Annotated in this window: 51 protein-coding genes, 1 pseudogene and 1 riboswitch (2 of these 53 only partly in view); of the genes and pseudogenes, 25 read left to right on the top strand and 27 right to left on the bottom strand. The window is 68.6% G+C overall.

Annotation, left to right across the window (positions count from 1 at the left end; translation table 11 throughout):
- The 4 genes from EV645_RS31345 to EV645_RS31330 all read left to right on the top strand — a co-directional run.
- On the top strand, nt 1–843 hold the 3' portion of the coding sequence (locus EV645_RS31345; RefSeq protein WP_130447657.1) for an MFS transporter. 405 nt of this gene lie to the left of the window's left edge; only the last 843 of its 1,248 coding nucleotides appear in the window; the start codon falls outside the window, past its left edge; the stop codon is at nt 841–843.
- A complete protein-coding gene (locus EV645_RS31340) occupies nt 840–1,820 on the top strand; it encodes a TolB family protein (RefSeq protein WP_130447656.1) in 981 nt (326 codons plus the stop codon). The genes EV645_RS31345 and EV645_RS31340 overlap by 4 nt, the downstream gene beginning before the upstream one ends.
- A 268-nt stretch (nt 1,821–2,088) precedes the next feature.
- Nucleotides 2,089–2,364: a DUF167 domain-containing protein gene (locus EV645_RS31335; RefSeq protein ID WP_130447655.1), complete on the top strand. Its 276-nt coding sequence runs from the start codon at nt 2,089–2,091 to the stop codon at nt 2,362–2,364.
- Between the two features lie 22 nt (nt 2,365–2,386).
- Nucleotides 2,387–2,785: a DUF302 domain-containing protein gene (locus EV645_RS31330; protein ID WP_130447654.1), complete on the top strand. Its 399-nt coding sequence runs from the start codon at nt 2,387–2,389 to the stop codon at nt 2,783–2,785.
- A gap of 3 nt (nt 2,786–2,788) precedes the next feature.
- On the opposite strand, the gene EV645_RS31325 is transcribed toward EV645_RS31330, so the two are convergent.
- The 7 genes from EV645_RS31325 to EV645_RS31295 form a co-directional block, all read right to left on the bottom strand.
- Complete coding sequence (locus tag EV645_RS31325; protein WP_130447653.1) at nt 2,789–3,022, bottom strand: lipopolysaccharide assembly protein LapA domain-containing protein; 234 nt, start codon at nt 3,020–3,022, stop codon at nt 2,789–2,791.
- An 84-nt stretch (nt 3,023–3,106) separates the two neighbouring features.
- Nucleotides 3,107–3,502: a hypothetical protein gene (locus EV645_RS31320; protein WP_130447652.1), complete on the bottom strand. Its 396-nt coding sequence runs from the start codon at nt 3,500–3,502 to the stop codon at nt 3,107–3,109.
- Between the two features lie 6 nt (nt 3,503–3,508).
- Complete coding sequence (locus tag EV645_RS31315) at nt 3,509–4,237, bottom strand: FHA domain-containing protein (RefSeq protein WP_157997192.1); 729 nt, start codon at nt 4,235–4,237, stop codon at nt 3,509–3,511.
- A 100-nt stretch (nt 4,238–4,337) separates the two neighbouring features.
- Nucleotides 4,338–4,601, bottom strand: coding sequence for a hypothetical protein (locus EV645_RS31310; protein WP_130447650.1), 264 nt, complete (start codon nt 4,599–4,601; stop codon nt 4,338–4,340).
- 102 nt (nt 4,602–4,703) lie between these two features.
- Complete coding sequence (locus EV645_RS31305) at nt 4,704–5,159, bottom strand: MarR family winged helix-turn-helix transcriptional regulator (protein WP_130447649.1); 456 nt, start codon at nt 5,157–5,159, stop codon at nt 4,704–4,706.
- 296 nt (nt 5,160–5,455) lie between these two features.
- On the bottom strand, nt 5,456–6,325 hold the full coding sequence (locus EV645_RS31300; RefSeq protein WP_157997191.1) for an alpha/beta fold hydrolase: 870 nt from the start codon (nt 6,323–6,325) through the stop codon (nt 5,456–5,458).
- A 118-nt stretch (nt 6,326–6,443) separates the two neighbouring features.
- Nucleotides 6,444–7,502, bottom strand: a complete 1,059-nt coding sequence (locus EV645_RS31295) for an alpha/beta fold hydrolase (RefSeq protein ID WP_130447647.1) — start codon at nt 7,500–7,502, stop codon at nt 6,444–6,446.
- An 85-nt stretch (nt 7,503–7,587) separates the two neighbouring features.
- Here EV645_RS31295 and EV645_RS31290 point away from each other — a divergent pair, with 85 nt between their 5' ends.
- The gene (locus tag EV645_RS31290) at nt 7,588–8,571 is read left to right on the top strand and encodes a quinone oxidoreductase family protein (protein WP_130447646.1); all 984 of its coding nucleotides are present in this window, start codon (nt 7,588–7,590) and stop codon (nt 8,569–8,571) included.
- A gap of 108 nt (nt 8,572–8,679) precedes the next feature.
- On the opposite strand, the gene EV645_RS31285 is transcribed toward EV645_RS31290, so the two are convergent.
- Nucleotides 8,680–10,026 carry a serine/threonine-protein kinase gene (locus EV645_RS31285; RefSeq protein WP_130447645.1) on the bottom strand — a complete coding sequence of 449 codons (1,347 nt, stop codon included), beginning with the start codon at nt 10,024–10,026 and terminating at the stop codon, nt 8,680–8,682.
- A 126-nt stretch (nt 10,027–10,152) separates the two neighbouring features.
- Here EV645_RS31285 and EV645_RS31280 point away from each other — a divergent pair, with 126 nt between their 5' ends.
- Complete coding sequence (locus EV645_RS31280) at nt 10,153–10,752, top strand: rhomboid family intramembrane serine protease (RefSeq protein WP_130447644.1); 600 nt, start codon at nt 10,153–10,155, stop codon at nt 10,750–10,752.
- A gap of 137 nt (nt 10,753–10,889) precedes the next feature.
- On the opposite strand, the gene EV645_RS31275 is transcribed toward EV645_RS31280, so the two are convergent.
- Entirely contained in the window at nt 10,890–11,489 is a 600-nt protein-coding gene (locus EV645_RS31275) for an HD domain-containing protein (protein WP_198681965.1), read from the bottom strand.
- Nucleotides 11,490–11,580: 91 nt separating this feature from the next.
- On the opposite strand from EV645_RS31275, the gene EV645_RS31270 reads away from it, so the two are divergent.
- The 3 genes from EV645_RS31270 to EV645_RS31260 are packed head-to-tail and all read left to right on the top strand — an operon-like array spanning nt 11,581 to nt 14,373.
- On the top strand, nt 11,581–12,489 hold the full coding sequence (locus EV645_RS31270) for an NADP-dependent oxidoreductase (RefSeq protein WP_130447643.1): 909 nt from the start codon (nt 11,581–11,583) through the stop codon (nt 12,487–12,489).
- Nucleotides 12,490–12,510: 21 nt separating this feature from the next.
- The gene (ppk2, locus tag EV645_RS31265) at nt 12,511–13,314 is read left to right on the top strand and encodes a polyphosphate kinase 2 (RefSeq protein WP_130447642.1); all 804 of its coding nucleotides are present in this window, start codon (nt 12,511–12,513) and stop codon (nt 13,312–13,314) included.
- A 21-nt stretch (nt 13,315–13,335) separates the two neighbouring features.
- The gene (locus EV645_RS31260; RefSeq protein ID WP_130447641.1) at nt 13,336–14,373 is read left to right on the top strand and encodes a lysylphosphatidylglycerol synthase transmembrane domain-containing protein; all 1,038 of its coding nucleotides are present in this window, start codon (nt 13,336–13,338) and stop codon (nt 14,371–14,373) included.
- Between the two features lie 4 nt (nt 14,374–14,377).
- On the opposite strand, the gene EV645_RS31255 is transcribed toward EV645_RS31260, so the two are convergent.
- Nucleotides 14,378–15,430: a Gfo/Idh/MocA family protein gene (locus tag EV645_RS31255; protein WP_130447640.1), complete on the bottom strand. Its 1,053-nt coding sequence runs from the start codon at nt 15,428–15,430 to the stop codon at nt 14,378–14,380.
- A 191-nt stretch (nt 15,431–15,621) separates the two neighbouring features.
- Here EV645_RS31255 and EV645_RS31250 point away from each other — a divergent pair, with 191 nt between their 5' ends.
- Nucleotides 15,622–16,191: an OmpA family protein gene (locus tag EV645_RS31250; protein ID WP_157997190.1), complete on the top strand. Its 570-nt coding sequence runs from the start codon at nt 15,622–15,624 to the stop codon at nt 16,189–16,191.
- A 52-nt stretch (nt 16,192–16,243) separates the two neighbouring features.
- On the opposite strand, the gene aqpZ is transcribed toward EV645_RS31250, so the two are convergent.
- The 5 genes from aqpZ to EV645_RS31225 form a co-directional block, all read right to left on the bottom strand.
- Nucleotides 16,244–17,002, bottom strand: coding sequence for an aquaporin Z (gene aqpZ, locus EV645_RS31245; protein ID WP_130447638.1), 759 nt, complete (start codon nt 17,000–17,002; stop codon nt 16,244–16,246).
- A gap of 72 nt (nt 17,003–17,074) precedes the next feature.
- A complete protein-coding gene (locus EV645_RS31240; RefSeq protein ID WP_198681964.1) occupies nt 17,075–18,673 on the bottom strand; it encodes a DUF4091 domain-containing protein in 1,599 nt (532 codons plus the stop codon).
- Nucleotides 18,674–18,810: 137 nt separating this feature from the next.
- Entirely contained in the window at nt 18,811–19,923 is a 1,113-nt protein-coding gene (locus EV645_RS31235; protein ID WP_130447636.1) for a lactonase family protein, read from the bottom strand.
- Between the two features lie 133 nt (nt 19,924–20,056).
- Complete coding sequence (locus tag EV645_RS31230; protein WP_130447635.1) at nt 20,057–20,230, bottom strand: CsbD family protein; 174 nt, start codon at nt 20,228–20,230, stop codon at nt 20,057–20,059.
- Between the two features lie 82 nt (nt 20,231–20,312).
- Entirely contained in the window at nt 20,313–20,576 is a 264-nt protein-coding gene (locus EV645_RS31225; RefSeq protein ID WP_130447634.1) for a WhiB family transcriptional regulator, read from the bottom strand.
- 54 nt (nt 20,577–20,630) lie between these two features.
- On the opposite strand from EV645_RS31225, the pseudogene EV645_RS43560 reads away from it, so the two are divergent.
- Nucleotides 20,631–20,957 (top strand): annotated as a pseudogene (locus tag EV645_RS43560) (hypothetical protein); the annotation flags it as partial.
- Between the two features lie 85 nt (nt 20,958–21,042).
- Here the strand turns inward: EV645_RS43560 and EV645_RS42935 are convergent.
- Nucleotides 21,043–21,654, bottom strand: a complete 612-nt coding sequence (locus tag EV645_RS42935; RefSeq protein WP_242000781.1) for an Rv1733c family protein — start codon at nt 21,652–21,654, stop codon at nt 21,043–21,045.
- Between the two features lie 252 nt (nt 21,655–21,906).
- Between EV645_RS42935 and EV645_RS31215 the strand changes: the two genes are divergently transcribed.
- The 3 genes from EV645_RS31215 (at nt 21,907) to EV645_RS31205 (ending at nt 28,217) form a co-directional block, all read left to right on the top strand.
- On the top strand, nt 21,907–22,590 hold the full coding sequence (locus tag EV645_RS31215) for a sigma-70 family RNA polymerase sigma factor (protein ID WP_130447633.1): 684 nt from the start codon (nt 21,907–21,909) through the stop codon (nt 22,588–22,590).
- Between the two features lie 107 nt (nt 22,591–22,697).
- Nucleotides 22,698–25,457, top strand: coding sequence for an AAA family ATPase (locus EV645_RS31210; RefSeq protein WP_130447632.1), 2,760 nt, complete (start codon nt 22,698–22,700; stop codon nt 25,455–25,457).
- Between the two features lie 6 nt (nt 25,458–25,463).
- Nucleotides 25,464–28,217, top strand: a complete 2,754-nt coding sequence (locus EV645_RS31205; RefSeq protein WP_242000780.1) for a helix-turn-helix transcriptional regulator — start codon at nt 25,464–25,466, stop codon at nt 28,215–28,217.
- On the opposite strand, the gene EV645_RS31200 is transcribed toward EV645_RS31205, so the two are convergent.
- The 3 genes from EV645_RS31200 to EV645_RS31190 are packed head-to-tail and all read right to left on the bottom strand — an operon-like array spanning nt 28,214 to nt 30,965.
- On the bottom strand, nt 28,214–29,113 hold the full coding sequence (locus tag EV645_RS31200) for a GTP-binding protein LepA (protein ID WP_198681962.1): 900 nt from the start codon (nt 29,111–29,113) through the stop codon (nt 28,214–28,216). The two genes, EV645_RS31205 and EV645_RS31200, sit on opposite strands and share 4 nt — an antisense overlap.
- An 8-nt stretch (nt 29,114–29,121) precedes the next feature.
- The gene (locus tag EV645_RS31195; RefSeq protein WP_130447630.1) at nt 29,122–29,844 is read right to left on the bottom strand and encodes an alpha/beta fold hydrolase; all 723 of its coding nucleotides are present in this window, start codon (nt 29,842–29,844) and stop codon (nt 29,122–29,124) included.
- A gap of 38 nt (nt 29,845–29,882) precedes the next feature.
- Entirely contained in the window at nt 29,883–30,965 is a 1,083-nt protein-coding gene (locus tag EV645_RS31190; RefSeq protein ID WP_130447629.1) for an ABC transporter permease family protein, read from the bottom strand.
- Nucleotides 30,966–31,041: 76 nt separating this feature from the next.
- Between EV645_RS31190 and EV645_RS31185 the strand changes: the two genes are divergently transcribed.
- The gene (locus tag EV645_RS31185; protein WP_130447628.1) at nt 31,042–31,647 is read left to right on the top strand and encodes a TetR/AcrR family transcriptional regulator; all 606 of its coding nucleotides are present in this window, start codon (nt 31,042–31,044) and stop codon (nt 31,645–31,647) included.
- On the opposite strand, the gene EV645_RS31180 is transcribed toward EV645_RS31185, so the two are convergent.
- Genes EV645_RS31180 through EV645_RS31170 form a run of 3 tightly spaced genes read right to left on the bottom strand, consistent with a single transcriptional unit; the run spans nt 31,630 to nt 33,415 of the window.
- Nucleotides 31,630–32,322, bottom strand: coding sequence for a (2Fe-2S)-binding protein (locus EV645_RS31180; RefSeq protein ID WP_130447627.1), 693 nt, complete (start codon nt 32,320–32,322; stop codon nt 31,630–31,632). The genes EV645_RS31185 and EV645_RS31180 overlap by 18 nt on opposite strands.
- On the bottom strand, nt 32,319–33,176 hold the full coding sequence (locus tag EV645_RS31175) for a CbtA family protein (RefSeq protein ID WP_130447626.1): 858 nt from the start codon (nt 33,174–33,176) through the stop codon (nt 32,319–32,321). Before EV645_RS31175 ends, EV645_RS31180 begins: the two co-directional genes overlap by 4 nt.
- Before the next feature lie 23 nt (nt 33,177–33,199).
- The gene (locus EV645_RS31170) at nt 33,200–33,415 is read right to left on the bottom strand and encodes a CbtB domain-containing protein (RefSeq protein ID WP_238159688.1); all 216 of its coding nucleotides are present in this window, start codon (nt 33,413–33,415) and stop codon (nt 33,200–33,202) included.
- Between the two features lie 40 nt (nt 33,416–33,455).
- A riboswitch (cobalamin riboswitch) is annotated at nt 33,456–33,602 on the bottom strand.
- A 109-nt stretch (nt 33,603–33,711) separates the two neighbouring features.
- Here EV645_RS31170 and EV645_RS31165 point away from each other — a divergent pair.
- Together EV645_RS31165 and EV645_RS31160 are read left to right on the top strand one after the other, a co-directional pair.
- On the top strand, nt 33,712–35,997 hold the full coding sequence (locus tag EV645_RS31165; protein ID WP_130447625.1) for a CehA/McbA family metallohydrolase: 2,286 nt from the start codon (nt 33,712–33,714) through the stop codon (nt 35,995–35,997).
- Nucleotides 35,997–36,386: a hypothetical protein gene (locus EV645_RS31160; RefSeq protein ID WP_130447624.1), complete on the top strand. Its 390-nt coding sequence runs from the start codon at nt 35,997–35,999 to the stop codon at nt 36,384–36,386. Before EV645_RS31165 ends, EV645_RS31160 begins: the two co-directional genes overlap by 1 nt.
- Here the strand turns inward: EV645_RS31160 and EV645_RS31155 are convergent.
- Nucleotides 36,380–37,390, bottom strand: a complete 1,011-nt coding sequence (locus EV645_RS31155) for a hypothetical protein (protein WP_198681961.1) — start codon at nt 37,388–37,390, stop codon at nt 36,380–36,382. The genes EV645_RS31160 and EV645_RS31155 overlap by 7 nt on opposite strands.
- A gap of 112 nt (nt 37,391–37,502) precedes the next feature.
- On the opposite strand from EV645_RS31155, the gene EV645_RS31150 reads away from it, so the two are divergent.
- On the top strand, nt 37,503–38,273 hold the full coding sequence (locus tag EV645_RS31150; RefSeq protein WP_130447623.1) for an isocitrate lyase/PEP mutase family protein: 771 nt from the start codon (nt 37,503–37,505) through the stop codon (nt 38,271–38,273).
- Here EV645_RS31150 and EV645_RS31145 read toward each other — a convergent pair.
- On the bottom strand, nt 38,270–41,035 hold the full coding sequence (locus tag EV645_RS31145) for an AAA family ATPase (protein ID WP_130447622.1): 2,766 nt from the start codon (nt 41,033–41,035) through the stop codon (nt 38,270–38,272). The two genes, EV645_RS31150 and EV645_RS31145, sit on opposite strands and share 4 nt — an antisense overlap.
- Nucleotides 41,036–41,274: 239 nt before the next feature.
- Here EV645_RS31145 and EV645_RS31140 point away from each other — a divergent pair, with 239 nt between their 5' ends.
- From EV645_RS31140 to EV645_RS31130, 3 genes are all read left to right on the top strand, one after another.
- Nucleotides 41,275–44,007 (top strand): family 20 glycosylhydrolase, encoded by a 2,733-nt coding sequence (locus tag EV645_RS31140; protein ID WP_130447621.1) that lies wholly within the window; start codon nt 41,275–41,277, stop codon nt 44,005–44,007.
- Nucleotides 44,008–44,155: 148 nt separating this feature from the next.
- Nucleotides 44,156–45,892, top strand: coding sequence for a ubiquinone-dependent pyruvate dehydrogenase (poxB, locus tag EV645_RS31135; protein ID WP_242000778.1), 1,737 nt, complete (start codon nt 44,156–44,158; stop codon nt 45,890–45,892).
- A 54-nt stretch (nt 45,893–45,946) separates the two neighbouring features.
- Nucleotides 45,947–46,318, top strand: coding sequence for a glyoxalase superfamily protein (locus EV645_RS31130; RefSeq protein WP_130447619.1), 372 nt, complete (start codon nt 45,947–45,949; stop codon nt 46,316–46,318).
- A 3-nt stretch (nt 46,319–46,321) separates the two neighbouring features.
- Here the strand turns inward: EV645_RS31130 and EV645_RS31125 are convergent, their stop codons facing one another.
- A complete protein-coding gene (locus EV645_RS31125) occupies nt 46,322–47,656 on the bottom strand; it encodes a nucleobase:cation symporter-2 family protein (RefSeq protein WP_130447618.1) in 1,335 nt (444 codons plus the stop codon).
- Nucleotides 47,657–47,796: 140 nt separating this feature from the next.
- On the opposite strand from EV645_RS31125, the gene EV645_RS31120 reads away from it, so the two are divergent.
- A complete protein-coding gene (locus tag EV645_RS31120; RefSeq protein WP_130447617.1) occupies nt 47,797–50,520 on the top strand; it encodes a helix-turn-helix transcriptional regulator in 2,724 nt (907 codons plus the stop codon).
- 668 nt (nt 50,521–51,188) lie between these two features.
- Nucleotides 51,189–53,276, top strand: coding sequence for an MDR family MFS transporter (locus tag EV645_RS31110; RefSeq protein ID WP_130447616.1), 2,088 nt, complete (start codon nt 51,189–51,191; stop codon nt 53,274–53,276).
- Nucleotides 53,277–53,567: 291 nt separating this feature from the next.
- On the opposite strand, the gene EV645_RS31105 is transcribed toward EV645_RS31110, so the two are convergent.
- On the bottom strand, nt 53,568–53,756 hold the full coding sequence (locus EV645_RS31105) for a hypothetical protein (protein WP_130447615.1): 189 nt from the start codon (nt 53,754–53,756) through the stop codon (nt 53,568–53,570).
- Nucleotides 53,757–53,936: 180 nt separating this feature from the next.
- Between EV645_RS31105 and EV645_RS31100 the strand changes: the two genes are divergently transcribed.
- Complete coding sequence (locus EV645_RS31100) at nt 53,937–54,677, top strand: orotate phosphoribosyltransferase (RefSeq protein ID WP_130447614.1); 741 nt, start codon at nt 53,937–53,939, stop codon at nt 54,675–54,677.
- Between the two features lie 36 nt (nt 54,678–54,713).
- On the top strand, nt 54,714–56,702 hold the full coding sequence (gene ligA, locus EV645_RS31095; protein WP_130447613.1) for an NAD-dependent DNA ligase LigA: 1,989 nt from the start codon (nt 54,714–54,716) through the stop codon (nt 56,700–56,702).
- Between the two features lie 160 nt (nt 56,703–56,862).
- On the opposite strand, the gene EV645_RS31090 is transcribed toward ligA, so the two are convergent.
- Nucleotides 56,863–57,100 carry the 3' portion of a YciI family protein gene (locus EV645_RS31090; protein WP_130447612.1) on the bottom strand. It continues 110 nt past the right edge of the window, so the window shows 238 of its 348 coding nt (coding positions 111–348); its start codon lies off the right edge, out of view; its stop codon occupies nt 56,863–56,865.

Here is a 57,100-nt window from a genome sequence, read left to right as displayed (position 1 = left end):
CCGCGCGACGCTTTGATCACGCTGTCGACGCCGCCGCGGCTGTACGGCCGCGCCTTCGGCGTACATCGGATGATGGACACCATCGGAGCGTTCGCCGGGCCGCTCGTCGCGCTCGGCATCCTGGCCGGCACCGCCCAGGCGTACGACGCCGTGTTCGTCGCGAGCTTCTGCATCGCGGCGTTCGGCGTACTCGTGCTGGTCCTGTTCGTGCGGGACCACCGCGATGAACAGCCCGCGAAAAGCACTGTGGCTCCCTCGGCGCTCCGCGGCCTGCTGCGGATCGCGCCGGTGCGACGGATGGTGCTCGCCGCGTGCCTCGCCGGCATGGTGACCATCGGCGACGGCTTCGTCTACCTGCTGCTGCAGCGGCGCGAGGAACTCGGCATCGGCTGGTTCCCATTGCTTGCCGTGGGCACCAATCTGTCCTATCTGGTGCTGGCCGCGCCGCTCGGCGTACTCGCCGACAAGGTCGGTCGGCAGAAGGTCGTGATCGGCGGCTACGTCGCCTTGATGCTGGTGTATCTGCTGCTGTTCGGACCGCTCGGCGGCTGGCCGCTGCTGGTCGTCGTGCTGGCCCTGTACGGCCTGTTCTACGCATCGACGGACGGAGTGCTGATCGCGCTGGCCGGGCCGGTGCTGCCGAGCGGCGTCCGTACGACGGGGATCGCGCTGATCCAGACCGGTCAGGCGTTGTCGTACCTCGTGTCCTCGGTGTTGTTCGGGCTGGCGTGGACGGCGTGGGGACCAGCCGCGGCCATCCGGATCGCCGCGGCGCTGGTCGCAGTCGCCGTACTCGCGGTTGCCCTGCTGCTGCGCGGGATCCCAGCGGAGCAGCCGGCATGACGCGGCGAATCGTGCTCGCTCTGGTCGGCGCACTGGTGCTCGCGACAGTCGGGATCGGGTACGGCGTACTCGCTGCAGCGCGCCAGCCCAGCACTCCTGTCGCAGCGGCCGATGCATTGAGCCTCACCGGCGCGCGGATCATGTTCCGCAGTACCGCACCGGACAGCAAGGGTCACCTGGCCCTCGTCGCCAAGGACGATCCGGGCGGGCCGCGATCGGTCTCCGCCCTGAGCTGTCTGCGGGTCTACGCAGCGGGCGGCACCGGCACGTGCCTGCGGCAGGACGGTGCGCTGACCACGTTCCAGATCGCCATCCTGGACAAGAACCTGAACGTGCAGAAGGCGATTCCGCTGGTCGGCGTACCGAACCGGACCCGGGTCTCCGGCGATGGCCGCCTGGTGGCATGGACGGTGTTCGTCGCCGGCGATTCGTACAACCACGGGCGGTTCTCCACCCGCTCCGGGCTCATCGACCTGAGCAGTGAGGACATGATCGACTCGCTCGAGTTCCTGTCGGTCACCCTCGACGGACACCCGTACACAGCCCCCGACCTCAACTTCTGGGGAATCACCTTCGCCGCCGACGACAACACCTTCTACGCCACGATGTCCACCGCCGGCCATCGCTACCTGGTCGAAGGCGACATCGCTGCCAAGTCGGTGCGGACCATCGCGGAGAACGTCGAATGCCCATCGCTCTCCCCCGACGGCAAACGCATCGCCTTCAAATCCGCCATCGACGGCAACCCAGCGAAGGGCTGGCGCCTGACCGTCCTCGACCTAGCCACAGGTACCCGCACCCCACTGGCCGAGACCCGCAGTGTCGACGACCAGCCGGCCTGGCTGGACCCCAACACCATTGGGTACGCCGTCCCGCGCGGAACCGCCGACTCCGACATTTGGTCCGTCCCCGCCGACGGCTCAGGCAGCCCCCAACTATTGATCCCCCACGCCGAGTCCCCCGCTGCCCTCAGCTGACGCGGCTGCTTAGAGGGTGGTATCAGCCGTTCGGGCTGGTGCTCGGCCGTGAGTTCCCCCACTACCTGTCCCTCCAGACGCTCGGTCCACCATCGAGCGATCAGTTGCCCGTAGCACCGGTCTGCTCTCGAGAGGGCGTGCTTGGTCCTGGGTTCTGCGCGAGACCAGGCCCGTGTCCAGCCGCTCCGGCACGAAGTTCGTTGCCTTTGGGCTGCGGGTCACGACCCGGCGATGATTGGTTTGGGCCCGGCAGGCCAGACTCTCGGTTATGAGAGTGCTGTTGCGGGTCAAGCCGGGGGCTTCGCGGACTGCGGTTGGTGGGCGACACGAAGGTGACGGTGGGGTGGCTCTGGTGGTGGCGGTGGGGGCTCGGGCGGTGGAAGGGCGGGCTACCAAGGCGGTGCTGGTGGCGGTTGCGGCGGCGTTCGGCGTACGGCGGTCGGCCGTGAGTCTCGTGAGTGGTGCGACGAGCCGCGACAAGGTGGTGGATGTCGAGGGTGCAGAAGGCGTGATCCGGGAGCGGCTTGAGCAGCTTCTCGGGTGAGCGCTGTGGAACAGTTGGGTTTATGGACAGTGAAGCGGCGTCGGACGGCGTGGTGAGCAAGGTGGCTGTGGGGTCGGTGGGTGAGGTGGTGGCGAGGTTCCGGGGGATCCTGGATGGCAAGGGGGTCATGGTGTTTGCCGTGATCGATCAGGCGGAAGCGGCCCAGACGGTCGGACTGAAATTGCGGGACACCGTGCTCATCGTCTTCGGCAACCCGGCCGCGGGTACGCCGGTGATGGCAGCTGCGCCGCTGGCCGCACTGGATCTGCCGTTGAAGGTGGTGATCTGGGACGACGCGGGAGTCACGCGGGTCAGCTACTACTCCCCCGCGAGCATCGCCGAACGGCATGGACTCGAGCTCGCCACGGCTGCCGGGCTGTCTGCGATCGACGTACTGACCGACGCCGTCACCAAGGGCTGAGCGTCAGTCGCGGCGTTTCTGGACCAGCCAGCCGGCGCCCACACCGAGGATCAGCAGGATGAGCAAGCAGAGCCACAAGGGCGACCTGATGTTCCAGAAGAAGAGCGTGATGTTGGTTTCGTCCTGGTTCTGCAGGGCGAAGACCAGTGCCAGCACCATGACGACGGCAGCAGCGATCTGCTTGGGTGAGGGCCGCCAACCTCGCTTCTTCTCACCCGGGGCCTGAGTGTCGGTCATGGATCCATAGCAACACGCGCACCCACGATGTCAAGCCGGACATGCCAACCAGAAACAGTTGTCGTGCTCGTGAATCGCGGGACGTCAGGTGAGGATCGGGAGGAGGCTGAGGATCGGGGCTCCGAGGGTGCCGAGGAAGTGGGCGAGTATGCGGATGGGGGCGACGAGGGCGGAGCCGGCTGAGGCTAGTGAGCCTGCGGCGAGGAGGAGGCGGGTCAGGCGTTCGAGGCGCGGGGCGATTCGGGCGCGGTCGGGCTTCGGCTGGCGGAGGCCGGACTCGACGTCGCCTAGTTCCTTGTCCGCCGCGACGGACGTTGCCGGGTCGAGCTGCGCGGCCGTGACGCCGGCCCGTAGGTCAGCGAATGCTTGCCAGGCCTGCTCCGGCGTCACGACGATGCCGGTCTGGCCTCCGGTGATGTGCTGGTCGCGGCCGACGTTGTTGATGTTGGCGGCGTTCTGATTACCGATGTTGAAGGTCATCGCGCTTCATCTCATCTGGGGTGGCGGCAGGTCCCGATCGACCCGGCGGCGGCGTGAGGTGGCGACGATGTGCAGCACGATCCCGGCGATGATCAGCAGTACGCCGACCAGGTTCACCAGGCCGCCGACGGCGAAGACCAGGAAGCCGCTGAAGTCGTCCATCGTGGGCATGGAGGCGGACGAGAAGTTCACGATCTGGCCGAAGTACTGGTACCAACCGACCACGGCGATCGCGAGTCCGACCACGAACACGACGACGCCGATCCAGATCAGCCCTCGCGCCCTCGTCCTGGTCGCGGCGATCTCGCGGAAGAAGCTCTCCCGCTGCTGGATGACGTGCTGGACGTACTGATCCCGCGCGACGTTGTTGATCGTCTGCGCCCGCTGCTCGCCGACGTCGTACCGGACCGCGGCCTGAGGCGCCCCCTCGCCGGCGCTGTAGCGAAGCTGAAGATCGGCCAGCCTCACCCGGTCGCCCGGATACAACCGGCGCGGCACCGTGACTGCCTCCCCGTTCACGAACGTGCCGCCGGCCGAGCCCAGGTCCTCGACGTAGTCCGCACCGGCCCGCTGCCAGAGCGCGGCATGCGTCCGGCTCACGTACGGGTCCTCGAACTGCACGTCGCAGTTCGGCAACCGGCCCACCGTCAGGTGCGCACCGGTCAGGTTGATCCGCCGCCCTTCGTGCGACCCCGTCTCGACCACGAGGTACGGCGTACTCGATCCATCACTCATCGTCCCGTGCGGCGCACGCGGGCACCTCGCACCTCGGCACCACATCCCCCACACTCAGCAAACCACTCCCCCTGAACCACGACAAGGGTCGCGGGGGGTCTCAGAGGACGTAGAAGCCGGTGACGACTGTCGGGAGGAGGCCGACGACGAGCCAGAGGGATTTCAGGGAGCGCTGGAAGATGGCGAGGATGCCGGCGGCGGTGAGGACTCCGATGACGCCGGACATCACCCACAGGCCGACGCCTCGTCCGTACTCCTTCTCCGCGACACCGATGCTGTAGACGGCCAGCGTGATCGCCGGGACGCTGCCGACGTGGAAGAGGATGACCGAGGCGACCCAACGCTGGACGGTCTCGATCTTCATGGGTTTCGGTGTTCTGCGGCGCACGACGAGCTCCTACATCCTGAGGCACTCACTCGAGCGCCTCTCACGCCTTCCATAGTACACGAACGATTAGTGCACAAACTATGTGGCGTTGGCCTCTTTCGCGGCCGCGATCACCCGGGTCAGCTCCTGATGGAGGTGCTGCAGTTCGGACACCTCCATACCCAGCCGGCTCACGATCGCCGCCGGGATCTTCTCGGCCTCGTTGCGCAGCCGCCAGCCCGCCGGCGTCAGCGTGACCGCGAGCGATCGCTCATCCGTGCGTGCCCGCGGGCGCTCGACGTACCCGCTCGCCTCGAGGCGCTTGAGCAACGGAGACAAGGTCGCAGGCTCCAACTGCAGCAGCTTGCTCAGCTCCTTGACCGACAGCGGCGCATGCTGCCACAGCGCGAGCATCACCAAGTACTGCGGGTGGGTCAGCCCCATCGGCTCGAGCAGCGGCCGATACACCGCGATCACACTCCGCGAGGCCACGGCCAGCGCGAAGCACACCTGGTTCTCGAGCTCCAGCGGGTCGATATCGCCGAAGTCACTCAACGGGACCTCCATCAGACGTCGTCCCGTCCAGGCTAGCGCATCCCACTAATCATTAGCGTGATAATCGTCCTAACGCTGCCGCAAGAAACGTTGTGGTTGCAACCCATTCTCCCCGGCTGCGACAACACGAGCCGATAACCCCGCGAGTTGTGCCTTCTCTGCTCGCACACCAGCAGAGAAGACACAACGACACCGGATATCCACCGGTCTGACCGATCACGGCCACGCCGACGCAAACGCCGTCGCCGTCACTGGGCCTGGAGCGCGCTACGACCCCACCGTTCGTTGATACGGCACTAGACGAGCTCTGCCGCGAGGTCGGCGAGCTCGCGGTCGAACCGGGGCTGGTCCTCGACGAACGGGACGTGGCCGACGCCGTCGTACCAGGACGGCCTCGCGGTCTTGCAGACGTCGAGGACGTGTTCGGCCATCGAGGGCAGCACGATGGTGTCCGAACGGCCGTGGGTCACCAGCACGGGCACCGAAAGCCTCGCCAGTACGTCGTCGCCGTCGATCTCGCGTGAGATCAACGCTCCCCGTACCTCGGGTGGAACGACCATGTTCCAGGCCAGGGCCGCGCTCCAGTCGTCCGGGTCGAGCGGCTCAGCGGTGCACACGTCGAGGAAGCGCCGGATGGCGGTGATGTTCGTGGCCAGGTCGGGCTGGCTCGCCTCCGGTGCGTTCCCCAGGAAGCCGGGACCGATGTTGTCGAACGTCGGCGGCTTCATCATCACCGCGGCCCCGACCAGGTCGATGGCGCCGATCCGGTCCTCGCCGTACGCGCGGATGTAGTCGGACACGATGAACCCGCCGTACGACCAGGCGACCAGGACCGGCCGGTCGAGGCCCAACTGATCGATGACGGCGGCAAGGTCGTCCGCCCACATCTGCGGGTCGCGATAACTGTCCGGATCCAACGGCTTCTCGGACATGCCGTGACCCCGGTTGTCGAACGCCACCAGCCGAAACTCCTCGGCGAGCAGGCCGGCCAGCTGGCGCGCCCAGCAGACGTGGCTGGCCGACCATCCGTGAATGAAGAGAATGGGACGTCCTTGCCGGTTCCCCCACTCCCCGGCATGCAGCCTGACACCTCCTCCGCCGCGTACGTCGTACGTCGCCGTCGGCTCGGCGAGAACTGCCTTGTCGGTAATGACCATGTGCTCCATCGAACCCCTCCTAAGAACTGCCTGATACCCGCGAAGGTAGGCGGCAGCACGAGTGGCGGGCATCGGAGCCAGCACGCATTACGGAGCAGGCGGTACGGCGGTCAACACGCAGCTGCGCTCAGGGACGCCGCGCCTCGGAGTACCTGGCTGCGGCGGCCGCGCGTCCCGCCTTGCCGGAGACCTGCAGCTTGGCGTACAGGTTCGTCAGATGACGTTCCACGGTGCGGACGCTGAGGCTGAGCCGCTCGGCAATCTCCTCGTTCGTCAGTCCCGCCGAGACGAGCTCGAGGACGTCCAGCTCCCGCGCGCTGAGCTCGTCGATCCCGGGCCGAACGGTCACCTGCTTCGTGCCCAGGAAGGTGCGCAGCTCGGTGAGGAACTTGGTCCAGGCGGGTTCGTCCGACAGCAGGATGTGGTTCGCCGACTCCAGCTCGACCAGCCGCGCGTCGGGTACCAAGGTGGCGAGCAAGCGCCCCTCGTCCAGTGGCACGACTCGGTCACCGGCTGCATGTACGACGAGCGTCTTCGTCCGCACCTGCGCCGCGAGCTCGACCACGTTGAGCGGACCACGCGCGTTGTACAGGCGGACCGCGGTCGCCGCCGAGGTCGAGTGACGCTGCAGGTCGTCGTACCAGCCCATCTGCTCGGGGGTGCCGGCCGGGAGGAAAAGCATGGTGAACAGGTGGCGGAACGTGGGGTCGGGGTTGGTCCACCCGGCAGCGATCGCGGCGACCAACGCCTCCTGGAGTTTGCGCTCCTCCGCGCCGCGAAGGTTCCGGCCACGGGCGTAGCCGCCGTACAGGATCAGATGGGTGAGCCGCTCGGGATGACGCGCCGCGTACGCGACCGCGACGGCCGCTCCGGTCGAGATCCCGAGCAGCGCGAACCGGTCGACCCCCGCGGCGTCGACCACGGTCTCGAGATCGGCGACCCAGGCATCGAGCGAGATCTCGTCGACCTCATGATCCGACAGCCCGCAGCCGCGTTCGTCGTACCGGACGAGTGTGTGACCATCCCCGAGAGCATCAAGCCAATGCCGCCACACCGGGCTTTCCCACTCGAACTCCAAGTGGGTCATCCAGGTGAGCACCCTCACGATCGGCGGACCGTCACCATGCACCGCATAAGCCAGCCGCACCGCATCCGGCGCCACGCAGTACCCAACCTTCTGCCCCACCTCCCGAGCGTAGCCTCGCGCAGCGGGTGGAAGTAGTGTGTAGCATCAGTGTTCGACGTTCGACGAACATCGAAAGGATCGCCGCATGCGTGCCCTGACCTTCGACCAGCCCGCCCCCGACACCGGCTCCACGCGCGTCGCGGAGGTCGACGTACCGGCGCCGGGGCCGGGTGAGGTGACCATCGAGGTGAAGGCCGCCGGGATCAACTTCATCGATGTGATGGCGCGCCGGGGGGATCCGGCGTACGCCTCCAGTTGGCCGTTCGTGCCGGGGTTGGAGGCGGCCGGGACGGTGAGAGAGCTCGGCGCCGGTGTCGCGGGACCTGCGGTGGGTACGCCGGTCGCCGCGTTCACGCGGTCGGGCGGGCTGGCCGACGTGGTCCGGGTTCGTGCCGAGCTGGTGGTGCCGATCCCCGATGGTGTGTCGTTCGAACAGGCGGCTGTTGCCCCGGGCACCTTCACCACCGCGGCGCTGCTGGTCCGGCAATCCGGACGTCTGCGAGCCGGCGAGACTCTTCTGATGCAGTCGGCCGCGGGCGGCGTCGGACAGGCGGTCGCAGCCTTGGCGCGACGCGGCGGCGCGAAGACGCTGATCGGAATCGTCGGCAGCCCGACCCGCGTGGCGGCCGCGGAGAAGAGCGGGTACGACGTCGTACTCACCCGCGGAGCTGATCTGACCGAACGCGTCCGCGACCTGACGGGTGGACGCGGCGTCGACGTGATCCTCGATTCTCAGGGAACGGAGCAGGTCGATGCCGACCTCGACCTGCTCGCCGCGGGCGGTCGAGTCGTGCTGTTCGGCAACGCGGGCGGCGCGCCGCTGAGCGACCTGCCGCAGCCGGGACGTTTGTTCGCGGGCAACGCGTCGATCGGCGGCTTCAGCATGAGCGCCATGTCCGTCCATGCACCCGAGCTCATCGGTGCCGCGTTGCGCGAGGTGCTCGAGCTCGTCGCCGAAGGAGAGCTCACGCTCGAATTCACCACGATCGACGGCCTCGCTGCTGCAGCGGATGCACAGCAGGCCCTGGCCGAGGGGCGAGGCGCGGGCAAGTACGTCGTACGGCTCTAATCGGCAGGGGCAAAGCGGCGGCGCAAGGTGAAGGCTCTCGGCGTCGGGCCTTTGCCACATTCACCTGAGCAAGGTTGAAGTCGGGCACCCGCACATCCTCTCGCGGAGCTAGTTCGGTGCGAGGGGGTTGCCTTGCGCGGTTGGCGTAGGAGTGGTTGTCGGGGGTGTGCTGGAAGGCGTGTTGGAGGGCGTGGGTGATGGCGAGGTCGACGGCGTACTGCGGGTGCTCGGAGTCGGGCTGCTCGACGGCGTGTTCGACGGCGTCGGGCTGGTCGAGGGGGTGCTGGTCGGAGTCGCGCTCGGCGTGGGGGTCGGTGATTGCGAGGGGGTTTGGGACGGGGTCGACTGGCTCGGCTGGGTCGGCTCGGACCGGGTCGGGGCAGTCGTGGTTGACGGCGTGGTCGGCTGCGACGTCGGCGTACTGCTGGTTGCGCCCGGTTGTGGACCGAGGTCGGTCGCCGGGGGTTTCGTCCCGTTGTCGTTGAGCAGGACCACGGCCAGTACGGCGCCGGCTGTCGCCACCAGGGCGATCGCGCCGGCTATCAGCGTCATCCGTCGATCACGCTGTGCCTGCGACGTCGCCGGGCGGGTGACCACGGGCTCGGTGACCGGGACGGCGGTAACGGGGAGAGGGGCAGTGGCCGCGACCGGCGTGGTGGCGCTCAAGGCGCCGGCCTCGATCTCGGCGGCGGTCGGCCGGTCGGCCGGGTCCTTCGCGAGCATCTGGAGCAGGACCTGCTCGAACGCCCCGGCGAGCTCGGGCCGCTCGAGGCTCGGCGGGACCGGCTCGGCGTCGACGTGCTGGTAGAGGATCGCGGTCGGATGTTCCCCGGTGAACACCGGCCGGCCGGTGACCAGTTGGTAGAGCACACACCCCAGCGCGTAGACATCGGCCGGCTTGCCAGCCTGCCCGCCCTGCGCTCGCTCGGGCGCGAGGTACTGCGCGCTGCCGATGATCTGGCCGGTCCCCGTCAGCGTGCTCGCACCCTCACCCGGAAGGTGGGCGATGCCGAAGTCGGCGACCTTGATCGTCCCGTCGGTCGAGATCAGCAGGTTGCTCGGCTTCACATCCCGATGGACGACGTCTTCCCGATGCGCCGCAGCCAGTCCGGCGGCGCTCTGCTCGACGATCTCGATCGCCCGGTCCTTCGACAGCGGCCCGTGCTCGGTGAGCTCGTCGGCGACCGACCCGCCCTCGACCAGCTCCATCACGAGGAAGAACCCGTCGTCGTGCTGACCGAAGTCGTACACGGCGACGACGTGGCTGTCGTTCAGGCGCGCGGCGGCGCGCGCCTCGCGGTGGAACCGTTCGGCGGCTCGCGGATCGCGGTCGGACCGCAGCAGCAACTTGACGGCGACCTCGCGCCGCAACTGCTCATCCGTACCGCGAAAAACCTCTCCCATGCCGCCTCGGCCGAGAGAGGAACCCAATCTGTACCGCTTCGCAACAAACACCCTGACCCCCGTACCCGCGACCCAAACACCGTAACCGGTGGACCAAGAGCGCCGTCGTGACAAATGACCGAATGGACGGTGACAAACGACTCAGGTTCGGCGGGCGCGAAACGTTAAGTTCCTGGTGTGACCACTGAAACCGCCCCTCGTAATCCGCTCGCAGCGCTCGCTTTCGGACCACGCCGACCCCTGCTGACCGCGGCTGTGTTCCTCGTGACACTCGGGTGCGGGATCGCGCAACTGGCTCACCGCCCGCTGTACGACGCCGTCGTACGCGACCCCACGCACATCGACAACGGCCAGTGGTACCGGCTGGTCACGGGCATGTTCTTCCAGGACGGCTGGACGTCCGGCCTGGTCTCGAACCTGATCCTGCTGGCGATCTTCGGGGCTGTCGCCGAGCGCGTGTTCGGCCGGTGGCGCTGGGCGATCCTGTACTTCGTCTGCGGCTGGTTCGGCCAGCTCATGAGCTACCTGTGGCTCAACCCGGTCGGCGCCGGCAACTCGATGTGCGTCGCCGGCCTGATCGGCGGCCTGGCCATCCTGATCCTGATGGCTCCCATCAAGTACGGCGTCACCCCGCCGCTACAGCTGCGCATCGCCGCCTTCGCCGTACCGGTCCTGGCAGTGGTCGACACCGCCATCAGCGACAACCACGGCCTCCCCTGCCTCCTCGGAATGCTCCTCGGCTACTTCCTCCTGCCGAACCCGGAACTCAAGGGGTGACTGCGCCGAGCTGGCTGGCTGCTTCGATTACCTCACCGAGGAGCAGGCGTTCGAACGTCCACAAGGCGTTGTAACCGAGGCGTTCCGCCTCCTTCGCGACCTTGACGATCGTCCATGAATCTTCCAGTGCTTGGTTGTCAGACGTCGAGCGGGTTGGCGGCGATGCGGTCGGCGAGGCCGGTCCGGATCGCACGCGCGGCCGAGCTGTCGACCTTCCGCTCGGCCTGCGCCTGGAAGCACGCGAGGAACTCGGAAGAAAGCCCGAGCCTCGGGAAGTCCCGCAGTACTTCGGCGCGGAACGCGGGACTGAAGTCGTCGATACCTTTGCCGACGATGTCCAGTGCGGCCGCCCGACCGATCAGATGACCTTCCGGATCGGCGGTCACGTCCACGTCGGGCGCCATGTGCCGGACGATCACCTCGCCGAGGCGTTCGCGGCGCTCGACCGGCCAGCCGGCCCCGGCCGCGAAGACCCGGGCGACATGCCCGCTGGCCACCTCGAACGAGACGGTGTGGCTGTCGAACTCCGGCGCCAGCGTGATGTCGTGGAACATCGCGGCCGCGAACAACAGCTCGGCGTCGTACTGGATGCCGTGCTGCTCGCCGTACGCGGCCGCCCAGAGGTAGACGCGTCGTGAGTGGCTGAGCAAGGCGGTGGACAGGTAGCTGGTGGCCACCTCCAACGCCGCCGACGAGGCAGCTGTGGCCGGAATCGCGAGGTCCTTCGTACTCATCATGATTCGACGGTATGGCGGAAAAGGCCCCCATCGTTGGTCCAATCCGACATCATGAACGTGGGCCACTGATCACCCAGCCGAGAGGACCGTCATGCGTGCCATCACAGCCACAGACCGAGCGGCCGGCGTCGGCGGACTGTCGCTGACCGAGCTGCCGTACCCGCACGCCGCCGAGAACGACGTCATCGTGCAGGTCCACGCGGCCGGTTTCACCCGCGGCGAGCTGGACTGGCCGGGGACGTGGACCGACCGCGCCGGACGCGATCGCACCCCGACGGTCCCCGGCCACGAACTGTCCGGCGTGGTCGCCGAGCTCGGCTACGGCACGACCGGGCTCACGGTCGGCCAGCGGGTCTTCGGGCTGGCCGACTGGACCCGCAACGGCACCCTCGCCGAGTACGTCGCCGTCGAGGCGCGCAACCTCGCCCCGCTGCCCGAAGACGTCGACCACGTCGCAGCAGCCGCGCTGCCGATCTCCGGGCTGACCGCTTCGCAAGGGCTGTTCGACCACGCACACCTGCAGCCGGGCCAATCCATCCTCGTCCACGGAGTCGCCGGCGCCGTCGGATCTGTCGTCGCGCAGCTCGCTCGTGAGACAGGAGCCCACATCATCGGCACCGGCCGGGCCGCCGATCGCGCCGCGGCCGCCGAGCTGGGCGTCCACGAGTTCCTCGACCTCGGCAGTGAGCGCCTCGAAGACGCCGGCGAGGTCGACGTGGTCTTCGACGTCATCGGCGGCGAGATCCGCGACCGCTCCACCGCCCTGGTCCGCGCCGGCGGAACCCTCATCACCGTCCCCGATCCGCCGACGATCCACCCCCGCGGCGGCCGAGCCGTCTTCTTCGTCGTCGAACCCGACCGCGGACAACTGGCGCAACTCGCCATCCGCCTCCGGGAGGGCCGCCTGGTCCCGCTCGTCACCACCGTCCGCCCGCTGGCCGAAGCACCCGCCGCCTTCACCGAGCGCGGCCGGACGATCCTCACCTCGACCGTGCTGTGACTGCAGTGGGATCGTTCAGGAATGACGAAAGACGGGCGGTTGCCGAAGAAGATCTATGAGCGGGAGTTGCTGCGGCTCCAGGCCGAGTTGGTCAAGCTGCAGGAGTGGGTCCGGGTCGAGGGCGCCCGCGTCGTGATCGTCTTCGAGGGGCGGGACGCGGCCGGCAAGGGCAGCACGATCAAGCGCGTCGCGGAGTACCTCAATCCCCGCGTCGCACGGATCGTCGCTCTCCCCGCTCCGACCGAGCGGCAGCGGACCGAGTGGTACTTCCAGCGGTACGTCGAACACCTGCCCGCGGCCGGCGAGATCGCGCTGTTCGACCGCAGTTGGTACAACCGAGCGGGCGTCGAGCGGGTGATGAGGTTCTGCACGAATCAGGAGTACGCGCGGTTCCTGCATCAATGCCCGATCTTCGAACGGCTCCTGGTCGAGGACGGCGTACTCCTGCGCAAGTACTGGTTCTCGGTCAGCGACAGCGAGCAGGAGAACCGTTTCCGCAGCCGTCTCGAGGACCCGATGCGGCGCTGGAAGCTGTCGCCGATGGACCTGGAGTCGATCACCCGCTGGGAGGACTACTCCCGCGCCAAGGACGAGATGTTCGTCCACACCGACATCCCCGAAGCGCCCTGGCACGTCGTGGAGAGCGAGGACAAGCGCTCGGCGCGGATCAACATGATCGCCCACCTGCTCTCGACGATCCAGTACCACGAGGTCCAGCGGCCGCCGCTCGCCCTGCCGCCCCGGCCGCCGTCCAAGGGGTACGAACGCCCGCCCCGCGACATGCAGGCCCAGGTCCCGGACCACGCCGCCGAACTGCGTCGCTGAGGCCACCGGCACACTGGGGTCGTGCCGTCGAAGGACAAAGCGACCCGGACTGCGACCCGCACCCGGCCGGCCTGGTACCGCCGGTTGTGGTCCGCCGTCTCGTTGGTCATCCTGTTCGCCGTCGTCGAGTACGTCGTACTCCCGAAGCTCGCCCTCGCGCGGGAGTCGCTGCACCGCGTCTCGGAGCTCAACCCTGCCTGGCTCATCCTCGCCGTCGCGCTCGAAGCGGGCAGCCTGGTGTGCTACTCGCTCTTCAGCCGCGCCCTGCTCGGCAAGGACCACCTGCCGTTCTCCTGGATCCTCCGCTCCGACCTCACCGGGTACGGCGTGAGCCACGTCGTACCCGGCGGCGCCGCAACCGCGACCGCGCTGCGTTTCCGGCTGCTCGTCATGGGCGGTGCGCAACCCGCGAACGTGACGGCGACCGTTACGGCGGAGGCGATCGGTTCGCCGCTGGCCCTGGCGCTGCTCGCGTGGCTGACGTCGATCCCGGCGGTGTTCCTGCGCGAGGCGTCCACGGCGTACCTGGTCGGGTTTCTGATCGGGCTGGGCGTCATCGTGTGCACCTTCCTCGGCGACCGCGGGAGCTCCAGCCTCGAACACCTCGCCGCCCGACTGCTGCGAGCGATTCTGGGACGACTCCCCCAGCGGGTCAGGCCGTGGATCTCAACCGTTGCCCGCCGGCTGCGCGATGTCGTCGCGGACCCCGAAGTACGCAAGGCGTTCCTGATCTGGGCAACGCTGAACTGGCTCCTCGACGCCGCCGTCCTGTGGACCTTCCTGGCCGCCTTCGGTGAGCGAGTCCACCCGATCGCCGTCCTGATCGCGTACTGCGCCGCGAACCTGGCCGCCGTCGTACCGCTCACCCCCGGCGGCATCGGCGTCGTCGAGGGCATCGCGGTCTCGTCGCTCATCGGCTTCGGCGTCGACGGCCAGGCCGCCCTCCTCGCCGTCCTCTCCTGGCGCCTGCTCCAGTTCTGGGCCCCGGTCCCGCTCGCCGGCCTCTGCTACCTGAGCCTGCGAGCCCAAGGCGCGCTGACGCCGGCAAAGCAGACCTGAACGGCTACTTCGCCGCGCCTCGGAGGGTTGCCTGCTGCTGGGCCTTCAACGCGAGGCGCATCGTCTCGAAGGTGTGCTCCTGCGGAGCGGCCGAGGTCGTGCGTTCCTGGACGTCGCGGATCAGGTCGGCGTAGTACGTCGTCTGGACCTTCGAGCAGTCGACGTACTGCGTGCCCTCCTGGTTGACCAGGAAGAGGTGGTCGCCGCCGTCGCGGCCGGCGATGTCGATGTACTTGCGGAGCTCGATGTAGCCGTCGGTGCCGAGGATCATCAACCGGCCGTCGCCCCAGGTCGGCAGGCCGGCTGGCGTGTACCAGTCGACCCGGATGTAGCCCTGGGCGTTCTCGCTGCGAAGCAGGATCTCGCCGAAGTCCTGGAGGCCGGGCTCGTCGGGGTTGGCGAAGTTCCCGACCGTGCTCGCGACGACCTCGGCCGTCCGCGCGCCGGTGAACCAGAGGAACTGGTCGATCTGGTGCGAGGCGATATCGGTCAGGATTCCGCCGTACCGGCTCTTGTCGTAGAACCAGTCCGGGCGGCCGGCGCCGCCGCCGAGGTGGCCGCGGTCGCCGATGCGGTGCGGCCCGATGCCGATGGTCTGGACGACGGTCCCGATCTTGCCCTCGCGGACCAGCTCACCGGCCTTGATCGCGCTGGGCACCTCGAACCGCTCCGAGAACGTCACCGACCAGAACCGCCCGCTCTGGTCGACCGCCTTCTCGATCTCCTCCAGCTGCTCGAGACTCACGCAGCCGGGCTTGTCGGTCACGACGTCCTTCCCGGCCAGCAACGCCGTGACGGCGATCTGTCCCCGGCGATCCGGTACGGCGGCGGTCACGATCAGGTCGATCCCGTCCCGGCCGAGGAGCTCGTCCGGGCTCTCGGCCACCGGGACGTCCGGGTAGCGCTCGCGGACCCGGGCCGCGATCGCCGCGTCCTGATCGTCGGTCGCCATCCCGGCGAACTCCGCGCCGGCCGCGATCAGGCCCGCGATCTGCCCGAAGATGTGCGCGTGGTCGAGCCCAACGGCGGCGAACCTGACAGCTTGCGTGGAAGTCACCCGTACTCCTCGATACTCGGCAGCACCTGAACTCCACTCACCCTATGCCAATCTGGCAAGCGCTTGCCAACCCCTGGGCGAGCCGCATGTTCTTGCTACCCCGGTCGAGTGTCGCCCCGGTAGGCGGCTCCCCCGGTCCCGGCGGCCGCCCTACGGTGGGGCCAGGTGGAACGGCGGAGAGGGGTCCGGCGATGGCGAGATACCACGACCTCGAGTACGAGTACGAGTTCGAGTACGAGACGCCGCCGCCGCTGCTGCGGATCCGGGTGGTGCACGGCCGGTCCTGGGGTGCCGCCCGCGAGTTCGAGGACGAGGCCGACTTCTTCGATCCGGTCCCGCCGCCGGCCGGCGCCCGGCTGCTGACCCGGTTCGCCTTCGGCGGCGCGAGCCTGACCGCCGCGCACCGGCGTACGATCGTCCAGCTCGCCAAGGATCTGCTCCGCGACGGACCGATGGGGAATCTCGACTGCCTCGACGTCACGATCGTCGGGCACGAGGACGAGCTCGGCGAGCCGGCCCGCTTCGGCGCTCTCGGGCAGCGGCGCGCAGAGGCCGTCACCAAGGCGCTCGCCGACGAGATGAAGCGCCAGGTCGCACGCATACCAGCCGCATCCCGGCCACGCGGGCAGTTCGTCATCACCGTCCAGACCCTCGGCCCGACCAGGCCGATGCGCTCGAACCTCACCGCGGACGGCCGAGCCCTCAACCGCCGGGTCGAAGTAACCGTCGGTCGCCCAGGCCTCTGCCCGGACGTGACCTGAACCAGAACCTGCCCCGCGCCTCCAGCGAGACGCGGAGCAGGTGGTCGATGCGTTATGGGTTGTTCGCTACGCCCTCGTCGATCTTCAGTCCGTGGGCCACGGTGATGCCGGCGTAGCTGATGCCGGCGAAGGCCGCGCCGACGATCGGGGCGACGATGAACAGCCAGACCTGGCCGAGTGCGCTACCGCCGGCGAACCAGGCGACGCCGAGCGAGCGCGCCGGGTTGACCGACGTGTTCGTGACCGGGATGCCGACCAGGTGGATCAGTGTGAGTGCGAGGCCGATGGCGATCGGCGCGAATCCCTTCGGCGCCCGGTCATCGGTCGCGCCGAGGATCACGTACAGGAAGAAAGCCGTCAGCACGATCTCGACAATCGCGCAGGCCAGCAGCGAGTAACCGCCCGGCGAACGGTCACCGTAACCATTGCTCGCGAATCCGCTCTCGCTGGCACTGAAACCATCCTTGCCGCTGGCAACTGCCAGCAGAATGGCGCCGGCCGCGCTGGCGGCGACGATCTGGGTGACGATGTACGCCGGAACCCATTTCCACTCGATCCGCTGGGCGACCGCGAGACCGATCGTGACGGCCGGGTTGAAATGACCGCCGGAGACATGGCCGACGGCGTACGCCATGGTCAGCACGGTCAGGCCGAAGGCCAGCGCCACACCGAGATAGCCGATACCGACGGGAACCTTGTCCGGGGTGAGCACGACACCGGCCAGCACGGCGGCACCGCAGCCGCCGAACACCAGCCAGAATGTCCCGAGAAATTCCGCACCGATCCGAGCCGCAGGACTGGGTGATTCCACGACTGCCTCCTTGTGACCCCCGTTGAATTGATGCCCTACTGTCACAGTAAGGCACCAACTCGTCACAGTTGGTTAACTTGAGGCTTTCGACAGTGCGGCGGTCATGCGCCGGCGGGACTCGTAGTAGTGCTGCGGGTCGAGCACTGGGCGGTCGAACCGCAGGGTGCGGTCGGGGTCGATGACGTCCAGCGCCGCCGTACCGCCCTGGGCCGCGCGGATCGCCTGCAGCGCGCGGTGGTCCCACATCGCCTGGGCGAAGACACGGTGGCGGATCGACGGCCACGGCGTACCGCCTGTGCCCGGGTACACCGCGAAGGCATCACCGGATGGGAACGCTCCGCCGGCCGACGTGTCCTCGAACGGGTTCACCCGTCGGATCGAGTGCCAGGTGTACCAGAAGTTGAATCCCCAGTGCAGGAAGCCGTCGACCCCGGACGCGAACAACTGGTGCCCGAGGGCACGGTTGCGCGCCGAAGGCATTCCGATGAACCGGTTGGCGACGTCGCGATCCTGTGAGACGCAGTAGTAGACCCAGAGGCGCTCCGGCCGCTCGGCGAGGAACGGCTCGACGTGGTTGGTCGCGACGACGGGCACTGCGACGGCACCGGAGGTGTAGAACGAGTGCTCGCTCAGCGCGTCGACGACGGTCCAGCCCTTCAGCAGATCGGCGACCACGGCTTTCGCGGCGAGGTACGTCGCCAGCCCGTCCTCCCCCGACGGCTCGTCGGAGATGTGGAAGACGACGTGGTCGCGGTCCCACTCCTCGTCGAGCACGGCCTGCAGCGCCGGCAGCAGCGCCTCCATCAGCTTCCGGTACCGGCCGTCGGTCGCGGGAACGTCCCAGCCGAAGGCGCGCTCGTGGTTCACGATGATGCCCGGCGTCGCGTTCGCTCCCCATTGGGTGAAGAGATGCGCGACCTCGACGCCGGTGATCCCGGTACGCCGACAGAGCTCGAGCCACCGCCGCACCCGCTCGAAGCCGAACTCGTAGCCGTCGGCGGTCTCCGTGATGTCGATGAGCTGTACGACGGTCCGGTACGAGCCGACCGCGGTGTCGAGCGGCGGCGTCCACACCGGCGCGAGCAGCGAGGTCGCGCCCATCTCCGCCGCGGACGCCATGAACCGCTCCACGACATTCCAATGCTCTTCGCTGAACACCTCGAGGCCGTAGTGATCCGCGAGCGAGTCGAGGTGCATCCAATGGCTCGACACGATGTCGAGCGGCGGCAACTCGATCGCGGTGAGCTCGACGGTGACCGATGCCCGATGCAGCTCGGTGCCGTCGGACGAGGTGATCACAATCATCAGTTCGTGTACGCCGGCCCGGGCCGGATCGGTCGTGGTGACGTCGAACCACAACGCTCCCCAGGCACCGAATCGGACCGGGACCTCGCCGTTCGGGATCGGCCGCAGCAGATCCGGATACAGGCCGGGCTCGTCGAACTCGTAGCCGTCGTCATGCCCCGGCAGAGCGACGAACGAGCACGGCACGAGGTCGACGCACGACACCGCGACCAGGTCTGCCGCCGTACCTTCGACCCGGACCTGGAGCGGGCTCGGGTCGCGGAACGTGGGCACGAGCGGAGGACGGTAAGCCAGCTGGAACGACGCCTGCTCGCCGAGGAACGCCTGCAACCGCGTCTCGGCCGACACGGGACGCGGGTCCCTCACCGGGTGCACTTTCACGAGCGCATCGCAGACCACAAACTCCCACGTTCCAGCCACGCCTACCATCCTCCTATGCGCAATTGTGGACTCTATGATGCAGATCCGCGCATCAATGCACAATGCTTGTGGAGGTCGGCCACTTAGTTCGCGGCAAGGCCGCTAGTGCCTGCGGTGGCCGCACCGGCGACGTCCTGCTGCTTCGTGAGCGTGCCGTCGTGATGAACCGCGTACGACGCAACCGAGCCGTTGGACAGACGCACGTACAGGAACTTGCCGTCCGGGCTGAGCGCGGCGTCGGATCCCCCGGCACTCGTCGGAGCCGCGACAGACGCGATCAGCCTCAGACGTCCATCGGCGCTGATCCGGTACGACGAGATCGACGCGCTCGCCGCGTTGACCGTGAAGGCGTAATCGCGTGTGACGACGAGCCAGCACGCCGCGGCCTGCTGGTCACTCACCGAAGCGCTGATCGTCCGCACGCGATTGCCGTGCACGGAGTAGGACGAGACCGCTGACGGGCCGGCCTCGGACACGATCGCATCACCACGACGATCGAAGTCGAATCCGTACGGAGTGACGCCGGCGGAGTGATGCGGTGTCGCCGTACCGGCGTACCCGTTGCGTACGGCGAACGTATCGATCGTCTGATCGCCCTTGTGGGTGACGACCAGACTCCGGCCGTCAGGCGTGAACGAGACCTGGGCGGCTGCTGTCGGAGTCGCGCCGGACTTGCTGAGGGCCTTCGTCGAGTGCGGCAACGGCTGCAGGTGTCCGTCGTGGCTGACCCGCAGACCGCTGATGGTTTCGCTGTTCTGGTTCAGGACGTACACGATCCCGTGGCGGACGGTGACGCTGACCGGCAGGTCGCCGCCACTGGGAGCAACATCCCGACGTACAAGACCTCGGTCGGTGATGGCGAGTGTCGACACCGTGTCGTCGCCGCCGTTCACCGCGAACAACAGGTTGCCGTCACGCACCAGTCCGTACTGCGAAGCAAGCGACGCACCGGATCCGTGACCGCCGGTCGGAACGGTGGCGCCGGCGCGCAAACTGCCGTCACGCAGTCGATCGAAGACCTGCACGGCGTTGCCGGCCGCCGCGTTCGTCGTCTCGTACACGTGACCGACGACGTCGACGCGGTCGCCGCCGGATCGTCCGTTCACCGCGGCGTTTGCGGGCGCGGTCGCCAGCAGGGACGCCACGGCAACGGCCGCGACGGCAGGCGCCAGCAACCGGGCAGAATGAATGGGCATGGAAATTCCTCTCACGCAGGGAATCACTGGAACGCCTTTGACAGTAGGACTTTCCGCGATCCCTGACAGGAATTCCCGAACACGGTAAGGATGCCGTTATCGGCCCATTTCGTTCGTGAAACTTAAGCTGCTGTCAGTCCTTGAAGGCGTCCTTCGCCTTCTCGCCGGCCTGCTTCAGGTCGGCCTTCGTCTTCTCCGCCTGGCCCTCGGCCTGCAGGTCGCGATCGTCGGTCGCGTCGCCGGCCTTCTCCTTGGCCTTGCCCTTGGCAGCCTCGGCAGCGTTCTTGATCTTGTCGCCAGCACTCATCGAACTCTCCTTCCGTTCCACTGATCGTGGCCCTCCGGTGCCACCCAGCAGGCTCTGCGAAACGGTTGGTCCCACGAACCGCCTAATCCCGGCTGTTCTGGGCACGCAGCTGGCTTCGTCTCAGCGTGCGGCGTTCGAGTTCGTCGAGGCCGCCCCAGACTCCGGCGTCCTGGCCGGAACGCAGCGCCCAGTCGAGGCAGATGTCGGCTACTTCGCAGCGACGGCAGACCTGCTTCGCGGTTTCGATCTGCCGCAGGGCGGGTCCGGTCGTACCTAGCGGGAAGAACAGTTCGGGATCTTCGGCAATACACGCGCCTCGGTGCTGCCAGCGCTGGGTGGTCTTCATCTCGACCTCCGGGTCGACGTCATTCCTGAGTAGGACAACGCGAACCGCCGGTTTGTGACGTCGACCTGTCACCCCCGGCCGCGCTACCCGGACCTTCAAGTACGACCGGACCTGCGCTGGAGGAACGATGAAGCGAACAGTAGTCGCCGCGGGCGTTGCCCTCGCCCTATCAGCGCTGTCGGCGGTGGCGGGCTGTGGTGCCGGCGGCAACGACGCGAGTCTCGCGTCGGGCACTCGTTCATCAAGCAGGTGATGGCCGACAACCACGCCGTCTTCGGCGGGGAACACTCCGGCCACTACTACTTCGGCGACTTCTGGAACGCCGACAGCGGCATGCTCGCCGCTCTACATGTGCTCCAGGCCCTCGGGCAGACGACCGCGCCGCTCTCCGCCTCAACGTGGAAGCCCCCGACCGGCCGACGATGGCCCAGCTCCGCGACGAGGTGCTGGGCCTACTCGCCTGACGTCAGGATTGGCGGCCGGTCCAGCGAGGGGAGACCTTGCGCCATTCGCGGGCCCATTCGTCGGCGCGGTAGCGGTCGAGGGGACGGCGCCCGAGGCGGAAGCCGGCGAAGATCGCGGGCCAGGCGAGTAACGGCAGGGTCAGGGCGATCGCGGTGCCGAGGGCGTCGCTGTCGGCAGAGGTGCCTGGGGCGCCCGTCATCGTGCCGGCCTGGTCGATCCAGATCCTCACGGCGGTGTTCACCGGAGTACCTAGCAGAACGTCGGCCTTCCCCTCGTGAGGGGAACCTGACGGGTCCTGCCAGCTGACGCGAACCGAAGTGGTGCTCAGACCCAGCGTCGAGGGAACCGCGTTGGCCGTGCCCTCCAAGGTTCGAGCGCGGACCTGGTGAACGCTCGCGCGCTCCTCGGTCGCGGACTGCTCCGCGCGATCGTGCAGCGTCGTACCGAGGGCTGCTGCCGCGGGGATCACCAACAGGGCGACCGCGATCGCGACCAGCAGGAACGCCGCCTCGATCCGGTCGACCCTACGGCGCAACAGGTTGTGGCCGAAGCTGAGTCGCCGCAGCTGCATCATCACGAACAGCTCGGCACGGTGTTGCGGCGTGGAACTCATCGCGCTCCCCTATCTGCTTCACCAACAAAGACAGCACAAGCACCTCGGCTGTGACGTCGTGTCACGAACCGCGTCGCCGTCCGGTCCTCCAAGCAGGACGACACGTTGCAGAGGGCAACCACGTAGTGGGCCCCCACGCATGCGTAGGGGTGGCAACTACGCAGCTGCCCACGTCCTTCAACGGCGCGACCGCAGGGCGGGTGGCCGGATCGTGAACTCGAGGGCACGACGAGCCCGAGAGGAGCCGGAAACGTGAACGCCACAGTGTCACGGCAGGTGCGGTACGAAGGAGAGAACTCAGCGGTCCAGACCGCATGCACCGGGCAAGTCGGCGGCGACCTGGACGACGCGGTCGCAACCTTCCTGGAAGTCCGGCCGCGATTGCTCGCGATCGCATACCGCTTCCTCTCCAGCGCGTCCGACGCCGAGGACGTCGTACAGGAGACGTGGCTGCGCTGGCAGCGGACGGACCGCACGGTGGTCGAGAATCCGCAGGCACTCCTGGCGACGATGACCACACGGCTCTCGATCAACGTCAGCCAGTCCGCGCGACGACGCCACGAGACCCCGATGACCTCCGCGGCGGCCGAGCGGATCGACGACGGCGAGGACCCGGCGGCCGCGGTCGAGCAGAGTGACGCCGTCGAACACGCAGTACTGATGGTCCTGCAGAGCCTGTCCCCCAGGGAACGTGCGGCCTTCGTACTGCGCGAGGCCTTCGACTACTCGTACGGGCAGCTCGCCGAGTTCCTCCAAGTCGGTACGGCGAACAGCCGGCAGCTGGTCTGCCGCGCGCGACGACGGATCGCGACCGACAAGCCGACGATCGTCAGCACAGCGTCACATCAGCACTTCGTGCACGCGTTCATCGACGCAGCACGGGCCGGCGACCTGACCGGATTCGAGGAACTCCTGACCGCCGACCTGGCCGCCTGACCGCGCCCGGCACAGGTGCGACGAACGCGCGTGACTGTCCGGTACCTAGACGGTTCGTTGCACCTCCCGACCGGGCGCGGATAGGCTCATTGACTGGGCGGTGGGCTATGACGATCACAGATCGGGGCCTTCAGCTGGAAGGTCGGCAGGGTGAGTGCGAAACCCTCGATCGGCTGGTGGCCGATCTGCGGGCGGGGCGGAGCACTGCGCTCGTACTGCGTGGCGAAGCCGGGATCGGGAAGACCGCGCTGCTCGACTACCTCGAAGCCCACTCGTCCTCCTGCCGGATCGCACGCGCCGCCGGAATCGAATCCGAGATGGAGTTGGCGTTCGGCGGCCTGCACCAGCTCTGCACCCAGTTCCACCCGCGGTTGCCCGATCCTCGGTACCAAGCCCTGAGTACGGCGTTCGGCCTGACCGCGGGTACGCCGCCCGACCGCTTCCAGGTCGGTCTCGCGATGCTCAACCTGCTCGCCGAGACCGCCGAGGACAGGCCGCTGATCTGCCTGATCGACGATGCCCAATGGCTCGACCGGGTCTCTGCCCAGACCCTCGCCTTCGTGGCCCGCCGGCTCCTGGCAGAGCGAGTCGCCCTCGTCTTCGCGATCCGCGAACCCAGCGAACCCCAGGAGCTGACCGGTTTGCCGGAACTCGTGGTCACCGGCCTCGGGTACGGCGATGCGCGCGCCCTGCTCGACACGACGATCACCGCTGCCGTGGACGAACGCGTCCGCGATCGCTTCGTTGCCGAGACACGCGGCAATCCGCTCGCGCTGATCGAACTGCCGCGGGATCTCCCGACCGGACAACTGGCCTCCGGCCTGGGGCTGCCCGATGAGCTGGCAGCCAAGATCGAAGCGGGCTACCTGCGACGGATCCAGCCGCTGCCCGAGCAGACCCGTCTTCTCCTGCTGACCGCCGCGGCCGAGCCGGTCGGCGACGCCTCTCTTCTCTGGCGCGCGGCCGAGCTGCTCGGGATCGACTCCGGTGCTGCCGACGTCGCCGAGTCGAGCGACCTCATCGACATCGGGGCCCGGATCCGCTTCCGGCATCCACTCATCCGGTCAGCGGTCTACCGCGCCGCCTCCCCCGAGGACCAGCGCACAGTGCATCGTGCCTTGGCCGCGGCGACCGACGCAGTACTCGACCCTGATCGCCGCGCCTGGCATCGCGCGTGCGCGACGGTAGGACTCGACGAGGCCGTGGCCGCTGAACTCGATAACGCCGCAGGGAGAGCGCAGGCCCGCGGCGGTGTCGCGGCTGCGGCCGTCCTGCTCCAACGTGCAGCGGAGTTGACTCCGGATCCGCGGCGACGTGCTGAGCGAGCGCTGACCGCTGCCGGCACGAAGTTCGACGCAGGCGAACCGGACGCTGCCTACGACCTGCTCGCTGCCGCCGAGCTCGGTCCGGTGGACGACCTGCATCGCGCGCGGCTGGCCCGGCTGCGGGCCCGGATCGACGTCGCTCGCGGCCGCGGGCGAGAAGCCGGGCCGATGCTTCTCAAGGCGGCCATCCGGCTCGAGGATCTCCACGACCCGTCCGCGCGCGACACCTATCTGGAGGCGCTCGGCGCAGCCGTCTTCGCCGGCCGGCTCGGCGTCGACCACGGCGTCGAGAACGCGGCCGAGGCCGCCCGCGCGGCCGGCTCGGCCTCGTCGCCGTCCGGGCCCATGGAGCTCCTGCTCGACGGGGTCGCGATGCGGTTCACCGACGGGTACGCCGCCGCCGTACCCGCGCTGAAGACCGCTCTGCATTCCTTCCGTGCGGCCGCCGACCTCGGCGACGAGAAGGTTGTGCACTGGCTGTGGCGCGGTTGCCCGGTCGCGGTCGAACTGTGGGACGACGACGCGTGGCACGAGCTGGCCGGCCGCGGGCTCGAGCTGGCGCGCGGGCTCGGCGTACTTGGGGTCCTGCCAGGCGCCCTGTCCTACCGAGCCGGTGTGCATCTTCATGCCGGAGAGTTCGGCGCGGCCTCGATCCTGGTTGCCGAGTCCGAGGCCATCGCGGCGGCGACCGGCAACGCGCCGATCCGCGAGGGGCGGCTGATGCTCGCTGCCTGGCGCGGCGAGAAGACAGCAGCCCTCGAGTCGATCACCATCGGTATCCGGGAGGCGATCGAACGAGGCGAAGGCCGCGCACTCAGCCTGGCCAGGCTTGCGACCGCAGTCCTGTGCAACGGCCTTGGACACTACGAGGCAGCACTCGACGCAGCCCGGACTGCCAGCGCGCAGGAGGACCTGGGCTTCTTCGGGTGGTCCCTCGCCGAGTACGTCGAGGCCGCCGCTCGCAGCAACGCCCGCGCCGAGGCAGTCGGCGCCTTGCAACAACTGCAGGAACGCACGCAGGCGGCAGGCACCGACTGGGCCTTGGGGATCCTGGCCCGTTCAGCCGCGCTGCTCGCCGACGGCCCGGCAGCCGAGGCCCTCTACCAGGAGTCGATCGAGCGGCTCGCGAGCACGAGGATCGCCGTACAGCTGGCTCGGACGCACCTGTTGTACGGCGAGTGGTTGCGCCGCGAGCACCGGCGTACGGATGCTCAGCTCGAACTCCGGCTGGCTCACGACAGCCTGGCCGACAGCGGCGCGATGGCCTTCGCAGAGCGCGCTCGATCGGAGCTAGCGGGCATCGGCGAGACGACCGGAGAGCACGCCGTCGGCAGCCACGGCGTACTGACCGCGAAAGAGGCCCAGATCGCGCACCTCGCCGCGACCGGGCTGACGAATCAGGAGATCGGCCTGCAGTTGTTCCTCAGCCCACACACCGTGGACTGGCACCTGCGCAAGGTGTTCTCCAAGCTCTCCGTCACGTCGCGCCGGCAGCTGGACGTCACCGTGATCGATGCCATGACCCCCGTATCGGCCGGGTGAATGCCGGTGGATCCGAGTCAGATCCTGTACGGCCGACGGAGCGAATGCACAGCGCTGGACCAGCAGATCGCCGCATTGCGCTCCGGCCGAAGCGCCGTACTGGTCCTCCGCGGCGAGGCCGGCATCGGCAAGACCGCACTGCTGGACTATGTCGCGGCGCATGCGGTCGGCTGCCGGATCGTACGGGCCGCCGGTGTCGAGTCCGAGATGGAGCTGGCGTTCGGCGGGTTGCATCAGCTCTGCTCCCCGTTCCTCGATCGTGCCGACGAGCTCCCGGAACCGCAGCGTGATGCCCTCCGGACCGCCTTCGGCCTGAGCTCCGGTACGCCGCCGGACCGCTTCCTCGTCGGCCTCGCCGTGCTCAGCCTGCTCGCCGCGGTCGCCGAGGAGAAGCCGCTCCTCTGCCTCATCGATGACGCCCAGTGGCTGGATCGAGCCTCGGCACAGACCATCGCCTTCGTCGCACGGCGTCTGCTCGCGGAGCAGGTCGGCCTGTTCTTCGGGACCCGCGGTACGGGCGCAGACAACGACCTGGCCGGGCTGCAGGAGCTCCCGATCGTCGGACTGAACGACCGCGACTCGAGAGCGCTGCTGGATTCGGTCACGCCGGGACGCGTCGACGAGCGCGTCCGCGACCAGATCGTCGCGGAGACGCACGGCAACCCGCTCGCCATCCTGGAGCTGCCGCACGGACTCACCACCGGCGAGATGCCCGCCGGTTTCGGCACCCAGGACCGCCGGTCGCTCGCCAGCCAGCTCGAGGAGGGCTTCCTGCGCCGCCTCGAGTCGCTCCCCGAAATGACTCAGCGCCTGCTGCTCATCGCCGCCGCCGAGCCGATCGGCGATGTGCTGTTGCTGTGGCGTGCGGCCGAAGGCTCGGGGATCGGCCTTCTCGCTGCCGCATCGCCCGCGGAGGCTGCGGGCCTGATCACGATCGGTGCACGAGTCCGGTTCCGCCATCCGCTCGTGCGCTCGGCTGTCTATTACCGCGCTCCGCGGACCAACCGCCGGAAGGCACACCAGGCACTGGCTGAAGCGACAGACGCTCGGACCGATCCCGACCGTCGTGCGTGGCATCTCGCGCACGCGGCCGTCGGTCCGGACGAGGACGTCGCCGCCGAGTTGGAACGGTCGGCCGATCGGGCCCAGGCACGCGGCGGGATCGCCGCGACGGCAGCCTTCCTGGAACGGGCCGCCGAGCTCACTCCGGATCCGGATCGTCGCGGCGCCCGAGCCTTCGCGGCAGCGCAAGCGAAGTACCAGGCAGGCGCATTCGACACCGCACTCGAGTTGCTCGACACGGCCGAGCTCAGCCGTCTCGGTGAACTCGAGCTGGCGCACTCCGAGCTGCTGCGCGGCCGGATCTCATTCGCCTCCCGGAGCCCTAGCGCGGCCTTGCCGTTGCTGCTCGACGCGGCAAAGCGTCTTGAGCCGGTCGACGCGAACGCTGCCCACGAGACCTATCGCGACGCGATGTACGCGGCTCTGACCGCCGGTCGCGTAGAGACCGGTGGGGTCGAAGATATCGCCGAGGCCGTCCTGGTCACACCGCCCACGCCGGATCCGGGGCGCACCGACCTGCTGTTGAACGGAGTGGCCGCGGTCGTCGCCCGCGGGTTCTCCGCCGGCGTACCGCTGTTGAAGCAGGCGCTCGTCGCGTTCGAGAACGAGAGCATCACTCCGCGGGAAGGTCTGGGCTGGTTGCCACTGGCATCCCGGATGGCGCACGACGCGTGGGAGTTCGACAGCTGGACCGCGCTGTCGGCCCGCCTGGTCGACCTCGCCCGCGAGGCCGGGGCGCTCTCGGTCCTTCCGTCCGCGCTGCTCTTACGCTTGTCGAATCGCGTGTTCGCCGGAGACATCGTCGGCGCGGACTCGTTGGCCGCCGAAGCGATGACGATCGGCGCGGCGACGGGCAGCCGGTTCCTCGCCCAGTACGGCGCGCTGGTGATCGAGCCGTGGCGAGGGCGCGAGGAGGCGACGCGCCACGCGATCGAGGCGGTGGCGCAGGCCAGAGCGCTGCGCGGTGAAGGCAAGGTGCTGACGGCAACGCAATGGGCGGCCGCCGTCCTCTACAACGGCCTGGGTCGCTTCGACGAGGCGTACGCCGCGGCCGAGCAAGGCTGTGCGCATCCGCAGGAGCTCGGGTTGTCGACCTGGTCGCTGATCGAGCTCATCGAGGCCGCCGTACGCACCGGTCGCCGAGCAAGCGCGACCGACGCGATCCAGCGACTCATCGAGTTGACCCAGCCCAGCGGTACGGCGTGGGCGCTGGGCACGTTGGCGTGTATGCGTGCCGTCGTCACGGACGGGGTCGCCGCCGAGCCGTCGTACCAGGAGGCGATCGATCGCCTCGACAAGACCGAGGTCCGCGTGATGCGCGCTCGCGCCCGGCTCCTGTACGGCGAATGGCTCGCCGGCCGCGACCGTCGTGCCGACGCGCGGGTGCAACTGAGCGCCGCGCACGAGATGTTCGACCGGATGGGAGCCGAGGCGTTCGCGCACCGGGCCGGACTCGGGCTCGATGCCGTCGGCGCGCACGTCCAAACCCGAAGGGTCGAATCTGCGCTGACGCCACAGGAAGCACAGATCGCGCACCTGGCCGCTACCGGGATGACGAATCCGGAGATCGGCGCCGAGCTCTTCCTCAGCCCGCACACGATCGACTGGCATCTGCGGAAGGTGTTCACGAAGCTCGGCATCGCGTCGCGTCGCGAGATCCGCGCCGTACTGGCGACGGGTGCGGCGAGCTCGGCCTAGCGGTCTTCGCGCGCCTTGCTCAGCTCGATTGCTTCCTGCAACGCGGCGAGGATGTAGCCGGGGATGTTCATGCCTTGCTGCTGCGCCCAGAGCAGCTCGCGCTCGACCAGGCTCATCTGCCGCACGACGTCCACGAGATCGCGGTCGAAGTCGAGCGCACGCGCGACGTCACCGAAGTCCGCGCGCTGGCGGCGGTTGTTGACGCCGACGAGCTCGAACGACCGCCGCCGCAGGACCCGCGCGAGGTGGAGCTGCCAGTCACTGAGTCCTTCGTCGCGAACCAGCGACTCGGCCGACATGCGGTAGAACGCGAAGTGGCCCGGCTCCTGCCGCCTGATCGGTGCGACGACCGTCGATGCGATCGCGTGCTCGCCCATCGTGCGCAGTCCGTCCACCAGCCGCGAGTACGCGATCACCGCGGACCGCTCGGTGGCAGCGCCCGTCAAGTAGTAGAGCAAGCGGATGACACCGAGCACGCCGGGCAGATGTGAGAGCAGTCCGGCCAGCTTGATCGGTACGCTCACCCGCGACAGCTCGCTCGGCGCCGCCGTCATCCCGATCCGGTGCTGGACCGCATCGAGCAGTACGCCGTGCTGCAGCTCCTGCGGCGACCACACGTCCTCGTAGAAGAGCCTGTCCGTTTCCGTTGCGTCAGGCATCAATGCCCGCAGCTCGAGCACGTTGCGCTCGACCTCGAACTCGACGCGGGTCAGGTAGTTGAACACGGCGCCGTACCGGCGTCGTACACCGTCGGGATCCTTGATCGTCAGGTCCGCCGACTCCGGCAGCAACGGCGGATGCTCTTCGGCGAACGCCTCGACGAACTGCCGGAGCCCGTTCCGCGAAGAGCGCCTGCGGATCGGGCTCCGGGTCGACTGGACAGTCAAGTCGGTCACAAATCCACCTAGCTACGGGCGGCCTGTTCGATGACCCGCGTGGTCGTCTTGGGATCGCTGATCAGGCCGAGGTGTCCAGCGTCGAACTCCGTGACGTCGGAGCCGGCCCGCTTGGCCATCGCCCGCTGGACGTCCGGCGGGATGATCTGGTCGCCGGTGCCGATCAGGTACCAGGACGGGATCGTCCTCCAGGCCGGCGTACCGGACTTGTCGGCCAGGCCGCCGAAGGCACCCGGTCGCTGGGTCGCGTAGACCTTCGCCTTGTCGTCGTCGTCCAGGCCGGTCGCGAACCACGTGAAGACGGTCGGCTTCTTCAGATAGAGATCTGTGGCCGGCGTCGGCGGACCGGCCGGAACGAAGTCGAACACCTGCGTGGGATCCGGGTTCGACAGGGCGGAGCCGGGCCCGGCTGCCTCAAGAGCCGTCTCGCCCTCGTCGAGCGCGAACGCGTTGACGTAGACGAGTGCCTTGACGTTCGGGAGTCCGGTGGCCGCATTGGTGATCACCGCACCGCCGTACGAGTGACCGACCAGGACGACCGGGCCGGACAACGTCTCGAGGAACGCCCGCACGGAGGCGGCATCGCCGGGCAGCGAACGCAACGGGTTCGGGATCGCCCGCACCGTGTACCCGTCGTCCTGCAGCTGATCGATGACACTCGACCAGTTCGACGCGTCCGCCCAGGCACCGTGGACCAGCACGATGGTCGGCTCGCTGATGTCACTGCTCATGAATCTCTCCTGTTCCGTCGAAGATCGCCCACTTCCCTCTAGGTCCGGACACCGCTGTCAGCTGTGACATCGCTCAACGCCTCGTACAGCGGGCTGTCCGCGAGCAGGTCGTTGCTGTGCCGGGCGTTGTGACGATGCGCGACGCGACGATGACCTTCGAGGATCGCGGCGATCCCGACGACACTCCACACACCGAGTACGACGGCGTGCTGCGCGGCACCGTGTCCGTTGAAGTAGGCAGCGCTGCGGAGCAGGTTCGCACCGGCGCCCGGCGGCATCAGCTGCCCCAACTGACCTACCACCGACGGCATCAGCTCGGGCGCCGAGCTCACTCCCGCGAACGGATTCCCGACGAAGACCATCAGGATGGCGCCGAACGCGACACCGCCCGGGCCGAGCAGCGCGGCCATACCGGCGACGAAGCTACTGGTCGCGAACAGCATCAGCGACAGTGAAGCCCAGGTCCCGATCCGGTTCCCGGGTAACGCCCCGATGTAGTCCTGCGCCACCAGATGCACGCACGCGCCGGCCATGCACGACACCACCGCCAGAGCGACGATCTCTCGCACGGCAGGCTGGAAGCCGACCAGTACGGCGACCATCACGGCGAGAATCACTCCGCCGAGCACAAGCGGCGTCATGGCGGCGGCGAAGGTCGAGCCGCGCGGATCGTCGCTCGACGTCGGCACCACGTCCTGTACTACCGAGACCGCCGCCGGTTCAGTGGTCGACGACAGCTGTCCGGCCATCGCCCCCGCGGCCGACGTCAGCAGCTGCGCGACGGCCGGGCTGGCCGCGCTGGCGGTCAGGAAGACGATGTGGCGGCTGCTCACCTCGAACGCGCCGTACACCTCACGGTGCTCGATGGCCGACCGGGCTTCGCCGTCGGTGGCATACAGGTGCAGATCGAACGCGCCCGGCCGGGCGCTGGTCAGGCCTTCGGCTGCCTTCTGTGCGGCCACTCCCGTGCCCACCACGCCCACCGGGAGGCTGCGGGCCTCGGTCCGGGACGCCGGCCAGGTGAACGCCAGGACCGCGAGACCGACGATCAGCGGTGCGATCACCGACAGGATCAGCAGCTGGCGCCACGGCGGATGGTGAACGAGCGGATTCTTGGGCACTTCTACGCCTTTCGGACTGGAGTTAGATGCTCTCACTAAACGACAACGATCGTTCTCTTTCGACTATACTCTGCTCATGCCGAGGACATCGGAGAGGTATCGCGACGCCAGGCGGGAGTACATCCTCGACGCCGCCCGCCGAGCCTTCGCGCGCAACGGGTTCCACGCGACGTCGATGCACGACCTGTTCGCGGAGGCCGGCCTGTCGTCGGGCGCGGTCTACCGCTACTTCGCCGGCAAGGACGAGGTGGTCGTCGCGATCGTGGAGGACAACATCCGGCAGATCGGGGCGATGATCCGCGCGGTCACGGAGGAGCGCGCCGACGGATCCTTCGGGGCTGCACTCGCCGCGGCGGTCGAGACCATTCAGGCCAAACACCGGGAGAACGGGCTCGCCGGTATCGGCGTACAGGCCTGGACCGAGGCGCTGCGTGATCCCCGGATCGGGGCGGCGTTCGAGGAGCTGCTTACCGGGCTACGGTCGGAGCTGGCCGAAGTCGTCGCTCACTACCAGCGGACGAACACGTTGCCGCCTGGCCCGTCGGCTGAGTCACTGGCCTCGGTGACGATCGCCATTCTGGTCGGCTATATCCAGCAGCTCGCGCTCCTCGGACCTGACGCTGTCGCCGACGTCCCGGACGCGCTGAGGGCGCTGTGGCCGTCTTCAGCGGTCGCCGGCTAGGGCGCAGTCGCCGCAGAGGGCGCCCGCGTGGTCGGGGGCGGCTCGGTAGATGAGGCAGCAGCTGCGGCGGCGGAAGGTGCCATCCGTCGTGGTGTGAGCCTCGCGGAGGGTCGGGTGTGCGAGGAGGTGGGCGGCCGTCTCGGCGGCCCGGCCAGCTAGATGAGGTGCAGCGTTGCTGAGGGCCACGGATGCGCCGTTGATCGCGGAGGCCACGTTGCCCCGGAGGATATGGTCCGAGACGGAGAACGGCTGCGTCGCCTGGTTCAGGGCGGGGACGGGACCTTCGAAGAACTCGGTGGTGAGGTCGCGTGACTTGCTTGGCGGAGCCAGCGACAGGGGGAAGGCTCCGCCCAGGACTGGTTGCCAGTAGACGGATCCCAGGTCGAGTGGTGGGACACCGGCGTCCAGGACTGAAGTCGCCAAGGCGGGTGAGACGAGCCGCGCGATCAGGCCCAGGTGGGTGATCGACGCGGCCACCCGGACCTCGACGGCCTCGGGGTCCTGACCGCCCGCGGCGGCGAGATAGGCGCGGGTGGTCATCACCCGGTCCTCGAGTACGGCGGGGTCGTCGAGCAGCTCCGACATGCTCCGCCACGGTGCGGCCGGCGCCGTACCCAAGGGGTGTTGCTCGTGCGCGAAGAACGGGCCGAGGGCAACGACCTGGTCGAGGATCATGCGTTGTGGACCGGCTCCGGGTGCTCGGTGTTTGCCTTGCGCGGCTGGAGCAAGCGTTCCGCGAGCGGACCGAAGATCAAGCCGAGAGCGCCCCACAACAGCACCTGGGCGCCGACCGAGTACAGGCGGAACGCGTACAACCGGTCCGCATCGAAGCCCGGGTAGACGATGGTGCCCTTCTCATCGGTCAGCGGCAACGGCGTCTCGGTGGCGTGCCGCCCGAACTCCTCGACGTTCGCCGCCAACTGCCCCACCGACGGCAGGACGGCCATCAGTACGCCGATGATCGCGACGTACGCCGCGATCGCGAGCAGGGTCGCGTTCCAGTTGCCGAAGCGTGGTTGGAGACGCTTGCCGAGCAGGACCGCGCCGATCAGCAGCACGATCGAACAGGCCACCATCGCGAGGTACAGGTTGCCGCGGTCGTGGATCGTGTCCTCGTGCCCGATCGACGGCGGGTTCGCCGGGTACTTGAGGAACGGCACGAAGTAGACGCCGAGGAACCCGGCGAGCGCGACCAGCATCGCCAGGTTGCGCGGGCGCAGCTTGCCGACCCGGCCGAGGCAGATCGCGTAGGCGACCGCGAACAGCGCGCCCATCGCGACACCGAACAGCACGATGCCGGCACCGGCTCCGAGGTTCGCCTGCAACGTCCGGCTGAAGATCTCGTGACCCGCGTGCTCGACCGGCAGCCCGGCCGCGTGGTCCAGCTCGTGCTGCGCGGCGTCGCGGCCGCTCTCGTAGTCGATGGCGGCCTGGATCTGGGGCTCGGCGAAGATCCGCGCGAAGACGAACGCGATCAGCCCGGCCGCTGCGCCGGCGAGTGCGCCGCGCAGGATGAGTTTCCGTTCCATGTCAGTTATCGGTCAGTTATCGGTCAGTGGCACGGGAAGCCGAGGAAGTGCCGCGCGTCGTGCACGAACTCGTGGATGTGCATGTCCTTGCCGAAGATCGAGTACGCACCCTGATCGACACCGATGAAGTAGTAGAGCGCGAACGCGACGATCGCGGTGCCGACCAGCCACATCACAGCCCGCGAGACCGGTACGACGACCGGCGTGGATACCGAGGTGGGAGCAGACAGATTGCTCACGAGTAGAGCCTCCTTCTAGGGGATCGTGCGTCCCTCATCCAATGGAGCGTCGTGACGGCGAAGTATCTGACTCACCGCTCGCTCGAGGCGACCGGCTCACAGTGGCGCGACCGTGCCGAAATCTCATCGGCTTCCTTGCGCCGTCACTACGTTGCGAGAGTACGGACGCCGTCCGAGCACGTCAATTGCGGGTTGCTCACATCACTCCCGTCGCACGGGTTTCCTGTGGAAAATGATTCCGGTCACTCGTGGTCGGGCCGTTAAGCTCGGAGGCCGGTGCACCCTGAGGAGGCCCCGTGTTCCAGCCGCTGCATGCTTCTGCGACCCGAGCTGTTGAGAAACTCCGCGATATCGGTGAACCACTACCCGACGACCTGGCCAGCCAGTTGGCCAAGCTGGCCGACGGTTCCCAGTCCTCCGCCGCGGTCGAGGACCTGCTTCGTCCATATGTCCTCGTCGACGTCTCCATCGATGAGCAAGGACTGCCGATCAGTACGCCGGGCGCCGCGCAGCCGCGCCTCGTCCAACACGGCTGGCGCAGCTTCCTGGTCCGGATCGACAACCCGCACCGGCTGGTCGGCGATCTCGCCGCGCAGTCGAACCATGTGCTCAACACTGTCGACTACCACAGCCACGCCGCGCGAATCGCGATGGCGGACACGCTGACGATCGTTCCGAGGATCAAGAGCAGTTGGCTGGAGGTCAAGCTGGCCGGGCCGACAGACGTCTCCGGCCTGGACGTCGAGTACAAGGTGATCAGCCTCTACAGCCGCGACGGCGGCAGCCAGAGCGGCGAGCTGGGGTTCGTCCTGGCCGTCGAGGAGGCCGAGCACAGCTACACCAGACCGCCGATGGCGAAGGCCTGGCGACGGATGGGGTCCGAGAATCGCCCGTACCAGGCGTCGTACGAGTTCGACTGCCTGTCTGCGCGCGACATCCGCTTCGACATCCGCGAGCCCGATGGGAGCAGTTGCGTGGCGGCGCTCACCGTTCGCGACTCCCAACGGCGCTCCTACCCGTCGAAGGGGATGCGGCTCGCGCCTGACATGTTCTTCCACGAACACGTCTACCGCGCGACCGGCGAGGTCATCACGCTCCCAATCGGTCAGTACGAGATCTCAGCCCGCCGCGGACCGGAGTACCGCGAGGTCCGCGTCGAGGTCGATCTCACGGCCGACGACGACGCGGTGACGATCGAGCTCGATCGCTGGGCCGATCCGGCACGTCACGGGTACTACTCCGGCGATCCGCACATCCACGCCGGCGGCTGCTCGCACTACAGCGTGCCGTCCGAGGGAGTGAACCCGGAGACGATGATCCGGCACGTCCGCGGCGAGGGACTGTGGATGGGCAGCGTGCTCACCTGGGGACCGTGTTACTACCACCAGAAGCAGTTCTTCAGCGGCTCGTCGATCAGCCCGCGGGCCGAGCTCGAGTGGCCGGCGATGCAGCAGGCGCAGGGCATGAACTGGGATCCGCAGGACACCGACCACGACAGCCAGAGCCTGCTCCGGTACGACCTCGAGGTGTCGGGCTTCCCGTCGAGCCACTCCGGTCACGTGATTCTGCTCGGGCTGACCGACCAGGACTATCCCGGCACGAAGATCATCGAGGACTGGCCGTCGTACAACCTGCCGGTCATGCGCTGGGGCCACGCGCAGAACGCGATGGTCGGCTATGCGCACTGCGGACTCGGCCTCTCGGTCAGCACGAGTGAGCTGCCGAACTACGTGATTCCGGGCTTCCAGTCGATCGGCTCGAACGAGATCATCGTCGACGTACCGCTCGGGGCGGCCGACTTCCAGTGCGGCGCCGAGTTCGATCCCGCCTCGGAGCTGAACATCTGGTACCACCTGCTGAACGTCGGCTACCGCACGCTGATGCTCGGCGAGACCGACTACCCCTGCATCTACGACGACGGCCCCGGCGTCGGGCGCACCTACGTCCAGCTGCCCGAGCCGCCGCAAGGTCCGCAGGCGCTGGAGTCGTGGCTCGGCGGGCTGAAGGACAGGGCGTCGTACTTCGGCGACGGCCGCAGTCACGTCTACGACTTCGCGATCGACGGCGACACGACCCGTGAGCAGACGGCGGACGCCGCGGGACCGGTCCGGGTCAGCGCGACAGTGGCGGCGTGGTTGCCCGAGGATCCGCCCGCGCTGCCGGCCGCGGGTCAACCGGCGTACAGCGCTCCGGTCGGCTGGCATCTCGAACGCTCCAGGATCGGCCGGACCCGCACCGTGCTGGTCGAGGTCCTCGTCAACGGCGTGCCGGCCGGGTCGCAGGAGCTGGTTGCTGACGGCAACGAGCAGGCGGTCGAGTTCGACGTTCCGCTGGAGCGTTCGTCCTGGGTCGCGCTGCGGATCCTGCGCAGCGTGCACACCCAGCCGATCTTCGTCGAGCTCGCGGGTCGGCCGATCCGCGCGTCCCGCCGGAGCGCGCAGTGGCTGCACGACTCGGTCGACGCGCTCTGGAAGGCGAAGTCCGGCTTCATCCGCGAGGCCGAACGAGCCGACGCACGCGAGGCGTACGACGCCGCGCAGGCCGCCTACCTGACCCGTAGCGACGAAGCCGAGGTGGACTGATGTACGGCGAACCCGCTGGCTGCTGCGGCCCGGTCGACACCAAGGCGCCGATCTCCGTCACGATCAACCCGGAGGCCCGCGTGAACGTCGCCCGGACCGCGGCCCGAGTGGAGCCTGTCGCTCCGGGGCATTGGCATCCGATCGACCTGACGATCGTCAACGACGGCTACGTCACCGGGCAACTCGTCATCGAGAGCGACCCGGTCCCTGGCGTCGAGCTCGACCTGCCACCGCACGACCTCACCGGCGAACCACGCCAAGAGGGAGCGATCCGCGTCCGCTTCGACTCCCCCGCCGTGGTGGACGTGACCCTCAACTTCCGAGCGCTAGGCGCGCTCGGCGGTCTCGCCAACCACAGTGCGATGCATCTGCTTCTGCGCAGTCAGTAGGTCTTGTAGTAGATCAGTTCGCCGGACTCGCCGGCCGCCGCGCCTTCGCTGGGGATGAACAACGTCACCACGAAGGCCGGCTGGCCGTTCGGCGCCTTCAGGTTGGTGATCGTCGGATTGGCGAACGCCGTACTGCCGCCGTTGGTCTGGATCGTCGTGCGGTCCGCGTTACCGGTCTGGTAGTCGTACACGAACGTGCGCCACGAGCCGAAGTCGCCCTTGGTGTACTGGCCCTCGATCAGCCCGAACTTGTAGCCCTGGAACGTCGTGTTGTCGCGGTCGCCGATGTTGCCGTTGACACCCCAGTAGAGCAGCGCGTTGTCGAAGTTGGGCTGGGCGGACGTGGACCATGAGTTGAAGTTGGTGAGCGTGCCGCGCTGCTGCCGATCGCGGTCGCAGTTCCACCAGTAGTGGCCGCCGATGTCGATCGTCGAGTGATCGATGTCGGGTGACAGCGTGACGCTGTAGATGTTCGGGGTGCCTTCCGCGCAGGACGAGAGCCGGCGCGGTGCGTCGTACGCGCGGCTGACATTGCCGGCCAGCAGATCCGCGCGATTGGCGAAGTACCGGAAGGCGAGGTGGTTGTTGCCGCCGCCGGGCTGCTCCTGCTCCCACGCGAGCACGAACCCGCCGTTCGACGCCTGGACGATCGTCGGCTGCGACGCGGGGCCGGTGTTGCTCCCGGCAAGCTCTCGAACCCAATGCCAGTTGAGCAGATCCGTCGAGGTCGCGAGGTTCACCCGGAAGTGACCATCGCTCGCCATGTGGTGCGAGACGGCCAGGTAGCCACCGGTCGTGTCCTGGATGATCTTGACCGTGTCCATGACATGACCGGCGTCGTCCTTCACGCCGTACCTCTGGCCGGTGGCACCGGCGACGTTCTCGACGATGCCGCGCAGCTGGGCGCGGGCCGGATCGGACGCGGCTGTCGTCGACGCCTCCGCCGGCACAACCGACGCGGTCAGTATCGTGGCAACGAGCAGTACAGGCAGAATTCTCAGCATGGGCGGTGTCCCTCGTGATGGGATTGCTGCGGATCCGTCACCAGCGACATTACGCCTGCTCTGGCTTAGTCTCGAAGTCCCTGCGGTCTCCACGTTCGAGTCTCGAGGCAACATGTCTGAACTCCAGCAGCAGTGCGAGGTACTCCGCTCACTCCATCGCCCGGGCGATCCCCTGCTCCTCCCGAACGCGTGGGACGCCGCCACAGCGAGAGCCGTGGTCGCAGCCGGCTATCCCGTGGTGGCGACCACCAGTTTCGGAGTCGCTGCCGCCCTCGGTTATGAGGACGACGAGGGCGCACCGGGCCACGAGATGCTCGCCGCGGCCGGCCGGATCGTGCGCGCTGTCGACGTACCCGTGTCGGTGGACGCCGAGGCCGGCTACCAGATGGAGCCGGCCGAACTGGTGGCCGCGCTGCACGCCGTAGGCGCCGCCGGCTGCAACCTCGAGGACTCCGACCACCGCAGCGGCGGCCTCCGCGATACCGCCGTGCAAGCGGAGTGGCTGGCCGCGATTCGCGCGTCCGCGACCGCCATCGACTACCCGCTCGTCATCAACGCCCGGATCGACGCGTTCGTCCCACCGTTCCTGGCCGGCGCCGAACTGGAAGCGTACACAGCGCTGGTACCGGAGGCGACCGGCCGGGCGAAGGCCTACCTGGACGCGGGCGTCGACTGCGTCTATCCGATCGGCCCGTGGGATTCCGACGCGTTACGTCACTTCGTCTCGGACGTCCAAGGCCCGGTGAATGTCACCCACTGGCCACAGAGCCAATCGCCGGCCGAGCTGGCGGAGCTGGGCGTGGCCCGGGTGAGCTGGGCCATTTTCCTCTACGAGGACGCGATGGCCCGGTTCGCCGACGAACTCGGCACGCTCCAGGGCTAGGCCGACTCGAGGGCGCTCATCGGCAGGTGGCCGAGCTGGTTGCGCGAGCTGATCTCGAGCTTCGCGTACACCTTCCGCAGGTGCCATTCGACCGTATGGCGGCTGATGTACAGCTCGGCGCCGATCTCCGGGTTGGACAGGCCGTCCCGGGCGAGCCGGGCGATCTGCGACTCCTGACGGGTGAGCACGCCGCGCGGCTCCTCTCCGCGCTTGCGCGCGGTCTCGCCCGAGGCGAACAGCTCTCGCCGCGCCCGCTCGGCGAACGCCTCCGCCCCGATCCGGCTGAAGATGTCGTACGCCGTCCGCAGCTGCTCGCGCGCGTCGACCCGGCGTGCCTCGCGGCGCAGCCACTCGCCGTACGCGAGACGTGCCCGGGCGAGATAGACGACCACGCGGGTCCGCTCCAGTCGCGCGATGGCCTCCCGGTAGAGGGAGTCGGCGGTCTCGCTGTCGCTCAGCATTGCTTGGGTCCAGGCCTGGACGCCGAGCGCCCAGTCGGTGCCGGCCGCGGTCGTGCGGTCCGTCAGGCGGCGCAGGGCGTCCGCGGCTTCGTCGTACGCTCCGCTGCGGCTGGCTGCTTCGATCAGCTCGACCAGGGCAAGGCCGTAGATGCCGAGGTCGTCGTACTCACAAGCCACCCGGGCATGGGACAACGCGGCGTCGTAGTGGCCGAGGGCGTTGTTCAGCACCGCGGTCGAGTACCCCTTGCCGCTGATCCCCCGTCCTTCGCCGCGCTCCATCACGTCCTCGATCGCGGCCTCGAAGGAGGCAAGAACCGCGTCGGGCCGGCCGCCGCGCCAGGCGCTGAGCATCAGCGTCGGATAGCCCACGGCGGCACCGCCGGTCGCGGCGGTGATCCCATCGCCTTCCGCGAGCAGCGTCGACGCCGCTGCGAACTCGCCGGAGTGCAGATGCACGAAGGCGCGATACCCGAGCGCCAGGGGCAGAGCGGTCAGCGCACCGGACTCGCGGCACAGGCGGACCGCCTTGGTCGCCAGGTCGTGCCACTTCGCGTCGTCCCACAGCTCGCCCGCGACGAGCCACGGTATCCAGAACCACCGCAGTACGTCGTTCTCGTCGTCTCCTTCCGCGTGCACGAACGCTTCCATCGCATGCTGCAACGGCTTCATCCCCGCGATATAGCCGTCCAGGTACAGCGTCGACAGACCGTCGAGGAGGAGATGCGCCGGCCGGTCCGGACGTCGTCCGGCAGGGCCCTTCCGCGCGGCCGCCGCGACGACCTTCGGGCCGACTCCGCGATGGATCCGGCCCACGTAGATCGTGGCTCCGAGCGCATCCAGGTAGGTCTCGCGGGCCGCCTCGGCGTCGTACGGCGCGAGCTTCTCGGCCGCGTCGAGCAACACCGGCGGCGCCTCGATACCGCGCCGTACGGCGAAGACGATCTGCGCACGGAGGCGAGCGAGCTGCGCGCGGCCGAGGCCGTCCAGCGGGGTGCTTTCCGCCATGGCCAGCAGTCGCTGCGCACCTTCCAGTGCGCCCGAGCCGACCTTGGCCTCGGCCGCAGCAAGCGCTCGTCGGCCACGACGGCCCGGGTCCGGCGTGAGCTCAGCGGCTCGCTGCAGGAATGCGGCAGCAGCGGCGATCCCGCCACGAGCCCGCGCACGTCCGGCGGAGCGCTCCAGTTCGTCGGCGACGGACTCGTCCAGACCAGGCGCCGCATGGCCGCGATGCCAGGCGCGCCGGTCGGCGTCGCGTTCGGCATCGGTCGCATCGGCCAGCGCGGCATGCACCCTCATCCGGTCCGTCGCGGACGCGGTCCGGTAGATCGCCGAGCGCACCAGCGGATGCCGGAACCGGACGTAGGCAGCAAGCTCGATCAGTCCCGCCTCCTGCGCGGGCAGCCCGGCCCCGATCCTCAGCCCGAGGATGCCCGCGGCCCGCCACAGCAACGCGACATCACCCACCGGCTCGGCCGCCGCGGTCAGCACGAACAGCCGGCTCTCCTCAGGGAGCGACTCGACCTGTCGCAGGAAGCTCCGCTCGAGCTGGTTCGCGAGCGGCGATGCATTGGGAAGCTCGAAACCGCCTGCCAACTCGGCCGGGCTCAAGCCGCGCGGAAGCTCGATCAGCGCCAGCGGGTTCCCCCGCGCCTCGGCGATCACCCGATCCCGGACCTGATCGTCCAGCCGCCCGGGCCACGCCGCGTCGAGGAGCGCCCGGGCGTCGTAATCCTTGAGCCCGCTGAGCGTCAACTCCGGAAGCCCGTCCAGTTCGCTCACCTGCCCGGACCGCCGTACGGCGAACACCATCCCGACCGACTCCGCCAACAACCGACGAGCAACGAACGCGATGGCCTGCGCGGACGCCTCGTCCAGCCACTGAGCGTCGTCGATCACGCAGAGGAGCGGCTGTTCTTCGGCCGCCTCGGAGAGCAGCCCGAGTACGGCGAGGCCGACAGCAAACCGGTCCGGCGGCGCCTCCGCACTGAGCCCGAACGCCGTCTCGAGCGCCCGACGCTGCGGGACAGGCAGCCGTTCCCGCAGCTGAAGCATCGGCGCACACAACTGATGCAGCCCCGCGTAGGCGAGCTCCATCTCATACTCGACCCCGACCGCCCGAGCGATCCGGCACCCGGTCGCGCTCTGCTGGAGATACCCGAGCAGCGCCGACTTCCCCGCTCCAGCATCCCCCCGCACAACCAGCACCTGACTCTGCCCGGACCGCACCCCGTCCACAATCCGGTCCAACACGCCACACTCATCCAGCCGACCCCGCAACCCGTACAGCGGACCAGTCGACATGACCTCGGACGCTACCGCCGCCCACCCACCACTGCAAAGGAAAATTGCTTCTTGTGCGGCGAGGGAGCACGGGAGAAAATCACCGTTACGGTCGCCCTCCACGTCCGCGTGATGCCGCTGCCCCGGTTAGGAGTGACGTGAGATTTTCGTTCCGTGCTGTCCCCGCTCTTGCCATCGGTGGGCTTGTTGCCGCCGTCCTCGTCCCGCAGGTTTCTGCGGGCACACCCACGACAACCGCTATGACCACTGAAGGCTCTGAAAGCGTCAACCTCTCGCTGCTGCCGGGTGCTGTTGCCTCGGCGAAGTCGCAGCGCACGACCGCGCCGGCGCTCACGTACGCGCCGGCCAACGCCACCGACGTGTTCGTGCACAACGGCTGGACCTCGAACTACGCGTCGGTCGGGAACGGGTACGACCCGACGCAAGACTGGTTCCAGGTGAAGCTTGCTACGCCGTCGCCGGTGTACGAGGTGTTCACCCGGTGGACCTCGCCGGCCAAGCCGTCGGAGTACGAGCTGCAGGTGTCCACCGACGCCGATTGCCAGACGTGGACGACGGTGGCCCACGTGGTGAATCCGGCCGACAAGGATTCCCAGGTGATCGATCACCAGGATCCGGTCACGTGCGTGCGGATGCAGGCGCTCGCCACCACGTCGACCGTCGGGTACACCATCAATGAGTTCGAGCTCTGGTCCGGTCCGAAGCCGCCGCCGACCGTGGGGCAGATCATCCCCGTGCCGGTGAAGCAGACTCCGGGCACCGGCCAGCCGTGGCAGCTCACGAACACCTCCCGGATCGTCGTGTCGAGCAGCGCGCTCACCGCGACGGCCGAGGTGCTCGCGGGCTACCTGCGCCCGGCCACCGGGTTCGTCCTGCCGGTCGTGACCGGTTCGCCGACCGCCGCCGACATCGCGCTCAGCACCGGCTCGGTCGCCGGGCTGCCGGCCGACAAGACCGCCGAGGGGTACTCGCTCACGGTCTCCAGCGGCGGCGCGAAGATCGTCGCTCCCCAGGCGCACGGCCTGTTCAACGGGTTCGCCAGCCTGCGGCAGCTGTTGCCAGCGGCAATCAACGCGCAGACCGAGGGCACCGGGCCGTGGACGGTCCAGCCGATCACGGTGCTGGACTACCCGCGGTACGAGCACCGCGGCCTGCAGCTGGACCCGGCGCGCAACTTCATGACCGTCGCCGAGATCCGCTCGATGATCGACCAGCTGGCCGCGCTCAAGGGTGACAAGCTGCACCTGCACCTGAGCGACTCCCAGTCCTGGCGGCTCGAGATCAAGGGCTACCCCGCCCTGGACGGCACCGGCTGCAACGGAGCGGCCTGCATCGCCGGCTTCTACACCCAGGAGGACTTCAAGGGCCTGGTGAAGTACGCCGCCGACCGCTTCATCGAGATCGTCCCGGAGCTGGAAGGCCCGGCGCACGCCACGGCCGCGGTCCGGTCCCTGGGCGGCGTCGCGGTCATGGGCTGCCAGGGCCAGACGCAGACCGACCGGTTCTGCACCAACCCGCTCGACCCGGCGAGCGAACGGGCCCTCGCCTTCTGGCGGGACGCGATCGCACAGCTCTCGGCCATCTCCCCCGCACCGATCATCCACATCGGCGGCGACGAGGCCATCGGCATGCCCCACGAGGACTACAAGTGGTGGATCGGCCAGATGGAGAAGATCGTCAACGCCAACGGCAAGCAGATGATGGGCTGGAACCCGGCCCTGGAGGGCTACGCACCGGGCTCGACGTCGATCAACCACTACTGGTCGGACTACACCGGCGGCGGTCCGCCGCTGATCAAGCCCGAGTGGTTCAACCAACACCGCCCGGTCATCACGACCCCGGAGTGGAACGCGTATCTCGACTTCGGGTACGACGGTTCGCCCGGCCGCACGCCGCGCACCGAGCTCGACAAGGCGTACGGATGGGACCCGGAGTGGGTCTACGAGAAGTACCGTTCCGTCTGGGCGCAACCAGCGTACGGCGGACCCAAGGCCGAGGACATCATCGGCATCGAGGCGCCCATCTGGGGCGAGCAGATGCGCGGGCTGGCGACCAACGAGTACATGGTCTTCCCGCGACTGGCCGGGATCCTCGAGAAGGCCTGGTCACCCAAGGTGCTGACCCAGGACTACGACTCGTACGTGCAGCGACTCAGCGTCGCCGGGCCGCGGTGGGCGTTCGCGAACGTGAACTACGGCTCGATCGCCCAGGTCAACTGGACGCCGGAGTCGATGGGCACGGTCACCCGCTTCGGCGTCGACCGCACCGTCACCAACGCCCCGCTGGGACGCCTGGCCGCGGGCTCTATCCCGCCGGGTGAGGTCACCGCCTCGATCGATTGGGGCGACGGATCTGCAGCCGAAACGGCTCCGATCGCGGGACGCGATTACGTGACAAGCCAACGTCAGGGCCGAAGCCTGATGACCGTCAGCGGGAGCCACACCTATCCCGCCGACGGGACCTATCACGGCACTGTCACCTACACCCGCCAGGCCCAGACCTGGGTCGTGCCGTTCGTCGCGACCGGCGTCCCAGCCTGTACGACGATGCTCAGCGGCACGCACAACGGCCCGCTGAATATCACCTCGGGCGTCGCGTGCTTCGACGGCGCAACGGTCTCCGGACCGGTGACCGTCGCCGCAGGCGCCGGCCTCTACGCCGGCGGATCAGAGTTCCGCGGCCCGGTGACAGCCTCCGGCGCAGGCAACGTCCTCATCTGCGGTACGACGGTGTCCGGCCCGGTGAGCGTGACCGGCCGAACCCGCGTCTGGCTCGGCAACCCCGCCGGCGAATGCGCACCGTCGACGATCAAGGGTCCGGTCGCTCTACAGAACAACACCGGCTCGACGATCGTCTCCGGCAACCGAATCAGCGGCCCACTCGCCTGCAGCGGCAACAACCCCGCACCGACCGACGCAGGCCAACCCAACTCGGTCTCCGGCCCGAAGTCGGGCCAGTGCGCGAAGCTCTGACAGTTCGTTGAGCGGGGCCGAGCCACCGGTCGAAAGGCTGGTGGCTCGGCCCCGCTCGCATGAGCCGAGCCGCTTCTGTGGCATGCCGGGGTCGTGTCCGGGCGACCTCTCTCCTAAGTTGTTTCCAAGCGGACTGAGGAGGCGTGCTGTGGCTGAGACGGTTGCGGATGTCGTGGTGGCGACATTGGGCAAGTCCGGGGTGCGGCGGGTTTTCGGGGTTCCCGGGGATTCGTTGAACGGGTTCACCGATGCGCTGCGGCGCAACGGTGAGGTTGTCTGGCAGCACGTCCGGCATGAGGAGGCGGCGGCGTTCGCCGCGGCCGGTGAGGCGGCCGTGACGGGTGAGCTGGCTGTGTGTGTCGGCAGCTGCGGTCCGGGCAACCTGCATCTGATCAACGGGCTGTTCGACGCGAATCGCAGCGGCGTACCCGTGCTTGCGATCGCCGCGCAGATCCCGCGCGAGGAGATCGGCGGGAGCTACTTCCAGGAGACGCGTCCGGAGGAGCTGTTCCGGCAGTGCAGTGTGTACTCCGAACTCGTCAGCGTCCCCGAACAGTTGCCCCGGACCCTCGCGATGGCCATGCGCGCCGCGCTCGAACGGCGTGGTGTGGCGGTCGTCGTCGTACCCGGTGAGATCTTCCTGGCCCAGGCGGAGCGTGGTGCCAAGGCGCTCGAGATCCGGGCGTCGCAGTCGGTCATCCGGCCGGCGGACGAGCCGCTCGCCGCGGCCGCCGACGTACTGAACGGTGCGAAGGCCGTCACGATCCTCGCCGGCGCGGGCTGTGCCGGCGCGCACGACCAGCTGATCGCGCTCGCGGAGGCACTGAAGGCTCCGGTGGTGCATGCCTTCCGCGGCAAGGAGTTCGTCGAATACGACAATCCGTACGACGTCGGCATGACCGGGCTGATCGGTTGGAGCTCGGGCTACCGGGCGATGGAGCACTGTGACGCGCTGCTGATGCTCGGCACCGACTTCCCGTACCGCCCGTTCTACCCCGAGGACGTGCCGGTCGTGCAGGTCGACGTCCGTGGAGAGAACATCGGTCGCCGGGTGGCCGTCGACGTGGCGTTGGTCGGGACCGTCGACGCCACGATCGACGCGTTGCTGCCGCTGATCAAGTCGAAGACCGACTCGGATCACCTCGACCGGATGACGGCCCATCACCGTCGCGCACGGAGCCGGATGGACGCGCTCGCCGAGCAGGGCCGCAAGGAGTCGCCGCTGCATCCGCAGTACGTCGCTGCGACCATCAACCGGCTGGCGTCGGAGGACGCGGTGTTCACGGCAGACGTCGGTACGCCGTGCATCTGGGCGGCACGCTACGTGAAGATGAACGGCCGACGCCGGCTGATCGGCTCGTTCAACCACGGCTCGATGGCCAACGCGCTGCCGCACGCGATCGGCGCGCAGGCGGCGTACCCGGACCGTCAGGTGATCAGCCTGTCCGGCGACGGCGGCCTGGCGATGCTCCTCGGCGAACTGCTGACGCTGCGTCAGCAACGGCTCCCGGTGAAGGTCGTGGTCTTCAACAACGGCGCCCTGTCGTTCGTCGAGCTCGAGATGAAGGCGGCCGGGATCGTCACGTTCGCCACCGACCTCGACGACCCGGACTTCGCCGGCATCGCGAAAGCGACCGGACTGTACGGCGCCCGCGTCGAGACCGCCGACCAACTGGAACCGGCCCTGCGCGCCGCGTTCGACCACGACGGCCCGGCCCTGGTCGACGTCCTCACGGCCCGCGAAGAACTCTCCCTCCCCCCGAAGATCACCCTCGAACAGGCCAAGGGCTTCACCCTCTTTGCCACCAGAACAATCCTCTCCGGCAACGCCGGCGAACTGATCGAACTAGCCAAGACCAACCTCCGCCAACTCCAGCGCGAGTAAGAGCTACGGCTTCGCGTCCTGACCTCCCCCGCCCGGCGCGGTAGGTTGCCGGGCATGGAGTGGAAGCTTGAGTTGGTTTCGGTGCCGGTTTCGGATGTGGATCGGGCCAAGGCGTTCTACACCGAGCAGGTCGGGTTTGTGGCCGATCATGATCATCAGGTGAGCGACGAGCTGCGGTTCGTGCAGCTGACGCCGCCTGGGTCGGCGTGCTCGATCGCGCTCGGTAGCGGGATGGATCAGGCTGAGCCGGGATCCGTCCGGGGGTTGCAGATCGTGGTGGCTGATGTGGACGCGGCGCGGGCCGAGCTGACCGGGCGCGGGGTGGAGGTCTCGGAGGTCCAGGAGTTCCCTTGGGGTCGCTTCGTCTTCTTCAGCGACCCGGACGGCAACTCGTGGGCACTCCAGCAGATCACCAACCGGAACTGAAACTCACAGCACGCCTCGCTCCGGCGCCGCGGCGACGACCGACGGGCGGTCGCGCCGCAGTACCGGTAGTTCATTGAAGAACAGATTCAGTACGACGGCCACCAGCGCGGCCGCGCTGATCCCGGAGTGCATGATGATGCCGACCCACGACGGGAAGGCGTCCCAGAACGTCGGCGCGGCGATCGGGATCACCCCGAAGGCCAACGAGGTCGCCACCACGACCAGGTTCAGGTTGTTGTCGTAGGCAACCGTCGACAAGGTCCGGATCCCGCTCGCCGCGACCGTCCCGAAGAGCACGATGCCGGCACCACCGAGCACAGGTGCCGGTACGGCAGCCACGAACCGGCCGACGATCGGCAGCAGGCCGAGCAGCACGAGGATGCCGCCGCCCGTGGCGACGACGTACCGGCTCTTGATCCCGGTGAGCGCGACCAGTCCGACGTTCTGCGCGAACGCGCTGCAGGGGAAGGTGCTGAACAGCGGCGCGACCGTGGTCGACAACATGTCCGCGCGCAGGCCGTCGGCGACCCGGCGGGCGTCGACCGGAGTACCGACGATCTGGCCGATCGCGAGGATGTCGGCGGTCGTCTCGGTCATGATCACCGCGATCACGATCGTCATCGAGATGATCGCGGCCAGGTGGAACGTCGGCGTACCGAAGTGCAGCACCGGCGGCAAGGCCACGACCGGTCCGTGGCCCACATTCCCGAAGTCCGCCATCCCGACCGCAGTGGCGACCACGGTGCCGATGACGATGCCGAGCAGGATCGACAGCCGGGACAAAGCGCCCTGGAACAGCCTGCTGATCAACAGAATGATCAACAGCGTCAACCCCGCCAGCCCAACATTGCCTGGCGACCCGAGCTGCGGCGACCCGGCCCCGCCCATCGCCCAGGTGAACGCGACCGGCAGCAGCGACAACCCGATCACCGTAATGATCGAGCCGGTCACCACCGGCGGGAACAGCCGGACCAGTTGCGCGAAGAACGTCGACAGCACCAACCCGATCGCGCCGGCGACCAGGATCGATCCGAACACCGCGCGTACGCCGCCGTCCGACGCGATCGCGACCATCGTCGAGACGCTCGCGAACGAGATGCCCTGCACGATCGGGAGCCGGGCGCCGAACGGCCCGATCCCCAGCGTCTGCAGCAGCGTGGCAGCGCCGCTGAGGAACAGCCCGGCGGTGACGAGCAGACCGAGATCGGCGGGCGGCAGTCCCGCGGCGCCGCCGACGATCAGCGGCGGCGCGATCACCCCGCCGTACATGGTCAGGATGTGCTGGGTGCCGTACAGCACCAGTGATCGGATCGGGTAACGCTGGTCCTCTGGTCGCATGCCGCGGACTCCATCTCGGCGAGGAATACCGCATCCCGGAAGCGGTATTCCGTTCCGCGAAACGCTAGGACACACACGACCAGCCGTCAACAGTCTGTTGAATCTTGCTTTCGAGGTGACGCCGGTGAAAGCCTGATCGCGTGTCGGAGCGTGAGTTGCGGGGGCGGGCGCACGAGCTCGCCGTGCTGGACGGGATGCTCGAGGCCGCACGCCAGGGACGCAGCGATGCCTTGGTACTCCGTGGCGAGGCCGGCACCGGCAAATCCGCGCTGCTCGACGCGCTGACGGCGAGCGTCAAGAGCTGCATGGTCGCGCGCATCGTCGGCATCGAGTCCGAGATGGAGCTCGCCTATGCCGGGCTCTACCAGCTCTGCCGCCCGTTCCTGGACCGGATGGACAGGTTGGCTCCGCCGCAGCACGAGGCGCTGGGGATCGCGTTCGGTCAGCAGGACGGACCGGCGCCGGATCGGTTCCTGATCGGCCTCGCCGTACTGAACCTGCTCTCCGACGCGGCATCCGAGCAGCCGGTCCTGTGCGTTGTCGACGACGCGCAATGGCTCGATCTGATGTCCGCGCGGATCCTCGCATTCGTCGCCCGGCGGCTCGACGCGGAATCGGTCGTGATGGTGTTCGCCGTCCGCGACGGCATCGACCACGAGCTGACCGGGTTCAACGAGCTCGAGATCCGCGGTCTCGACGACGCCGACGCACGAGCGCTGCTGGATTCGGTGCTGCCGGGTCCGGTCGATCCGCGCGTCCGCGACCGGATCGTCGCCGAGACCCGGGGCAACCCGCTCGCCCTGCTCGAACTCCCCCGCACCTGGACCGCGGCCGAGCTCGCCGACGGCCTCCGCAGTACGACGCTCGCGAGCCAGATCGAGGACAGCTTCGTACGACGCGTCGAAGCGCTGCCGGCCGAAACCAGGCTGCTCCTCCTGGTCGCCGCGGCCGAACCGCTCGGTGACGCGACGCTGCTCTGGCGGGCGGTCGAACGACTCGGCTTGGGCGCCGATCCGGCCGCGGCGGCGATCGAGGCCGAGCTGATCACGTTCGGACAGCAGATCGCCTTCAGGCATCCGCTGGTGCGGTCCGCGGCGTACCGGACGGCGACAGCCCAGGACCGGCAGGCTGCGCATCAAGCCCTGGCCGACGTCACCGATCCCGAGATCGATCCGGATCGCCGGGCCTGGCACCGCGCCCAGGCGACCGTACGACCCGACGAGGACGTCGCGGCCGAGCTCGAACGCTCTGCGAACCGGGCCCAGGGCCGTGGCGGCTTCTACTCGGCCGCGGTGTTCCTCCAACGCTCCGCCGAGCTGACGCCGGACCCTGGCCGCAGAGCCCAACGGACGCTGGCAGCCGCGGTGGCGAAGCGCAGCTCCGGCGCGCTCGATTCGGCTCTGGAGCTGCTCCGCGCGGTGACCGCCGGTCCCCCGGACCCGCTCCGGACAGCCGAGGTCGAACACTTGCGCGGCGAGATCGCCTTCGACCAGGGCCGCCCGCGGGAGGCCGCCAGCGGGTTGCTTGCCGCGGCCAAGCAACTCGAGCCGCTCGATCCCGATCGTGCCCGGGTGGCCTACCTCGAAGCGATGTCGGCCGCCATCTGGGCGAGCGGCCCGAGCGCGCCGGGCATCGTCGCCTACGCGGCGGCCGAGACGCCTCCCGTGCCTGCCTCGTCGGACTCGCCGATCGACGTTCTGCTCGAGGCCCTCGCGCTGCGCTACACGCGCGGCTACACGGCGGCCGCGCCCCACCTCGTCGCGGCCCTCGACCGAGCGCGCGCTGCCGAAGTCGGCGCGGACGACGTCGGAGACTGGTTCTGGCTCACCGGCAACCGCGGCATCGGCATCGTCGCGGTGGAGGTCTGGGACTACGAGGCCGCGCTCGAGCTCGCGACCCGGCAGGAGCGGACCGCGCGCGCGACCGGTGCGCTCGTACAGCTGCAGTTCGCGCTCAACTTCCGGGCCAACATGCTCTGCGCGACCGGCGAGCTGGAGACCGTGTCCCGCCTCGTCGAGGAGGACGCGGGCATCGCCGCGGCGACCGGCAACGCCAGCGTCGGCACCGGCCGGCTGTTCCTCGAGGCGTATCGCGGGAACGAGTCGACAGCGCGCAAGCTCATCGACACAGCCATCCAACGGGCGACCGACCAGGGGCAGGGCCGGATCGCGGCGTTCGCGACGTACACGAATGCCGTTCTGCACAACGGCCTCGGCCGGTACGACGTGGCCAAGGACGCGGCGTTGCAGGTGTTCGAACAGGATGTCCTCGGGTACGGCGCACTCGCCGCCAGCGAGCTGGCCGAGGCCGCGTCGAGGACGGGTGACACCAAGCTCGTCGAGAGCGCCCTCGCCTGGCTGACCGAGCGGACGACTGCCACCCCGACGGCCTGGGGGCTCGGCATCGAGGCGCGCGTGCGTGCCCTGCTCAGCGCCGACGAGAGCGGGTACGTCGAGTCGATCGAGCACCTCGGCCGGACCAGCCTCCGGATCGAGCTCGCCCGTTCCCACCTCCAGTACGGCGAATGGCTGCGGCGCGAAGGCCGTCGCGTCGACGCCCGCCAACAGCTCCGGATCGCACACGAGCACCTGGAACAGATGGGCCTCGAAGCCTTCGCGGAGCGCGCCCGGCACGAGCTGCTCGCGACCGGCGAGACCGTTCGCAAGCGCCGCCCGGACACGCTCAACGACCTCACCGCGCAGGAGGCGCAGATCGCCGGCCTGGCCCGCGACGGCATGACCAACCCTGAAATCGCAGCCCAGCTGTTCATCAGCCCCCGCACAGTCGAATGGCACCTCCGCAAGACCTTCTCGAAGCTAGGCATCACCTCCCGCCGACAGCTGCGTGGTGCGCTGGCACCCTGACGTACACCATTGTGTTCCACGGGGCGACGGCGTACGGCGGAACGCACCATGGGCCTCGATCGGCACGGGTATCACCGACGCCACGCCGGGCTCGGCCTGCGGCGTACTCAAGGTCGACGACCTCGAGTCGGCCCGCGCCGAGCTCGAGGCGTGCGGAGCTGCTCTGAGCCCTGTCTCCCGCTGCGAGACCGGGGAAGAGTACGTCGAGTTGTGCGATCCCCACGGCAACCGTTGGCTAGTGATGGTGACTGAGCCCTTATCGGTTGTCTTCGTCTCAACGCATATCTCAGACAAGAGCCCCGGATAGCCACCCGCAGGACGGCAAGACTACCCGGCGCTCCGTCATGCACAGCGTCCGTATCCGTCCGACTGGCGAGTAGGCACGGGCAAGGTCTGCGACGTGGACGGTGGGGATGTGGTTGGGACCATCGCCGATGAAGAAGGACGACTTGCCCGCCGCGACCTGGTTCTCGCTCGGCGCGGCGTCCACGGCCCTCTCGCCGAGCTCGCCTGCGCGGAGTCGGCGTGGGGGGCGACGCCGGACGTGTCGCTGTTGAACACCCGGCCGAAGCGGCTGGACCTAGTTCCTGGTCCTCACCTGACCCATCGGGACCGGATCCAGGCCATGATGAGGCAATGACTGATCGGCGAGGTCATGGAGGCGGGCTATGGCTGTCGAGGTAGCGACCGAGGAGCGGGCTGCGCCGGAGCTGAGCCGGCGCCAGATGAACGTCCTGTTCGGCACCATCGCCTTGGGCATGTTGCTGGCCGCTCTGGACCAGACGATCGTGGCGACCGCTCTGCCGACCATCGTCGGCGACCTCGGCGGCGGAGCCCATGTGTCCTGGGTTGTGACGTCGTACCTGATCACCAACACGATCGCGACGGTGCTGGCCGGCAAGTTCGGTGATCTGTTCGGGCGCAAGCGGGTCTTCCAGATCAGCACGGCTCTGTTCGTGATCGCCTCCGCGCTGTGCGGTCTGGCCAACTCGATGACCTGGCTGGTCGGCTGGCGCGCGGTGCAGGGCATCGGGGCCGGCGGGCTGATGGTTACGGCCATGGCGCTGATCGCGGACATCATCCCGTTGCGTGAACGCGGCAAGTACCAGGGCATGCTCGGCGCGGTCTTCGGCGTCGCCACCGTCATCGGCCCGCTGCTCGGCGGCCTGTTCACCGACCACCTCAGCTGGCGCTGGTGCTTCTACGTCAACCTGCCGATCGGCATCGCGGTCATCCTGATCTCGGCCCGGACCATGCCCACCGTCACGGTTAAGCTGAAGCCGGTCGTCGACTACCTGGGCATCGTGCTGGTCGCGATCGGCGCCGGCGGCCTCACGCTGGCGACCAGCCTCGGTGGCCAGACGTGGGCGTGGGGCTCGCCGCAGATCATTGCCATCTTCATCGTCTCGGTCATCGCGATCGTGGCGTTCGTCTTCGCCGAGCGAGCGGCCCGAGAGCCGATGCTTCCGTTGCGGCTGTTCGCCAACCCGGTCTTCGTCGTGTCGTCCGCGGTCGCTCTGGTCGTCGGGTTCGCGATGCTCGGCGCGATGACGTTCCTGCCGACCTACCTGCAGTATGTGCATGGAGTCAGCGCGACGTCCTCGGGGCTACGGACCCTGCCGATGGTGGTCGGCCTGTTCGCCGCATCCACCACAGCCGGCACCATCGTCGGCCGCACCGGCCGCTACAAGATCTTCCCCATCGCCGGCTCGGCCCTGATGGCAGTGGGGCTCTACCTGTTCTCGCGGCTGGACGAGTTCACCTCGTTCTGGATCCTCTCGGCGTACCTCGTCATCTTCGGCGTGGGACTCGGGCTGTGCATGCAGATCCTCACGATCATCGTCCAGAACACCTCGGAGTACCGCGACCTCGGTGTCGCGACGTCCGGGGTGACCTTCTTCCGCTCGCTCGGAGGGTCCTTCGGCGCGGCGGTCTTCGGCGCGATCTACGCCAACCAGCTCGCGCAGCACCTGCCTGCAGCGCTGGCCAGGTCACCGCGGCTGCCCCCGGCCGACGTAGCGGTCCCGGAAAGGCTGCACTCCCATCCCACCGTCGTCATCGCTCCCGTTGTCCACGCCTATGCCGTGACCATCCAGACCGTCTTCCTGTGGGCGGTGCCGGTCGCGGTGATCGCGTTGATGCTCGCGCTCTTCCTCAAGCAGGTGCCCTTGCGCGACGCCGCACGCGCGAGTGCGACAGACATCGGTGAGGGCTTCAACGCACCGGAACCGCTCGACCCCGAATGCAAGCTCGAGATCGCCATCGCCCGACTGATGGCCAAGGAGGGCCGGACGGCGATTCCGGGGATCCGCGAACGGTCCGGCACAATGCTGGACATCGGCAACGGCTGGTGCGTCGCGCAGGTCCACCTACGCCAACGCCACCGTCAACCGACGAACATGGACGCGATCGCCCGGCAGGTCCTGGTGCCCGCCGAGGTTCTGCTGCCCGCATTCCAGAACGCGGTCTCGGCCGGTTTCCTCAACGGCGGTCCCGGCGCCTGGAGCCTCACCGACACGGGACAGCGCGAGTGGGACCGGTTCTCCCTCGCGCTGAAGGACTGGCTCAGCGAGCGCCTGGACATACCGCTGGCCGACGACCGGGCCCAGGTCGACGCCGCGTTGAGCCGCCTGACCGGCCGGCTCCTCGACGAGGAGACCACCGCCCGGGTGCGGGGACGGCTGCTGGAGCCGGCCACCGCGTGGCCCCCGGACGCGGGGCCGAGCGACAACGGCGCAGGCACACGTCACGGATGATGCGCAGTCGCACCGTTGATCGTCGCCACGCGATCCCGAGTTCAACCGCCGCAGAAGCGATCCGGTTCGATAGAAGTGACGGAGGTCCCCCACCGAGCCGCTTGGCCTGAAGCGCGGGCCGCGACCGGCACGCTGATCGCCAACTACCAAGAGTCCTTCGATAACGTTTGGGCGACCGCAGAGGTAGTGGGCGACGAATGAGAACAGATTTCTCCAACGATCCGGACGCTCCGAGGCCAAACTCTCTGGTCGTAGCGGCATCTGCCGTCATCGAAGAGTCGGGGAAGATCCTCATGGTGCGTCGCTCAGATTCAGGCAACTGGGCACTTCGGCGTACCCGGGTCCCTCGTCGTGCACCTTCAGGTAGTCGTCGTGACTGTTGGCGAAGATCTTCGCCCGCCCCGGCCTGAAGTCGGTCAGCGCGGCGACGAACTGATCAAGCGTCGAGGTGGTGGTCTCGGTGAACTGGATCGTGGTCATTTCAGTTCCGTTCCTTGGTTGGTGCTCCGATGGCTCCACTCTTCGGCTTCTGCCGACTCGTCACGCCAGGGGCAACCACGGGTCCATCGACGGGCGGCGCACGTGCCGGCCGGCCCGGGGTGATCCACCAGGGATCGGCACGGGCGCGATGGGGGCGGCCGGAGGGCGATCGTCGATGACATGAACACCGACCGGAAGACCTTGGCGAATGCTCGCCGCGTGCAGCTCAATGACCGGGCCGACCTGGCTCGCCTCACCGTCGTCCCCCAGCCGCGCACGGATCTCGTGACTCGGCTCGCCACCGTTCCCGGTCTGGTCCGCCCCGGCGTCGCGCACTGGGACCTGAAGGAGCGCCTCCCGCTGCACCCGCTCTCGGTGGAGAACGCGTACGGCGACCCGCGGCTGCTGCCCGACCTCGGAGCCGCTGCCGTGGACTTCGCCCGGCGCATGGGCGTCGAGGTCGTCGTCGGCGCCGAGACCGGCGGCATCCCGCTCGCGACGGCGGTCGCGCTCGCCGCCGGCCTCCCGTTCGCCTTCGTCCGCAAGCCCGGGTACGTCGGGCACGAGGACCACGAACCCAGCGTCCGGGGAGCGTCAGTGGCCGGTCGACAGGTGCTGCTCGTCGACGACGCGGTGTCCTCGGGCGGCGCGCTCGAGGCGTTCGCCGACGAACTGCAGAGCGAGGGAGCGATCCTGGTCGGCGCCTTCACGCTGGTCGACATGCGTGACGTCGCCACCACGGTGGCACCGATCGCCCAGACCCTCCCGATCGAGTCGGTCGCCACCTACCTCGACGTACTCGATGCCGCGACCGATCACGGCGTACTCGATCCGGCCGTCCACCACCTCGCCGTCGACGCCCTGGTCAACCACTGGTCTAACGACGATCCCCGCTGGTCCCTGCTCGATCGCGCTGCCTGACGGGGTTTGTCTGCGGGTCCCGGTAGGGTCCTGGGGGTGGATGTTGGGGAGCGGATTCAGGAACTTGCCGATCAGATTGTCGTACTGCGGGACGCCTATTACCGCGGCTCGCCGTCGGTGGCTGACGCGGAGTACGACGCGATCGAGGACGAGCTGCGGTCGCTGATCGAGGCCAACCCGGAGCTCGCCCCGGACCCGAACCCGCTCGACCAGGTCGGTGCGCCGGCCGTGTTGCACGCGCCGGTCAGACACTCGCGGCCGATGCTGTCGCTGGAGAAGGCGACCCGGCCGGAGCAGGTCGAGGCGTTCTTCAGCCGTTTCCCGGGCCAGTCCGTCGTCGTGATGCCGAAGCTGGACGGCTTGTCACTAGCCCTGGTCTACGAGAACGGCCGCCTGGCTCGAGCGGTCACCCGCGGCGACGGGACGACCGGCGACGACGTGACCCCGCTGGTGCGGGCGCTCACGGACGGGGTCCCGGCCAAACTCGACGTGCAGGACCGCGTCGAGGTGCGCGGTGAGGCGGTCATGCTGCGCTCCACGTTCGCGGCGTACAACGCCGCCCACCCCGACAAGCCGCTGATCAACCCGCGGAACGCCGCCGCCGGCACGCTGCGCGCCAAGGACCCGGCCACGGTCGCCGAGCGGCGCCTGCAGTTCCTCGCCTTCGACCTGCTCACCGACAGCGCCGACGCGGACCTCGAGCGTGCGCTCACCACGATGGGCTTCACCGTCGCCGACATGCGGCATTGCGACGACGCCGCCGCGGCGCAGACGGTCATCACCTCGATCGAGCAGCGACGCAACGACCTCGACTACGACCTCGACGGCGCCGTACTGCGGTTGGCCGATCGCGACGCCTTCGCTGCCGCGGGCACCCGGTCGAGCTCGCCCCGCGGTGCGTTGGCGTTCAAGTTCGCCGCCGAGGAGAAGACGACCGTGCTGGCCGATGTGGTCTGGGACGTCGGCAAGACCGGCAAGATCGCGCCGGTCGCCTGGCTCGAGCCCGTCTTCGTCGGCGGTACGACGGTCACGCGCGCGACCCTGGCCAACCAGGAGGTGATCAAGGCCCGCGACATCAAGATCGGCGACACGGTCCTGGTGCGCCGGGCCGGCGACGTGATCCCGTTCGTGGCCGGCGTGCTCGACGCGTCGAAGCGCACCGGCGACGAGCAGGACGTCGTGCCGCCGGTCGTCTGCCCGTCCTGCGGCTTCCCGTTGACCGAGCAAGGCAACAGCCGCGAGCTGTTCTGCACCAACGTCTCCTGCCCGGCCCAAACCGTGCGGCGGCTGATCCACTGGGCCTCGCGCGCCGCGGCCGATATCGACGCGATCGGCGGGGTCTGGATCGAGCGGCTGGCCGAGGCCGGAATCCTCGAGAACCCGTCGGACTTCTACCACCTGACCGCCGAGAGGCTGCTGGAGTTCGACCGGATCGGAGAGGTCTCAGCGGCGCGGATGATCGAATCGATCGACACCAGCCGTCAGGTCGGCCTCCGCCGCGCGATGATCGGCCTCGCGATCCCGATGGCCTCCGAGGGCACCGCGGCCCGGCTGTGCCGCGCGCGCTTCGGCTCGCTCGAGGCGGTCGCCGAGGCCGGCGAGGAAGGCCTCGTTGCCGTCGACGACATCGGCCCGAAGGTTGCTGCCTCACTTATCGAGCACCTGACCCGGCTACGGCCTGAGCTCGAGCGGCTGCGGGAAGCGGGCGTCTCGCTCGACGTACGCGAGGAGGATCTCCCGCCGGTCGTCGCGGCCGGTGCACCGCTGGCCGGCAAGACCGTCGTCGTGACCGGATCCATCAGCGACCCGCGCTCCGGCGAAAAGGTGGCGCGGCCGGCGTTCCAGCGGCTCTGCGAGAAGGCCGGCGCGACCATCGCCTCGTCGGTCTCGGCCAGCACCGACCTTCTCATCACCGGCGCCGACGTCGGCGCCTCGAAACTCACCAAGGCCGAGAAACTCGGCGTCACCGTCGTCGACCAGTCCGAGATCTGGCAGCAACTCCAGGCCGCCGATCTGCTGAACTAGTGGGTCGTGAGCGTTGTGGGTTGAGCGGTAGCGGTGTCCAGGTGCGTGCATCGGGGTGCTTGGTCAGTGGCCTCGATGCGGAGCATCGTGGGCGCTGGCCAAGTGCCGCGAGGTGCGTGCCTGGGCGCCGATAGCGCCAAGCCACAGCGCTCACGACCCACTAAATATCGGTGCGACGGAACGGGAAGAACTCGCGGACGTCCTGCGCGCAGTGGCAGGCGACCGCGACCTTCGCGGCCCACTTCAGGGCGTCGTCGAAGGTCGGCACGTCGACGACGAACAGGCCGCCGATCAGCTCCTTGCTCTCCGGGTAGGGCCCGTCGGTGATCAGCCCGTCGGTGTCGACCAGGGCGTGCTTCTGGCGATAGTCCAGCCCGCCCGTGAAGACGAGCACACCG

Source organism: Kribbella rubisoli (assembly GCF_004217145.1).
In the GTDB taxonomy this organism is placed as follows: domain Bacteria; phylum Actinomycetota; class Actinomycetes; order Propionibacteriales; family Kribbellaceae; genus Kribbella; species Kribbella rubisoli.
This window is presented reverse-complemented; position numbering and strand designations above follow the sequence as displayed.

Bases quoted from the DNA above. Each gene is read 5' to 3' on its own strand.
- EV645_RS31340 (WP_130447656.1), top strand. From the start codon at position 840: ATGACGCGGCGAATCGTGCTCGCTCTGGTCGGCGCACTGGTGCTCGCG.
- EV645_RS31335 (WP_130447655.1), top strand. From the start codon at position 2,089: ATGAGAGTGCTGTTGCGGGTCAAGCCGGGGGCTTCGCGGACTGCGGTT.
- EV645_RS31330 (WP_130447654.1), top strand. From the start codon at position 2,387: ATGGACAGTGAAGCGGCGTCGGACGGCGTGGTGAGCAAGGTGGCTGTG.
- EV645_RS31325 (WP_130447653.1), bottom strand. From the start codon at position 3,022: ATGACCGACACTCAGGCCCCGGGTGAGAAGAAGCGAGGTTGGCGGCCC.
- EV645_RS31320 (WP_130447652.1), bottom strand. From the start codon at position 3,502: ATGACCTTCAACATCGGTAATCAGAACGCCGCCAACATCAACAACGTC.
- EV645_RS31315 (WP_157997192.1), bottom strand. From the start codon at position 4,237: ATGAGTGATGGATCGAGTACGCCGTACCTCGTGGTCGAGACGGGGTCG.
- EV645_RS31310 (WP_130447650.1), bottom strand. From the start codon at position 4,601: ATGAAGATCGAGACCGTCCAGCGTTGGGTCGCCTCGGTCATCCTCTTC.
- EV645_RS31300 (WP_157997191.1), bottom strand. From the start codon at position 6,325: ATGGAGCACATGGTCATTACCGACAAGGCAGTTCTCGCCGAGCCGACG.
- EV645_RS31290 (WP_130447646.1), top strand. From the start codon at position 7,588: ATGCGTGCCCTGACCTTCGACCAGCCCGCCCCCGACACCGGCTCCACG.
- EV645_RS31275 (WP_198681965.1), bottom strand. From the start codon at position 11,489: ATGATGAGTACGAAGGACCTCGCGATTCCGGCCACAGCTGCCTCGTCG.
- EV645_RS31270 (WP_130447643.1), top strand. From the start codon at position 11,581: ATGCGTGCCATCACAGCCACAGACCGAGCGGCCGGCGTCGGCGGACTG.
- ppk2 (WP_130447642.1), top strand. From the start codon at position 12,511: ATGACGAAAGACGGGCGGTTGCCGAAGAAGATCTATGAGCGGGAGTTG.
- EV645_RS31250 (WP_157997190.1), top strand. From the start codon at position 15,622: ATGGCGAGATACCACGACCTCGAGTACGAGTACGAGTTCGAGTACGAG.
- EV645_RS31235 (WP_130447636.1), bottom strand. From the start codon at position 19,923: ATGCCCATTCATTCTGCCCGGTTGCTGGCGCCTGCCGTCGCGGCCGTT.
- EV645_RS31230 (WP_130447635.1), bottom strand. From the start codon at position 20,230: ATGAGTGCTGGCGACAAGATCAAGAACGCTGCCGAGGCTGCCAAGGGC.
- EV645_RS31225 (WP_130447634.1), bottom strand. From the start codon at position 20,576: ATGAAGACCACCCAGCGCTGGCAGCACCGAGGCGCGTGTATTGCCGAA.
- EV645_RS42935 (WP_242000781.1), bottom strand. From the start codon at position 21,654: ATGAGTTCCACGCCGCAACACCGTGCCGAGCTGTTCGTGATGATGCAG.
- EV645_RS31210 (WP_130447632.1), top strand. From the start codon at position 22,698: ATGACGATCACAGATCGGGGCCTTCAGCTGGAAGGTCGGCAGGGTGAG.
- EV645_RS31195 (WP_130447630.1), bottom strand. From the start codon at position 29,844: ATGAGCAGTGACATCAGCGAGCCGACCATCGTGCTGGTCCACGGTGCC.
- EV645_RS31185 (WP_130447628.1), top strand. From the start codon at position 31,042: ATGCCGAGGACATCGGAGAGGTATCGCGACGCCAGGCGGGAGTACATC.
- EV645_RS31180 (WP_130447627.1), bottom strand. From the start codon at position 32,322: ATGATCCTCGACCAGGTCGTTGCCCTCGGCCCGTTCTTCGCGCACGAG.
- EV645_RS31175 (WP_130447626.1), bottom strand. From the start codon at position 33,176: ATGGAACGGAAACTCATCCTGCGCGGCGCACTCGCCGGCGCAGCGGCC.
- EV645_RS31160 (WP_130447624.1), top strand. From the start codon at position 35,997: ATGTACGGCGAACCCGCTGGCTGCTGCGGCCCGGTCGACACCAAGGCG.
- EV645_RS31155 (WP_198681961.1), bottom strand. From the start codon at position 37,390: ATGCTGAGAATTCTGCCTGTACTGCTCGTTGCCACGATACTGACCGCG.
- EV645_RS31150 (WP_130447623.1), top strand. From the start codon at position 37,503: ATGTCTGAACTCCAGCAGCAGTGCGAGGTACTCCGCTCACTCCATCGC.
- EV645_RS31145 (WP_130447622.1), bottom strand. From the start codon at position 41,035: ATGTCGACTGGTCCGCTGTACGGGTTGCGGGGTCGGCTGGATGAGTGT.
- EV645_RS31140 (WP_130447621.1), top strand. From the start codon at position 41,275: ATGACCACTGAAGGCTCTGAAAGCGTCAACCTCTCGCTGCTGCCGGGT.
- EV645_RS31130 (WP_130447619.1), top strand. From the start codon at position 45,947: ATGGAGTGGAAGCTTGAGTTGGTTTCGGTGCCGGTTTCGGATGTGGAT.
- EV645_RS31125 (WP_130447618.1), bottom strand. From the start codon at position 47,656: ATGCGACCAGAGGACCAGCGTTACCCGATCCGATCACTGGTGCTGTAC.
- EV645_RS31110 (WP_130447616.1), top strand. From the start codon at position 51,189: ATGGCTGTCGAGGTAGCGACCGAGGAGCGGGCTGCGCCGGAGCTGAGC.
- EV645_RS31105 (WP_130447615.1), bottom strand. From the start codon at position 53,756: ATGACCACGATCCAGTTCACCGAGACCACCACCTCGACGCTTGATCAG.
- EV645_RS31100 (WP_130447614.1), top strand. From the start codon at position 53,937: ATGAACACCGACCGGAAGACCTTGGCGAATGCTCGCCGCGTGCAGCTC.